Genomic DNA, 56455 nt, shown 5'->3' with positions numbered 1-56455 from the left:
GATGCGGATCATGGGTGGGCTGCTGGTCACCGGCGCCCTGTGCCTGCTGACCTTCATCAACGCCTCCGCCATCGTCTTGCAACCCAAGGTTGAGTGGGATGTGGGCTACGTGGCCGGTGCCATCGCGCTCATGTTGGCGACCTGTGTCATCGGCTCCATCTTCATCCGATGGGCGTTGCGAGGGCGCTTGAGCCACTTGCGCACGTTGGCGGTGGCCGTCGTGGTGGCCACCTTGTTCCGTGCCGGGCAGATGCTGATCCTGATGGGCATGAACGTGTCGTCCGCAGTGGTGTGCCTGAGTGCGGATCAGGTTTCGGCGGATTCCTTGCAGTTCCTGCTGACCGTGCCGGTGCTCATCATGCTGGGGCTGGTGCACCTGGGGACCGTGCTGGATGATCGCGCGATGCGCAAGCAGGAAGCCCTGACGGTCTCCCTGGCGCAAGCCCAGGCCGCGCTGGAAGAAGCCGCTCAGCAGGATGCCGCAACGGGCCTGCTCAACCGCCTGGGTTTTGAAAAGGCCTTGCGCCTCCAGCTCGAGGGTGAGGGCAGCGGGGATCAGGCGCTGAGCGTGTTTCGTCTGAACCTGGATGGCTTCAAGAGCCATGTCGAGACCTACGGGCCGGACATGGGTGACACCATCGTGAGCTTCCTGGCGGGGCGCTTGCGCGGGTTGGTCAGAGATGGCGACGTGCTCGCCCGCTCCGACACCGACGAATACCTGCTGCTGTGCCATGGCCTGAGCGATGAACACCAGGTTGCCCAACTGGCCCAGCGCCTGGGCGATGCCGTCCATGAGCCCTGCCTGATCAAGGACCAGGACATCATCCTGAGTTGCTCCATCGGCATCGCCAGCTTCCCGGCCAGTGCCAATGCGGATCAACTGCTGCACCACTCGCGCGATGCCATGCTGACGGCGCGCAAGGCGGGCGGCGGCGTGTACTGCGTCTACGAGCGCGGCATGGACCACATGGGCCTCGATCAGGTGGAGATGCAGCGCGATCTGCGCCATGCCATCGAGCGCAATGAGCTGACCTTGCATTTCCAGCCCAAGCTGCGTGCATCGGACAACGCCCTGGCCGGCGTGGAGGCCTTGCTGCGCTGGACGCACCCGGTCCGGGGTTCGGTCAGCCCGGCGCAGTTCATCCCCGTGGCCGAGCGTTTCGGTCTGATCGGCGAACTCGGCCTGTGGGTGCTCAATGAAGCCTGTCGCCATATCCGCATGTGGCATGACGCTGGCCTCAACGTCCCGGTGGCCATCAATTTGTCGGCCCATCAATTGCGCCAGCCCGATCTCGAGTTGCGCGTGCGTGACGCCTTGAAGCGCCATCGCGTGCCTGCGCGGATGCTGATCATGGAGATCACCGAAAGCGCCGCGATGGACGACATCGACGCCTCCTTGCGGGTGTTCGACATGCTCGACGACATCGGCGTGCGCCTGTCGATCGACGACTTTGGTACGGGCTATTCCAGCCTGAGCTACCTGCGTCGCTTGCCCGCTCGCCAGCTCAAGATCGACCGCAGTTTCGTGAAGGATCTCGCATCCAGCCTGGATGCTCAGGCGATTGTGGAGGCGGTTGTGCGGCTTTCACACGCGCTGGGCCTCAAGGTGGTGGCCGAAGGCGTCGAAACGCAAGAGCAGGCACAGATCCTGGCGCATCTTCAGTGTGACGAGCTTCAAGGCTTTCTCTTTGCCAAGCCCATGCCTGAAAGTGCCTTGCTGGCCTGGTTGGTTCAGCGTGGAACGAGCGTGCCGTCTGCGAATCAGTCGGTGCATGTCCATGCGGGCCTGGATGAAGAGGACCGGCGTTGCTGGTCGGAACTGGAGGCTGCTGGTTCATGAGCCCTGATCACCCGTCATCGTTGCAATGGTGGTGGATGCTCGCTGCCCTTGTCGGTGTGGCGGTGTTGATGTCGATACTTCGTGCCTGGCTGGCTGCGCGTCAGCGGGCCGAGCATGCCGAGCAGGGTCTCCACCGGGCGCCGCCTCCTGTGGCGCCGCCGGAGAAGCCCGCCACCCAGGTGCAGGATCCACTGACCGGCCTGGCCACGCGCTTGTGGCTGGAGGACCAACTGGCCGCTGCCGTGATGCGCGCGGAAGCACGTCAGCGGCGCCTGGCCTTGCTGTATGTGGATCTGGATGGGTTCAAACCGGTCAACGATTCCTTTGGCTATGCCAATGGTGACGCCTTGTTGCGAGAGGTCGGCCACCGACTGGCCAGCATGGGCCGGGGCACGGACACCATCGCCCGCATGGGCTCTGACGAGTTCATCATGCTGCTCGACGGCGATCCGGACAGTGCGTCGGCCGCACTGGTGGCTGACCGCGTGCGCCACAAGCTGCAGATTCCCTATGTGGTGGCAGGGCGCGAGGTGCGCCTGTCGTGTTCGATCGGCATCGTGATGTATCCCGAGCATGGCCCGCGTGCCAAGCTGATTGCCCGCGCCGATGCGGCCATGCTGGCTGCCAAACATGCTGGTGGCAACATGCATTGTTTCTTCGATGCCAGCATGGACCACGACTCGGAGAACACGATCGACCTGCAGCGCGATCTGCGCCGGGCCATCGAGACGCGCACCGGGCTGGAGCTGTATTACCAACCCAAGATCGATGGCCGCACGGGCGACATCACAGGGGCCGAGGCCCTGCTGCGCTGGCACCATCCCGAACGCGGCATGGTCAGCCCCGCTGTGTTCATCCCGATCGCCGAGCGCTTCGGCCTGATCGGCGGCCTGGGCCAATGGGTGACCGACGACGCCTGCAGGCAAGTGAGGCTCTGGCTGGACCAGGGCTTGCGCATGCATGTGGCCATCAACCTGTCGGTGCACCAGTTGCGTCAGTCTGACCTGGTGGACAAGATCCAGGAATCCCTGGCGCGTCACAAGGTACCGGCCGAGCTCATCACCTTCGAGGTGACCGAGTCGGCCGCCATGGAAGACGCGAAGGCCTCCATGCGGATTTTCGAGCGCCTCTCCAGCGTGGGTGTGCACTTGTCCATCGACGACTTCGGCACCGGCTATTCCAGCCTGAGCTATCTGCGCAAGCTGCCGGCCACCCAGCTCAAGATCGACCGCAGCTTTGTCCAGGATGTGGACAAGGAAGAGGACGCCAAGGCCATCGTGCGGGCCGTGATCAAGCTCGCCCACGCCTTGGGGCTCACCGTGGTGGCCGAAGGTGTGGAGACGGAGGCGCAGCAAGGCATCCTGATGCGCCTGGGCTGCGACGAGATGCAGGGCTATTTGTTTGCCAAGCCCATGCCGGCGAAAAACCTGTTCCTGTGGGTGTCCGGCGACGAGCTGCCAGCCAGACGGCCGGGCTTTCACCCTTCCGTGTTCAACCAGGACGACGCAGACGCCAGCGGTCGCGGCGCTTAAGCTCTTAAAATGGCTGGATGAACACGCCCGCCACCCTCGCGCCCGTCGCCCGCCGCCCCTACACCCGCGCAGCCCAGCTGCCGGAGATCATGCGTCAGCGCATCGTCGTGCTCGACGGCGCCATGGGCACCATGATCCAGCGTTACAAGCTGGGTGAAGCCGATTACCGCGGCGCCCGTTTTGCCGATCACGCCAAGGACCTCAAGGGCAACAACGAATTGCTGCAGCTTACCAAGCCTGACGTGATCCGCGAGATCCACGAACAGTATCTGGCCGCGGGTGCCGATCTGATCGAGACCAATACCTTCGGGGCGACCACCGTGGCCCAGGAAGACTACGATCTGCCTGAGCTGGCCTACGAGATGAACGTGGCCGCTGCCCGTCTGGCGCGCGAATGCTGCGACAAGTACAGCACGCCCGACAAACCCCGTTTTGCCGCCGGCGCCATCGGCCCGACTCCCAAGACCGCCAGCATCAGCCCGGACGTGAACGATCCCGGTGCCCGCAACGTGGATTTCGACACCTTGCGCCAGGCCTACTACGACCAGGCCAAGGCCTTGATGGAAGGTGGTTGCGACGTCTTCCTGATCGAAACCATTTTCGACACGCTCAACGCCAAGGCTGCCATCTTTGCGGTGGACCAGTTGTTCGAAGACACCGGCGAGCGCCTGCCCATCATCATCTCCGGCACGGTGACGGACGCCTCCGGCCGCATCCTGTCGGGACAGACCGTGAGCGCCTTCTGGCACTCGGTGCGCCACGCTCATCCGCTGGCCATTGGTCTGAACTGCGCGCTGGGTGCCACGTTGATGCGGCCCTATATCGAGGAGCTGTCCAAGATCGCGGGAGACACCTTCATCAGCTGCTACCCCAACGCCGGCCTGCCCAACCCGATGAGCGACACGGGCTTCGACGAAACCCCCGAGATCACCGGCGGCCTGGTGGAAGAGTTTGCCAAGGCGGGCTTCCTCAATATTGCCGGTGGCTGCTGCGGCACGACGCCAGGCCACATTGCGGCGATTGCCAAGCGCGTGAGTGCCTACAAGCCTCGTTGCCTGCATGAAGGCAGCACGGGCTTTCTGAGCGGGCTGAAGGCCGCTTGAGCGTGGTTGGGGGGCGCGTCAGCGTCCCGATACGATGGCTGAAGGAATGGCGTCAAGTGGCAACTCCCGCTCCACGCCACCCAGTTTTCGGGCTTCCTTGGGCATGCCATAGACCACGCAGCTGTCTTCGTCCTGACCTAGCGTGTGGGCGCCGGCTTCGCGCATTTCCTTCAGGCCGCGTGCGCCATCGTCACCCATGCCGGTCATGATCACGCCCAAGGCGTTGCGCCCAGCCGAACGGGCCACGGACCTGAACAACACGTCGACAGACGGGCGGTGTCGACTGACCGGTGGGCCGTCCACGATGGCCACGCGGTACTGCGCGCCGTTTCGCTCCAGTACGAGATGGCGACCACCCGGAGCGATCAGGGCCAGACCTGTGTGGACGCGATCGCCGTGTGCGGCCTCGCGTACCTCGATGTCGCACACTTTGTTGAGCCGTTGTGCAAATGCAGCCGTGAAGGCCTCCGGCATGTGTTGAACGATGACCAGACCTGGGCAGTCAACCGGCAGTGCGCTCAGCACCTGTTCCAGCGCTTGTGTGCCACCCGTCGAGGTGCCCAGGGCCACCACACGGTCGGTGGTTTCGCTCATGGCGCGCGTCGGGCTCCCCAGGTGGGAGGGCAGGATGGCATCGGCAGACAGCTTGGCCGGCGCTGGCGCCAGGCGAGGGCTTCCCGCCATGCGTTTCACGCGTGCTTGCGCCGCCGCCTTGACCACCGCAACCAGATCGTCCGACTCTTCCAGCAGGTATTGCTTCAGGTTGGCCTTGGGTTTGGCCACGATGCTGACGGCACCGGCCGCCATGGCCTGCATGGTGGTCTCAGCGCCTTGCGTGGTGAGGGTAGAGCAAATGACCACGGGGGTAGGGCGCTCGGCCATGATCTTGCGCAGAAACGTCAACCCATCCATGCGAGGCATTTCGACGTCCAGCACGATCACGTCCGGCCACTCCTTGGCCATGCGGTCCATGGCGAAGACGGGGTCGGCGGCAGCACCGATGACGTTGATGGCGCGGTCGGCAGACAGGCGCTGCGTCAGCACCTGCCTGACGACGGCGGAGTCGTCCACGATCAGCACGCGTATGGGCTTGCGCATGGGTCAGCTTTCGATGTCGAGCAGCGCGTGCTGCTGAGCTGTGCTGGTCTGATCATGTTTGCGTTGACCGAATGCCGGCCTGGATGAGGCGGCCTTGCGCGTGGGGCTTGCCGTGGAGGGCGCCAGGGTGGCTCGGCTGGCAGGGCGAACCGATGTGGATGCCATCGAGGCCGAGGCATGGTGCACATCCGTGATGAAGAAGTTCATCAACTCCTGCAGCTGTTCTGCCTGCCCGCTCATCTCCTCGGCGGTGGCGGCCAATTCCTCTGACGAACTCGAGTTCTCTTGCGTGAGTTGCGACAGCTGGGTCACGGCGGTGTTGATCTGCCCGATACCGGTGGCCTGTTCGTTTGATGCCGAGGCGATCTCCTGCACCAGATCCGAGGTCCTGGCGATCGACGGCACGATGGTGTCGAGCAGTTGACCGGCACGCTCTGCCAGCGACACGCTGGACTTGGCCACTTCACCGATTTCCTGAGCGGCTTCCTGGCTGCGTTCGGCCAGCTTGCGCACCTCATCGGCCACCACGGCAAAGCCCTTGCCGTGTTCGCCGGCTCGCGCGGCCTCGATGGCGGCGTTCAAGGCCAGCAGATTGGTCTGATAGGCAATGTCATCGACGATGCTGATCTTGTCGGCGATCGTCTTCATGGCGACGACCGTGTCTTTCACCGCCTGACCACCTTCCAGCGCGTCCTTGGCTGCCTTTGTCGACAGGCTCTCGGTCACCTTGGCGTTGTCCGCATTCTGCTGAACGGAGCTGGCAGCCTGCTCGATGGTGGCGGATGTCTCCTCCACGCTGGAAGCTTGCTCTGCCGCGCCCTGGCTGATGCTCTGTGCCGTGGCTGAAACTTGCTCTGCCGCCGCAGACAGCGCGTGGGACGAGCTGCGCACGTCCCCAATGATGTGGGACAGGCGATCGGTCATGCGCTTGATGGCCGCCAGCATGCTGGTGCTGTCACCCGGCCGGACTTCCACCTGTACCGTCAGGTCGCCTTGCGCCACACGGCTGACGATCTCTGCAGCGTAGGCTGGTTCGCCGCCCAGTTGGTGAATCAGGCTGCGGGCGATGGCCCAGCCAATCAGGCTGATGGTCAGCAAGGTGACGGTGGACACGATCAGGGAGATCGTGTTGGCGGTTTGCTGGATGGCTGCAGCCTCTTCAGCACCTCGCTGGCCGATGGTCATGTTGTACTGGCGATGTTCGTTGAACACCGTGATCATTCTGGCAATCAAGGCTTGATTGGCGTTCATGTGCTCGACGGCAGCTTCCTGCTTGCCCTCGTCGTCGTACCTGGTGGCGATCGCTCGCATGGCCATGAAGTCGGCCACCGCAGCGCGGTCGGCTGCCAGCAGGGCCTTGTCCTTCTCGTCGGCGACGAGTGGTTCGTACCGCTTCAGCGCGTCGTCGAGCTTGGTCATGCTGTCGGCCACGACCTTGTCATTGTCGGCGTTGTGCACCTTGTCGTTGTCGGCGATGCGCCGCCAGGTTCTCACGCGGATATTGGCCGCTGCATCCGATGCCTCTGCTATGAGCAACAGGCTGGGCACCACGTTGACATTGGCAAAGTTGGCGCCGTCATACACCTTGCCCATCTGCACCCTGGCTACGCCAGCCAGCACGGCAATGCCGATCACGGCTGACAACACCAGGAGGCTGAATTTCTGAGCTACGGTCAGTGATTTCATCTTGACTTCCTTGGCTTTGGAGTGAAGGCGCTGTCGGCGCCGGGATCGATCGTTGAAAAGAGGCGGTTCAGTTCGGTCGTTTGAAATAGATGGAGGGCTTGATCAGCTGAAGCTGGTCAGTGACGCCATGCAGGCTCTCGGAGTGGCTGATGATGAAATGGCCGCCAGGGCGCAGAAGGGGCAGCATGCGCGCCACGACTTCGCGCTTGGTTTCCATCGAAAAATAGATCATCACGTTGCGCAGAAAGATCACGTCGAAGCAACCGATGTCTGGCAAGGCTGCGCACAGGTTGATCGATTCAAAGCGGACTCGCTCGCGAAGCGGGCGGTCGATCATGAAGCGCCCCTCCTGGCTGCCGATGCCTTTGAGGCAGTATTTCGTGCGCAAGGCCTTGGGGATGTCTCTGGCGTCCTCCATGGGGTAGAGCGCCTGTTGAGCCGTCTGGAGCACGCGTGAGCTGATGTCGGAGGCCAGGATGTCAAAGCGCATGTGCCCCAGGGATTCAGCCAGGGTCATGGCGATCGTGTACGGCTCCTCACCCGTCGAACTGGCGCCGCACCACACGCGCACCGGCCCCTGGTTGCGCAGGGTGGGGGCGATCGTGCTGGCCAGAAATTCGAAGTGCTTGGGCTCGCGAAAGAAATAGGTCTCGTTGGTGGTCAGCAGATCCAGCGCCATCTGGCGTTCGGCCTGGTCGATCTGGATCAGCTTGAAGTAGTCACCATAGCTGTCGAGCGCGTGCTGCCCGAGTCGTTTGGCCAGGCGTCCGCTGACCAGCGGCTTCTTGGCCTCCGTGAGGTTGATGCCCGCCAGGTCGAACATCAACTGACGAAAGTTCTTGAACTCCTTGTCGGTCAATGTGGGCATCATCTCGGCTTACCCCGCAGTGCGTGCCGACTCGTCGTGGGATGAGATCCCGTCGAGCATCGAGATTTCGTCAACCGACAGCACCTTGCCCAGGTCCAGCAGGATCACGAAGGTGTTGTTGATCTTGGCCATGCCGTCGATGAAGTCAGCGCGGATGCGTGTGCCGAAACTCGGCGGTGGCTCGATGCTGGCGTTGTCGATCTGGCGCACGGCACTGACGGCGTCCACCACGATGCCCAGCACGTGCGTGTCGTCGTCCGACTGGACTTCCAGGATCACGATGCAGGTGCGACGCGATATGTCGGTGCGGGCGCGGCCGAAACGTGCATTGAGGTCGATCACGGGCACCACAGCACCGCGCAAGTTGATCACGCCGCGTATGAAGGAGGGCATCATCGGCACGGCGGTGAGGTTGCCGTATTCGATGATCTCGCGCACGCGCAGCGTGCCAACGGCAAACAGCTCCTTGCCCAGGCTGAAGATCAGGTACTGGCTGATCATGCCTGGCTTGCCGTCCGCCTGTGTTTTCGAAGGGGTGGTCGTTGTTGCAGCACTCATGGCTCAATCCTCGAACTTGACGAACTCTTGTACGTTCACGGGGGTGTTGTCATGTCTGCGCTTGCCGACTTGTGCCTGACGAGCGGGCGATACCGACACCTTCGCGGAGCGTGCGATGCGGTTGATGGCTTGTGTGGCGCTGGCTGCAGGGCCGGGCTGCGTGTCCGTCTTGAAGAAATTCATCAGCTCCTGCAGTTGTTCCGCCTGGCTGCTCATTTCCTCGGCCGTAGCGGCCAGCTCTTCCGATGAGCTGGAGTTCTCCTGCGTGAGCTGCGACAGCTGCGTCACCGCCGTGTTGATCTGCCCGATGCCGGAAGACTGTTCATCAGAGGCGGAGGCAATCTCCTGTACGAGGTCCGATGTCTTGGCGATCGTGGGCACGATGGCATCGAGCAGTTCCCCGGCACGTTCGGCCAGCGCCACGCTGGATTTGGCGACCTCGCCGATCTCCTGTGCCGCCTCCTGGCTGCGCTCGGCCAGCTTGCGCACCTCGTCTGCCACCACGGCAAAGCCTTTGCCATGTTCACCAGCGCGTGCGGCTTCGATGGCAGCGTTCAGTGCCAGCAGGTTGGTCTGGTAGGCGATGTCGTCGACGATGCTGATCTTGTCCGCAATCGTCTTCATGGCCACCACGGTTTCCTTGACCGCCTGCCCGCCTTCCGTGGCCTCCCTGGAGGCCTTGCCGGACATGCCCTCGGTGACCTTGGCGTTGTCGGCGTTCTGCTGCACCGAGCTTGTCATCTGTTCGATCGAGGCGGATGTTTCCTCCACGCTGGAGGCTTGCTCGCTGGCACCCTGACTGATGCTTTGTGCGGTGGCCGAGACCTGCTCCGCAGCGACAGAAAGAGCGTCAGATGCCGTGCGCACCTCGCCAATGATCTGGGAGAGCCTGATGGCCATGGATTTGACGGCCGCCAGCATGCTGCTGTTGTCGCCCGGCGCCAACTGCACTTCCACGGTCAGGTCGCCGTTGGACACTTTGCTGACGATTTCGCTGACATAGGCGGGCTCGCCCCCCAGTTGTCTCAGGATGCTGCGCGTGATCCAGGCACCAATCAGGCCGAGAGCGAGCAGGGCCACAGCAGCGCAGCTCAACATGAACAACTTGGCTGAAGCCACCTGGGCATCGCCTTCCCTGACGGCGTCATCGCCGACCTTGACATTCAGATCCACGATCTTGTCCAGGGTGACCTCGGCCTTGTCGAACAGCGGTTCCGCATGGGCGCTGCGTTGGTAGAACTCGGCAAACAAGGCCTTCTGGCGAGCAGGATCCTGGTTGGTGCTCAGGGCGGCGATGGTCTCGGTGATCTTTGCATCGGCGCTCTTCCAGTCGGCCCATTCCTTGACGAACTGTTTCCACAGCACCTCTTCCTCAGGCGTCTGCGGCAAGGGTTCGTACAACTTCCAGCCCTCTTCGGCACGCTTCCACACGGTGTCCTTGTTTTTCGCGCTTTCGGCAAACCTGGTTTGAGCCTGTGTGTCGTTCTCATAGAAAGCCACCAGGCGGTTGGCGGCCGTGATCGCCGTCTGCGCCTCGTTGATCATCTCCAGGCCCAGTACGGAAGGCAGACGCACTTTGCCGACCTCCGACAGCGATCCGGCGGTCTTGACCAGTCCGCTCCAGCCTACGGCGCCAACGAGGGCAAGGGCGAGCAAGGCAACCGTGAGCAAGCCGACGAGCTTGGCCTTCAGTGACAGGTTATTCATGATGGGGGAGACCTTTCCAGGTGCTTGACGTGATGAGAGGCGCCGTGAGCTCAATGGGCTTCTTGCAGCGCGGTTTGTCGAGCGCGGAAATGCCCGGGCTGGAAGCCCGCCTCGCTCTGATGGGCCACTTGCGTGACCAGGTTGGGAACGTCCAGTAGAAGGGCCACGGCACCGTTGCCAAGAATCGTGAAGCCCCCCACGCCGCGTACGTGCTGGAAGACTTTGCCCAGTGGCTTGATGACGGTTTGAAGTTCGCCCATCAACTGGTCGACGACCAGACCGACGCGCTTGCCACCTCCCTTGACCACCACAACGTTCTGGCGTCGGCCGGGCTCGCCTTCGATGTCATACAGTTCGCGCAAGCGCACAAGGGGCAACACCTCGCCACGCAGGTCGAGCCAGTCCTTGTCGTCTGCCTGCTGGCGGGACATCTCGATGCACTCCACCACCATGCTCAGTGGCACCACGTAAGAGGACTTGCCCACGCCCAGCAGGAAGCCGTCGATGATGGCGAGCGTCAGCGGGAGTCGTATGCACACGGTGGTCCCCACGCCTTCGGTGCTGCGAAGGTCGATCGAGCCACGCAGTGCCAGAATGCTGCGCTTGACCACGTCCATGCCCACGCCGCGTCCGGACAGGTTGCTCACCTGTTCGGCTGTCGAGAACCCGGGCTGGAAGACCAGGTCGTAGATGTCCTTGTCGCTCAGAACCGCATCGGGGGCGACCAGGCCGCGCTCGATGCCTTTGCGCAAAATGCGCTCCTTGCTCAGTCCTCCGCCGTCATCGCTGACCTCGATGACCACCTGGCCCGCTTCATGTTGCGCATGCAGGGTCACCGTGCCTTGCACCGGTTTGCCTGCCTGGGCTCGGCGCTCGGCGGACTCGATGCCGTGATCCATGGCATTGCGCACGAGATGGGTCAAGGGATCCGCCAGCTTCTCCACGACCGTCTTGTCCAGCTCCGTTTCGGCCCCCGAGATGGTCAGCATGATGTCCTTGCCCAGCTCCTGGCTGACGTCGCGCACCACCCGTTGAAAGCGGTTGAACGTGCCAGCGATCTGGACCATGCGCAGGTTCAGTGCGGAGTCACGCACCTCTTCCATCAGTCGGCTCACGGCGGAGGTAGCCTGTGTGAGGTCCTTGATCTTGTGCTTGCGTGCAATCAGGTGGGCCCCGGCGCCCGCGATGATCAACTCACCCACCAGGTCGATCAGGTGGTCCAGCTTGGTTGCATCCACGCGCAGCATGTTGGTGTCGCCCTGACGTGTGGATTCGCGCGTTCTGCTCTGCTTGACGAGGGCGGCGTCCACGACAGCGGGATGCACCTGGGCGCGATCGATCAACATCTGTCCCAGAGGTTCGACGGGGCGACCTTCATGCCCAGACACGGTCTGCTCGTCGAGCGCCGCATCCAGCTCGGCGCGGGTCAGGGTGCCGCATCGGATCAGGATCTCGCCCAGTCTCAATTCGGATTCAGGCAGTGCCGCGATCAGGTCGGTGTATTCGCTGATCTTGCTGCGGGGTGGCAGGATGCGGATCTGACTGTCGTCCCGCACGAAGTCGAAGGCGCCTTCAATGGTGGCCTTGTCTGCGTGGCTGCGGAAGCTGATTTCGAAGCCCAGGTGGCACTCGTCCGGATCCAGCTCGGACAGCGTCGGCACGTTCTCTGTCAGCGTGACGAGGTGCATGATCTCGCCCAGGGTGGTCAGGAAGCGCACGAAGCTCAAGGGATCGAAGCCTTCGCGCATCGTGTCCCGCCCAAACCGCAGCGAGATGTGCCAGTTGTCTGTATCCACCATGGCACCCGACGGCGCACCGGCTGAGTTCTGCGTGGCCGCAGGTGCTGCAGGCAGCGACACCTTGTTGGCATGATGACCGGCAGCCTGCAACACGGCTTCGAGCCTGCCTGTCAGCGCGGCGCCTCGCTGCGTACATGTTTCGTCCGGTTCTTGTTCTTTGGCGATGAGTTCGACCAGCGCGTGAATGTGGTCGCCAACCGCCAGAAAGAGGTTGGCCAGTGCGCCATCGAAGCGAATCAAGCCTCGGCGCACATCGTCGAGCACGTTCTCGGCCACGTGCGTGAAGGCCACGATATCGTTGAGACCGAAGATGCCTGCGGAGCCTTTGATCGTGTGGGCGGCTCGGAAGATGGCGTTGATGGTCTCGGCGTCATCCGGTTGCTGCTCGATGTAGAGGAGTGCCTCTTCCATGCGGTCGAGCAATTCCTTGCTCTCGGTGATGAAGGCCTGGAGTGCTTCGTCGATTTTCATGCGCTGTGCTCCGCGTGCTCGGCAGGGGAGGTGTCAAACTCGTGAGTGAGGTCCATCAGGGCCAGCGCGTCGGCCACCTGTGGCGGAACCGACGTCAATCGCAAGGCGGCACCACGCTGGCGTGCTTCACGCTGTGCAGCCAGCAGCAACTGGATGCCTGCGCCATCGACTTCCGAGACGTCGCTCAGGTCGATCTGCAGCAGCGACACCTCGTTCAAGGCTGCAAGCAGGCGCGCTTTCAAGTCGTGCACGGCGTAAACCGTGAGTTCGCCTTCGACGCTCACCGCGGTGCTCATGGCATCACCAGCTTGGACACCACGCTCAGCAATTGAGGTGGCAGAAAAGGCTTCACGATCCAGGCCTTGGCGCCAGCGGCCTTGCCCTTTTCCTTCTTGTCGTCACCGGCTTCGGTGGTCAGCATGATGACCGGCGTGTACTTGTAGGCCGGCATCTGCTTCATGGCGGCGACGAAGCCGAAGCCGTCCAGGTTGGGCATGTTCACGTCGCTGATGACGAGGTGGTACTTGCGGCCGTCCAGCCTGGTCAGGGCCTGTTTGCCGTCTTCGGCTTCGATCACGTCAAAGCCTGCGCCGCTGAGGGCGATGCGAACCGCGGTTCGCAGTGAAGACGAGTCATCGACAACCAGAATGGTCTTGCTCATGATGGTGCAACTCCCGTGTCAGAAAAAAGTGGTGTCGCCGTCGCCGGACGCGCTGTCCATGTGAACGAGGTCTGGCAGTTCGATAGGGCGGCCATCGTGCGCAGCCTGTTCTTCTGGCGTGGTGTAGGTGCTGCGCAGTTGCGCCAGCCATTGATCAGCCATGGCCTGGCCTGCTGCGTGGGGCGTGTCACGTGGGTGCAGTTGGCTCAGCAGCAGTTCCTGGTTGTCGCTCGTGTGCTGCAGGATCTGGCTGATGCGGTCCTGGGCTTGCACGGCGACGAGCACCTGGTCGATCTCGCTGCGGATGGCCTGGCTTTCAGCAAGCAGGCTCTGCGTGTTGCTCATCACATCGGTGGCCGTGCTGTGAATGCGTTGCACGACGCCTTCGATGGTTTGCGATGCCTGGTCCATCAGTGCCTTGTCATGTATGGTGAACGACTCGTAGCTCTGACGTGCGCGGTTGATGGCTTCGCTGACCTGGGCGATGACCGAGGTAATGCGGTCTCCGGTCTGGCCGGATTCCAGCGAGAGCAGGCGGACTTCCTTGGCAACCACTGCAAAGCCTCTGCCGCTTTCGCCAGCGCGTGCCGCTTCAATGGCCGCGTTGATGGACAGCAGGTTGGTCTGGCGTGCGATGGCGCCCACTTCGGCCGCCATGCCCTGCAACTGCCCCACGAACTGTGTGACGGTCACGACCTCGTTGAGCAGCTGGCTGCGCACCTCCAGTGCGTCGCGCAGTTCATGCAGCAAGCCTGTGAGTTGAGATTGCGCGTCCGTGAGCGCGTGATGCAGGCCACTGTCCTGACCACCTTGCGTGGCGCGGTCCATGGTGTCGCACAAGCGTTGGGACATGCCCGCAAAGCGCTGCGTCAGCACGTCCATGGCGTGTGAGAGCTGCTGCCTGGCCGCCTGCAGATGCCTGGACCAGATGGGCAGCACGGCGCCGCACAGGGCGGGCAGGTGATCTTGAGGTGCTGGAGGGCGGCTGGTGTGCTCAGCCTGCAAATGGCGTTGTCGGCGAGCGAGCCACGACGTCAGCGGACCGCAAATCAGCGTGGTCAGTGTGGCGAATGCCAGACAGATTGGCCACACCCATGTTGGTTCGGCCAAACTGAGATGAATGCACAAGATACCCAGCGTGGCAACAGACAGCCCCTGCCACAAGGGTGATGACGGCCTGGCGCCCTCATCGGTGGGGGAGAACACCCCAACTGCCAGTTCCATGGTTTTGCTCCTGCGAATAGGCGTAGGCAGCTATTCGTCCAAAAGCACATGCACCTTGATGAAGCGCAACGTGCTTTTCAGCAAAATTTCATGGAGTCGTCAGCCTGCGTGTCTCAAGTTGACGATCGCAGGTGTGACAACACCATCATGGCAGGTTGGAAATGAGGGGGCTTGAATTCCGGGGCGATAACTCCATTTATCTGCTGGCAAGAGCATATCGGAACACACAAATGCGATGTTGAGTCATTTGTGGTCGACATTGGATTTTGCTTAGATATATGTGAGGAAAGGCGCATTTTGCCAAGCATGCGGCCTGTGCTCTAATCCGTTGATCATCGTTTTTCTCATGCGGTCATGCTTCCCAAATCACTAGCGCTCATTGATGACGACAAGGAGTACGCGGAGTTCCTGGCGCAGTATCTGCAGGAGCAGGGTGTGCGTGTCGACGTGTTCTCTGACAGCAATGATCTGCTGGTGCACGCAGACCCTTACGGCTATCAGTTCTACCTGGTTGACCTGATGTTGCCTGGTGTGGATGGTGTCGACCTGATCAAGCTGCTCAGGCGCAGAACCACCGCGGGCCTGGTGGTGGTGTCAGGGCGCCTGGCGCCTGATGTCTTCAAGGATGTCATCAGTGCTGGCGCCGACATGTACCTGACCAAGCCTGTTCAGTTCGAGCAGGTTGCGCTGGCCATCAAGGCGGTGCACCGCCGCATCAACAACAGCAACGGGCAGGTGCAGTCGGAATGGCGACTGGAGCGTCGCACGGGTCAACTCGTGGCGCCCGATGGCGCCCGGGTGGACCTCAGCGACATCGACCAGACGCTCATGGAGTGTTTTGTGGAGGCCCACGGTGAAGTGGTCAGCCGTGAGACCTTGAGGCAGCGCATCGGCAAGGCCGATGGCAAGTCTGAAGATCAGGATGCCTCTGACGGGCTCAATGCGACCATCTACCGTTTGCGCAGGCGCATCGAGCGGGCCACGCCCTTGCTGGTGCCGCTGCAGTCCAAGTCGCGCGTGGGCTACGTGTTCCGCGCGCCCTTGACGGCAGTCTGATTGTTCATGAACCTGGTGCCTGAATGATGCTCAGGCGCATGGTGGTGCCAGGCGTCTCGCGGTCGACCAGCCCGACCTGCCCTCCGTGCAACTCCATCACGCGACGAACAATGTAGAGCCCCAGGCCATGGCCTGTCTGTGGTTGTTGATGGGTGTGTGCGCCGCGTTCGAACAGATGAGGCCGTATATCTGAGGCGACACCCGGGCCGTGGTCCACCACATCGATGATCAAGGCCAGGGGCGCGTCGGAGTCGCTGATCTGGATCGTGACCTTTTCGTCAGGCGGGCTGAACTTCAAGGCGTTGGCCAGCAAGTTGCGCAGGGCCAGACGCATGAGGCTCATGTCCATCGACGCCGTGCGGGTTGAGGTGAGCCGCTCGATCTGAATGCGTTCGCGTTCGTCAGCCGGCATGTCGGCCACCACCACGCCAATCAAGGTGTCGATGTCGGTGTCCTGCCGGGTGATGGGGGCAGACTGGGCCAGCAAGGCCGCGACGGCCAGCGTGTTGTCGATGTTGGCCATCACCTGATTCATGACCTTCTGGGCGCGGTCTACCCTTTGCGCTGCGGCCATGTCCTGCAAGCCAGTCAGGCTTGCTTTGGCGCTTTGCATGGCTGCCGAGGCGTTGTTGAGGGGCTGTCGCACTTCATGTGCGAGCACGTCCAGCATTTCGCTGCGCTCCTTGAGCAGGCGGTCGAGTTCTACCACCTGTTGCTCGATGCGGCGTCGCAAGGATTGTTCCTGCCGCAACTCCGCCTCTCGTGAACGCAGCTCGGTGATGTCCTGAACCGCGCCGAACATGCGCACGGCTTGACCGTCCTTGAACTCCACTTCACAAAAGCAACGCAACCAGATCCGGCGGCCTTTGGCCGTGATCACGGGAACCTCGGCTTCCCAAGGCTTGCCGCTCTGCGTGCCGGACGCGACCTTGGCGAGGAGCCATTCCCGGGCTTCGGGGTCCACGAACTGACGCGCTTCTTCGCGCGTGGGCTGGTAGCCCGGAGGCAGGTCATAGATGCGGCAGACCTGGTCTGACCATTTCACGGCGTTGGTGCGCAGGTCGACCTCCCAGCCGCCTACGCTGGCCATGCGGCCAGTCTGGTCCAGAAAGGCCTCGCTGGCGCGCAAGGCGGCTTCGGTTTCCTTGAGCCTGGTGATTTCCGTGACCTGCACGAGAAAGCCCTGCACCTGCCCATCGACGATGTCGGGCAGGTAGTTGGCCAGGCTGTGCCGCTGCACGCCATCCGGCCCGGGCACGATGCGCTCGAACAGCTGTTCCTGGCCTGCCAGCGCGCCGCGGATGTAGCTTTCATTGAGCGCAAAGAGCCTGGGGCCGAGCAGCTCCTCCATGCGGATGCCGATGATCTGTTCCGGCGTCAGCCCGAACCACACCTTGTAGGCCTTGTTGGCAAAGCGGCAGCGCAAGTCCTTGTCCCAGTAAGCGAGCATGGAGGGCACGTGGTCCACCAGGCGGCGCATGTAGTAGCTGAGGTCGTTGTGCTGTTGGTCGCTCATGCTGCTTGTGCCAATCGGATCGCTGGGCGCGTCGGGTTGTCAGTCGGCGTATGGGTCTTCAAACCCCAAGGCGGCCATGATCTCGCGTTCTCGCGCTTCCATGGCTTCGGCTTCCTTCTTTTTCATGTGGTCCCAGCCTTGCGCGTGCAAGGCACCGTGCACCAGCATGTGGGCGTAGTGTGCTTCCAGCGTCTTGCCCTGCTCCTGCGCTTCGCGTTCGATGACGGGGGCGCAGATGATGAGGTCGGCCATGACCACCGGTTCGATCGCATAGTCGAAGGTCAGCACATTGGTGGCGTAGTCCTTCTTGCGGAAGTCCTTGTTCAGCGCGCGGCCTTCCTCTTCACCCACGATGCGCACCGCGAACTCGGCATCGGTGTCGAGCGCGGCTTTCAGCCAGCGGGCCACCTTGTGGCGAGGCAGGGTGTCACGGTGGCTTTTGTCTGCGAACTGCAGGCTCAGGCTGAGGGTCGGTTTCATGCGTTGGGCGGAGAGCTGTCGTTGGTCTTGTTGCTGCGCGAGCCCTGGCGGGGCTCCGGTTCGCTGGCCTGCGCGGCGTCGTAGGCTTCGACGATGCGGGCGACCAGCGGGTGGCGCACCACGTCGGCAGAGGTGAAGCGGGTGAAGGCCACGCCTTTGACACGCTTGAGGATGCGTTCGGCGTCGATCAGGCCACTTTTGGCACCCTTGGGCAGGTCGATCTGGCTGACATCCCCCGTGACCACCGCGCGGGCGCCAAAGCCGATGCGGGTGAGGAACATCTTCATCTGCTCGGGCGTGGTGTTCTGCGCCTCGTCCAGGATCACGAAGGCGTGGTTGAGCGTGCGTCCACGCATGAAAGCCAGCGGTGCGATCTCGATCAGGCCCTTCTCGAAAGCCTTGGTGACGCGGTCAAAACCCATCAGGTCGTACAGGGCGTCATACAGGGGGCGCAAGTAGGGGTCGACCTTTTGCGTCAGGTCGCCGGGCAGGAAGCCCAGGCGCTCGCCGGCTTCCACGGCCGGGCGGGTCAGCACGATGCGTTGCACGGCGCTGCGCTCCAGCGCATCGACCGCACAGGCCACGGCCAGGAAGGTCTTGCCGGTACCGGCGGGGCCGATGCCGAAGCTCAGGTCGTGCGACAGGATGTTGCGCAGGTACTGGACCTGGTTGGGCGTGCGGCCGTGCAGGTCGGCGCGGCGGGTGTGCAGGGTGGGGCCGTCGGCTTCCTCGTCGGGCAGCGCCTGCACCTCGTCGGCCGATTTGGGCTGACGTGCCCGCTGCTGGCTCGCCAGGCTGGAGGTGATGGCCAGTTGCACCATTTCGGCGCTGATGGGCTTGGCGCTGCGCGCATACAGCGCCTCCAGCAACTCGACCACCTGCTGGGGCACGCCCCGGGCCCCTTCGACGCGAAATTGCTCGCCGCGCCGCGTCATCGTCACGCCAAAAGCGGCCTCGATGGTGCGCAGGTGTTCGTCCAGCGGGCCGCACAGGTGGGCCAGTCGGGTGTTGTCAGGGGGGGAAAAGCTGTGCCGCAGTTGCATGAAAGCCCCGGTAGGGAGAGAAAGCATGCAAATTGTCGCCTGCCCGAGGCTTCACCATGTGACATATATTGCGAAAATCGGAGAGTCTTCGCACACATGGTGTGTGCGACGGGCTTTGGAGTCTTCCTTGAGCAAATTGCATCGTTGGTGGCAGTCCTGGGCCCAAAGGTCATCGTCTGCCGATTCGGATACCGATGGCGAGGGTGTCCCATCGGGTACCGTCGGGCGCTCGCCTGCCCAGGTTCGCCGCCTGTGGCTGTTGTTGGGCCTGGGTCTTGTGCTGGCCGTGGTGGTGGCCTACGTGATGGTCGCGATCAACCGAGAGACGGTCCGTTTGAGCCGTCCCTCGACCATCGTCGCGGCCATGGCGGCCGAGAGTTCGGTTCAGTCCTTGAATCAGGCCTGGGCCGTGCGCAGCAACGCCAGCCAGTTCCCTGTCGGGCAACCCGGGCACCTGCAGAGCCTGCCGGACGAATGGGCGCGCAGCCAGCCTGGGTATCAGGGGGCTGTCTGGTACCGCTTCAACTTCGACACCAGCAAGCTGCCGGCGCCTGATCAGGTCATGGCCGTGCACGTGGAGCGCGCCTGCTCGAACGTGGAAGTGCACCTCAACGGGCAGTTGCTGTACCGAGGCGGGCGCATGAGTGAGCCATATGCGCGCAACTGCTATCGCTCGCACGTGATCCCGCTGCCAACCTTCCTGCTGCGGGCCAACGACAACCAGCTGGATCTGAAGGTGGGGGGCTACCCCATCAACCGCGTGACGGCACGACAGCGCGCCGGTGGCCTGGCCGCCGTAAGCATCGGGCCGCTCCAGGAGGTTCGCGAGCTGTACGAGCAGCAGGAGTTCTGGACGACCACCGTGTCGCAGGTTCTCGGCGGCATCCTGGCCGTGCTGGGTGTGTTCGCCCTGGGTCTGGCCTGGGTGCGCCGACTGGACTACCTGCTGTATTTCGGTCTGTTGACGATCGGCTGGTCTCTGATGACCGGGCGGATGTGGTTGAGCGACGTGGCCGTGCCCAATGCGGGTGTCGAGGTCCTGATCGCCATGATGTTCGCGCCCATGACGGCCTTTGCCGTCAAGTTCCTGCTGGGCTATGCCGGGCAGAGCATGGGCGCCGTCAACCGTGGGGCGCGCAAGCGCCAGCTCAATGCGGTGTTGTGGGCGCAGTGCGTGCTGTTCCCGATCAGCCTGCTGGCCATGGGCACCGACCGGCTCTTCATTGGCGCGCGCATCTGGTACGTGCTGTTTGCCATCGAGCTGTTCGTCACGATCGGCTTTTTCCTGTGGGTGGCGGGCAAGAACCGACGCACCGAGTTCTGGCTGATGAGCGCCGCCCTGGGTGTGGTGGCTGCGGTGCTGGGCATCGAGCTGACATTCCAGAGTGGCCTGGTCAAGTTGTGGGGAGTTCACGTCACCCATTTCGTGATGCCGCTGCTGTATGCCGCCGTGGCGGTGCGCCTGATCCAGGTCTACGCCCGCGCCTTGCAGACCGCTGAAGGTGCTCGCAAGCAGCTGGAGCGCCGCGTGCAGGAAATCAGCGGTGAGATCGAGCGCAACTTCAACCAGATTGCCGAGCTGCGCGTCGAGCAGATCGCCGAAAAGGAACGCAAGCGCATCGCCGCCGACCTGCACGATGACCTGGGCGCCAAGCTGCTGACCATCGTGCACACCAGTGACAACGACCGCATCTCGACCCTGGCGCGTGAGGCACTGGAAGAAATGCGCCTGTCCGTGCGCGGCCTGACGGGCAAGCCCATGGTGCTGTCCGACGCCCTGGCCGACTGGCGGGCCGAGGTGGTGTCCCGTCTGGGGCAGGCTGGCATCGAATGCGAGTGGCGCAACCCCAATGACATCATCGAAGAGCCACTTTCGTCACGGACTTATGTGCAGACCACGCGTATCCTGAGAGAAGCAGTCAGCAATGTGATCAAGCACAGTGGCGCCTCGCACGTGGTGATCTCCGCCGAGGTGCATCTGGAGCACCACGATTTCGTGCTGGTCATCCAAGATAACGGAAAAGGCATCCCGATGGAGCTTGACGGTCGACTGGACCGCGGCCACGGGATGACCAGCATGAAGCACCGCGCCAAGCAGTTGAGCGGCCAGTGTCTGGTCGAATCGGGGCCGGGTTTCGGCACCGTGATCCGCCTGACCCTGCCATTGGAAATCGCCACCATGCAACAAGTCTTGCCAACATCGCTCTCGGGAAGCCCCGGCGCTGCTAGCATGCGAAATATTGCGCGTGGACACTGATCCCAGCGTTCCTATTTGAAGTGAGGCCCGTCCACCATGAAGCAAATCCTTTTACTTGAAGACCTGCCCGAAATCCGCGTGTGGCTCAAGACCCTCGCGCTTCAGGTGTTTCCAGGCGCCCAGATCAGCGAAGCCTCGCGCATCCACGATGCGCTGGAGCTGGTCAATGCGGTGCGCTTTGACGTCGCCATGGTCGACCTGGGTCTGCCCGATGGCTCCGGCGTCGAGGTGGTGCAGGCCCTGCGCGAAAAGCAGCCCGATGTGCAGTCCGTGGTCGTGACCATTCACGATGACGACGATCACCTCTTCCCCGCCCTGCAGGCCGGCGCCTTCGGCTACCTGCTCAAGGAGCAGTCGCGCGAGCAACTGGCCGAGCAACTGCACCGCATCAGCCAGGGTGAGCCGCCTCTGTCGCCCTCGATTGCCCGCCGCGTGATCCAGTACTTCACCGCGCAAGCACGCCAGCAGCCCATCCAGCCTGACACCGTGACGCCGCACGTGCAGCTCACCGATCGCGAAAACGAAGTGCTGTTGCGCGTGGCCAAGGGCTTCACGCTGCCCGAAATCGGCCAGCAGCTGAACCTGTCGCGCCATACGATCGCCGACTACGTCAAGCAGATCTACCGCAAGCTCAATGGGTCCTCGCGTGCCGAGGCCGCGCTGGAAGCCCAGCGTCTGGGCCTCTTCCGCCGTTGAGTCTCGCCGCCAAGTCTTGTAGATGATTGCTCGCCTGACCGGGCTGCTGGCCGAAAAGCAGCCGCCCTTTGTACTGGTCGACGTCAATGGCGTCGGCTATGAAGTGCAGGTGCCCATGAGCACCTTCTACAACCTGCCTGAACTGGGTGCCAAGGTCACCTTGCTGACCCAGTTCATCGTGCGCGAAGACGCGCAACTGCTGTTTGGCTTCCTGACGGCTGCCGAGCGCGAATCCTTCCGTGAGCTGATCAAGATCAGCGGCGTGGGCCCGCGCATCGCCCTGGCCTTGCTCTCCGGCCTGAGCTCCAGCGAGCTGGCGCAGGCTGTGGCTGCGCAGGACACCTCCCGGCTGGTCAAGGTGCCCGGCATCGGCAAGAAAACCGCCGAGCGCCTGCTGCTCGAACTCAAGGGCAAGCTGGCCCCGGCACTGGCCACGCCTGGTTTCGTGGCGGTGAGCGACAACCAGACCGACATCCTGCAGGCCCTGATCGCCCTCGGCTATTCCGACAAGGAAGCGCAAGCGGCCCTGAAGGCGCTGCCGCCGGACGTGTCGGTCAGCGACGGCATCAAACAAGCCCTGAAATCCCTGGCCCGTTGAGGCCCGGTGATGCCCTGTTTCAGGGCATCATAGGCAGCTTGGGCAGCCTTGCAATTTTCCTGATCTGGACGGCATGTTTTCCTGGCTTGTGGACGGCGCACGCGGACGCGCACTGAGGCAATCGGCTCTGCTGACGGCAGGGCTGTTGGGTGTAGGGTCTTTGATGGCGATGACCTCGGTCAAGCCGCCTCCCAAGCCCCCGGCCAAGCTGACACCTGTGCACAACACCGCGCAAGCGTTCTGCCAGGACATGGCCCGTCGGCTGCCCAATCTGCCGCTTGAGGTGTGTGCCAAGGCCCAGTTGACGCCCATTGCGGCGCGCTCGGCGCAGGGGCGTCCCTTGTTTCAGCGTGATGTCATTTCCAGCAACGCACATTTGCGTGTGCTGGTCATCGGTGGCATCCACGGGGACGAGCTTTCGTCCACCTCGCTGGTCATGCACTGGATCGGTGCCGCATCGCAGACGCCTTCCAACATCCACTGGCGCTTCATCCCGCTGATGAACCCCGACGGCATGCTGCTGGACAAGCCGACACGGACCAACTCGCGCGGTGTGGACCTCAACCGCAACTTCCCGACGCCCAACTGGGACAAGGAAGCCTCGGTTTACTGGAACCAGCGCACCCAGAAGGATCCGCGCCGCTACCCGGGGCCCAAGCCGCTGTCCGAGCCGGAGTCCAAGTGGTTGCACGACGAGATGGAAAGCTGGAAGCCCAACCTGATCGTGTCGGTGCATGCGCCTTACGGCGTGCTGGACTTTGACGGCCCGACCTCGCCACCGCAACGGCTGGGCAGGCTCTACCTGGACCAGGTCGGCATCTTCCCCGGCAGCCTGGGCAACTATGGCGGCGTGCACAAGAAGGTGCCGGTGGTGACCATCGAGCTGCCCAGTGCATTGCGCACCCCGCAGGAGGCCGAAATCCGCCAGATGTGGCTGGATCTGCTGCGCTGGACAGCCGAGCGCCTGGGCGCTGGCTGATCAGCGCGTGGGCGGTGCCGCCTGGGCGCTGGGCAGGGCCGCCAGGATCTGCAGCAGGCGGTTGATCTGCAGCGGCTTGACCAGGTAGTGGCTGAAGCCGGTTTGCAGCGCCTTGGCGATGTGATCGGGCAGGGCGTCTGCGCTCAATGCAATCAGCGGCAACTTCTTGAAGTCAGGCTGGGTGCGCAGGCGGCGGCACAGATCCAGGCCCGAGCCATCGGGCAGGTTGATGTCCACCAGGGCCACATCGGGGTGGGTGGCTTCGATGCTGGCCAGGCCTTCCGCAGCCGTTTCGGCCGAGTACAGGCGCACTTGCGGATAGGCGGCGAACATCGCCTCCACCAGGCTGCGGTTCAGGGCGTTGTCCTCGATGTGCACCACGCGCAGTGGTGGCAGCGACACGGCGGGTTCGTTGCTGCCGCGGTTCACGTTGGAGCGCAGGTTGCCGGGGCCTTCGGCCAGTGGCAGGCGCAGGGCGAACACGCTGCCCTTGCCCAGGGTGCTGGTGACATCGATGCGGCCGTGCATCAGCTCGGCCAGGCGTTGCGACACCGCCAGCCCCAGGCCGTTGCCGGAAGGTTTGCCGGGCGCCGTGTCAAAGCGCGTGAAGGGCTGGAACAGGCGGGGCAGGTCGTTCTGCTCGATGCCGAAGCCCTGGTCGCGAACCTCGATGATGCCCACGCGGTCGTCCTGCGAGATCTTGCCTTGCAGCCAGATGGTCGAGCCTTGAGGGCTGAACTTGATGGCATTGCTCATCAGGTTCAGGAGGATGGCGCGTGTGTGTTGCGGGTCGGCCCACACGGCGGGGCACTGGCTGTCGACCACCACGGTGATGTCCTGTGCGAGCGCATCGTCTTCCAGGGCCGCACGCACCTCGCGCAGCAGCACCGACAGCTCGACGCGTTGCGGGCGAATGCCCAGAGGCTTGTCGTCCAGCTTGGCGTATTCCAGTGCCTGGTCCAGCAGCGACAGCAGTTGTTGACCGGCGGTGTGGATGTGGCCGATCTGGCGGCGTTGCGCTTCAGGCAGTTGCGTGTCGTTGGCCATGTCGAGCAACTGCGTGAAGCCCAGGATGGCGTTGAGCGGCGAGCGCATGCTGTGGCTCATGCGGGACAGGAACTCCACCTTGGTGGCCAGGGCCACTTCGGCTTCCAGGCGCTTGGCGTGTTCGTTGTCGGCGCGGCGGCGGTCGCTGATGTCGGTCAGGACTTCGATGTAGCGGTTGATCTGGCCATCGGGCCCGTGCACCGGTTGCACCGAGCGCGAGACCCAGAAGGGTTCGCCATCCTTGCGGTGGTGGCAGACTTCCAGCCGCTCGATGCTGCCGCCTTGCGCCAGCACCTGGTTGATGCGGGTGATGGTGGCCGGGTCGGTGTGCGGGCCGCTGAGCAGCTCCTCCGGCAACTGGCCGTGGCACTCGGTCAGCGAAAAACCGGTCAGGCGCGTGAAAGCCGGGTTGACCCAGCTGATGCAGCGCTGGGCATCACAGATCAGGATGGCATCGGTGACCCGGTCAGCCACCAGCGCCAGCTCCTGGTTGGTGGCCTGCGAACGTTGCAAGGCGGCTTGCAACTGGCGCATGACCTGGCCTTGTTGTTCGAATGCGTCGTGGCGGAGCTGGAGTTCGTCAAGAAGGCGTTGTGCGTCGTCTGCCATGGTGTCGGAAACGCCCACGGGTAGTGAGCGGCGTACGTTGGCGGGGCGCCATGTGGCCGTGTCGGCCAGTCCGGCGGGGGGGAAGAGGGGGGCGTCTTCAGAAGAGGCTGAGCGGATGTCAGGCATGGCGGTGCTCCTCACGTCGTGACCCATCGTCTTGTTCGCTTTCGGGCTTGAAACAAGCCTGCGCCGACGACCAGATACAAGCTCGGTTTCAGCGCCAGGGAACATGCAGTGTAGGCACTTCTGACCGCTTTGACCATGTATAGGGCCTAGTGTTTACGATGTCGTTGTGAACTGCACGACGCATTAACCGGGCAGTCAATACATGGGCTATGCGATACAGTCGGCAGGTCGTGGCGGATGTCGCTGCGTCAGTCATTTGTGATGAGGTCATGGGCAGCCTGCGCATTTACTTTTTGTCAACGCTGATGCTGTTGCTGGCAGCTTGTAGCAGCCTGTTGCCGCGTGGCAGCACGGAGAGCCAGTCTGGCTTTGCCACCTTCGAGGAGGCGCGTGATGCCATCGAGCGTGTCAAGCCTTACGAGACCACGGTGGCGCAACTCAAGGAGCTGGGTTTCGATGTGCAGGCATCGGCCAATGTGCGCTTGATTCCCTACCCTGAGGTGGTGGCGCGGCTGGCGCCGAACCCCAGTGTGCCGTTGGCCATGCTGGACCCTGGTATCCGCGATTGCATCGAAGCGAGGCAACTGTGTCGTGCCTATGAGTTCAGTTTTGGTCGTCAGAACAGCCACCGGGAGGGCGGTTTCTGGGGCGACTTCCTCAACTTTCGGCGGCGCACCGAGATCACGGGCTGGAAGTTCCAGGGGCTGATCGTGGCGCGTGATGGTGTCGTGCTGTTTCGCAACTACGGTGGCGAGCCACAGATCAAGCAGACGGAGCGGCAATCCAACCCGCTGGGGCCCTTGCAACCCGCTGGCGAGGCGGCAGGCGCCTTGATCAAACGTTGAGCGGGTTTGCCCCTTCAGGCCACCGGACAAGGCGCTTGCGTTAACCTGCCTGCCGTTTCCAATTCCTGCCACCTTCCGCATTCGTATCGACATGACCACTGTTTACGACTTTGAAGCGCAGACCATCACCGGTGAAGCCGTCAAGCTGGATCAGTACCGTGGCAAGGTGCTGCTGATCGTCAACACGGCCAGCAAATGCGGTTTCACGCCCCAGTTCGATGGCCTGGAAAAGCTCTGGAAAGACTACGGCGCCAAGGGCCTGGCCGTGGTGGGTTTTCCGTGCAACCAGTTCGGGTCGCAGGATCCCGGCGCCAACAGCGAGATCGCCTCGTTCTGTCAGCTCAACTACGGTGTGAGCTTTCCGATGATGGCCAAGATCGACGTCAACGGCCCCAACGCCCATCCGCTTTACCAGTGGCTGGTCAAGGAGGCGCCCGGCATTCTGGGCACCAAGTCCATCAAGTGGAACTTCACCAAGTTCCTCATCGGCCGCGATGGCCGGGTGCTGGGGCGCTATGCCCCTACCGATACGCCCAAGGGCCTGCAGGCCGACATCGAGAAAGCGCTGGCCGCGGCCTGAGCACGTTGCCGTCTGTGCGACGATGGGGGTTGTGCAACCGGCCCCCCCTGAGGGCAGAAAGATGGCATCTGCATGAACCTCTCGATCCCCCTCCGTGTGGCGGCGCTCGGCGCGCTGGCGTTGACCATGGGGGCTGCGCAGGCTCTGGCAGACGAGGTGCCCGCAGCGGATGCGCAGCCATTGGCCATGCCGATGTCGCTGCAGATGCGTTTTGATCCGGCGCACCTGGAAGGTGGCGAGCGTCTGGGGCTGTTGAGCACGGCCTTGTTGCTGGAAGCCGAGCCCGGCTGGTGGATGGGGCCGGCTGTGGTCGGCGCGGCCACGGGCCAGCGGGGTGGTTTTTTCGTGCTGGGCGGCCAGATCGAGCGGCGCTGGCGACTTCAGGGGCCCTGGCGTGCGCAACTGGGCCTGATGGCCGGTGGTGGCGGTGGTGGCGGTGCGCCCGTGGGGGGCGGCCTGATGGTGGTGCCCGCCGCCAGCCTGCTTTATGACTGGGGGCCGGTGCAGACTGGTCTGGCCTGGTCGCGCGTGAACATGCCCAGCGGGCGCATGGGCAGCCAGCAGATCGGCCTGGTGCTCAACTGGGATGGGCGGCTGCATTATTTCGACGCGGCTGACGTGGGGCGCAGCAGCAGCGCGCCGGGCCGAACCGGGTTGGGTGTTGACCGGCTGATGCTGACGGGGGCGCAGCTGCATGTGAAGGCTCGCCCGGGTCAGCCCGCGAGCAACCTGAAGCTGGTCGGCGTGCGTGCGGAACAGCGTGCAGGCGGGAACTGCTACTGGGGTCTGGAGGCCGCAGCGGCCACGCATGGTGGCGCCGATGGCTACATGGAGCTGCTTGGCACGGGGGGCTGGGAGACGTCGGCTGCGGCGATCGGCCTGGACGATGTGTACGGCGGCGTACGGCTCTCACTGGGACTGGGTGGTGGTGGCGCACTCGACACCGGTGGCGGCACCTTGGGCAAGGCGGCCGGCGTGTTGCGATGGGAAATCGGGCCTGATGCCTTTGTGAGCATGGAGGCCGGGGCGGTGCGTTCAGGCAGTGGCGCCTACCAGGCTCATTACGCGCAATGGCAACTCGGCTGGCAACTGGATCACCCTGGTCGCACTTCGTCGACCCGCATCGTCGGGCTGGAGTGGTCGGCCAGCCTGCAGCATGTGCTGCGTGCGCAGCGCAAGGATGGCCGCCAGCTGGATCTGGACACGGTGGGCATCAAGCTCAAGCGGCAGCTGGGCGCGCAGTTCTACCTGACGGGCCAAGCGCACAGTGCTTTTTCGGGCCAGGCGGGTGCCTACTCGCTGGGGCTGGTGGGGGCCGGGTGGCAGACTGATCTGGGCAGCCCGCAATGGCACCTGGGGGCCGAACTGCTGGCGGGTGCTGCCGGTGGTGGTGGCGTGGACACCGAGGGTGGCGCCGTTGCCCAAGGCATGGTCTTGCTCGGGCACACGATCGGGCCGCGCAGTCGATTGCAAATCGGAGCGGGTCGTATTCGCAGTCTGCACGGGGGCCTGAGCAGCCCTGTCATTGACGTGAGCTGGACCCAATCCTTTGGTTCGGGGCAACGCTGAGCTGTCTGAAAAGGCCAATCGGCCTCGGGGTGCGCCCTTAAATCACGAACGACCGTTCCATTCCATCCTGGCCCACTAAAGCGGACAAACAATCAGGCCGAAAGCGCTTGGGTTGCTGATCGGGCACGTGTGTCGTCTGGAGGGTCTATGCGTCGTTTTGCGCTTTTGGTGTTTTTTGCACTTTCGGTTCTGGGTCTGTCCGCTTGTGGCGGTGGAGGTTCCTCGTCGTCCGGCTCGTCGGACGGTGGTGGCACCACGGTGACCTCATCCAATATCACCCTGCCCTCGTCGGTGCAGGTGGTGTCGGCGCACTGAACGGGGAGGCGATCATGAAGCTATGGCGCAAGGGTATCCCGTTCGCAATGAGCGTGCTGGCCGCGGGGGCCGCACAGATGGCATGGGCCACGCCGCCCAGCAGTGGCGCGTACGTCACCGACAAGCAGAACACCTGGGTGCAGGACCGCGTGGGTGACCGCATCGGTACGGTGAACATGATCATGTGCATCATCGGCAGCATGCGCGGTGATGCGATGGTCAACCAGGGCCCCTATGTGGCCTTGATCGACCAGGGCAAGTGTGAAGGTCGTGGTGACAGCAGCAAGTCGACCAGCACGAGTGCCGGCGCCTCCAACGCCACCAACTACATGTCCAGCGTGGTGGAGTCCACCCAGGCATCGGTCAATGACCCCCTGATCATCAAGGCCTGGCTGCACGACGAGCAGGACAACGGTGGCTCGCCGCAGAAAATGACCATCTACGCCTACATCGTGGCCACCGCAGGCAAGTCCGACCAGAATCCCAACGGCCTGTTCTCGATGTATTTCTGCGGTGAACCCGACGGCAATCCGGGTACGTGCGTCTTTCGCGGCTCCTTGAAATCCGATGCCAGTGGCCTGAGTTTCTACCAGGAAGAAAACGGCGGTGGTGGCCCTTCGACCACGCAGTTGAAGTTGCACACCGACCCAGCCAATGACGCAGGCGACGGCACGATCAGCGGCACCGAAAACAGCACACCCTACAGCTATCTCTTTGCTTTTGACTCGGCCAACTTCCGGCGCAGGGAAGGCAGCAATCCTGACGTCTGTTTCGATCGCGACAAGGACAACGGGCATTCCTCCACCTGGCGCTACGGCACCTACAACAGCGATGGCAGCCGGCTGGACATCTCCAACCCGGGCTTTCCGGTGAAGTATGTCAATGGCAGCGACACCTATTACGGCTTCTGGAGCTTCTGGGGCCTGTGGCTGCCTGACTCGGCCATGTCGGAGATCGCGCTGGGCCATGGCACCCTCACTCGACGGGTTGGCGATGCCGACGTGGCCCTCACCCCGGTCCAGAAGGGCGGCAAGCTGTGGAAGCTCACCCGCCACACAGGCACGCTCGATGACTTCAAGAACGTGTCGATGATGTACTGGTCGCACGCGTCCATCGGTACCACGGATGGCAGCACACCAGCGCCAGCCAACACGTCCTACGAGTTGCAGTGGGATGGCAGCAGCCTCAATGCCATCGGCTACCAGCAGTGTGATCAGAACGGTTGTTCGCCGCATGCCCTGAACGCGCCAGTGGCCCTGGACGCCACGGTGCTGTCCGGTACCGATCATGTGCGCTCGCTGCCGATCTTCTTCCCGTCAGGCGGTGGCGCCGGTGGCATTGACGTGCCGACCGGGCACGGCTTCCTGGGCACGGACACCGTGTCCTATCGCACCCGTGAGGTGGTGGACCCCTCCGCGTCGGACATCGGGCTCAACTGCGTGAGCATGTGCCCCAAGACCGGCACCAACCTGGTCAGCAACGTGGGCAGCCCGCCTGTGGCCACGCTGGCATCGTCACCTTTCAAGGACAGTGGTGTGTGGGGCCCGAGCGCCACCAACTACACCTATACCTTCCATGCGGGCATGCTCAATGACGGTTCAGCCGATGCGGATGCTTCCGGTGCGAGCAAGGCGGGCATGGGTTCGCAACAATGGGGGCTCAACAGTGGCACCATGGTGGCCGATGCCGACCTCAACAGCATCAAGTGCGATGCGAACGGCACCCCGAATGCGGGCGGGTCTTACTACTGCTCGGCCTTGATCGATCAGGCGACGACGATCTACCAGTGGGAAACGGGGCCGAACCAGTGGAACAAGTTCTTCGGTGCCAACGGCGTCACCATTGATCCACCCAAGGTGCTGACGCTCAATGCGGTTTACACGCCCAGCAACAGCGGGGGCTTGAACAACATCGCGGGTGCGCAGGCCGCCAACTACAACGGCAACAAGGTGCAGCTGCAGTTCAGCGGTTTTGGTGAACTGCAAGGCATTCCCGGCAGTTGCGTGAGCCCGGACACCAACCTGCCCACGCAATGCGGTCCTTCGGCGCGTTGGGTGCCTGCTTTCGACATGCTGGATGGCACGTCGATCCTGGACAGCACGCCCACCACGTACTACGTGAAGTACCTGGAGCGTGAGCTTCGTCTGGGCAAGGTGGCTTGCAACACCGTGTCGTCGGGGCTGACCTTGACCGCAGCAGGTCTCCTGACGCTGCCGACGTCTGCCCTGGTGGATGTGAATGCGCGCACCGCCCTGGGTGCCGAGGCCACCCCCGCCAGCACCAAACCGTCGGTCATCGACGGCATCGTGCAATGACGGCGCACCGCGCCAGGTGAGTCTGAAGCGGCCCTGCGGGGCCGCTTTGCATTCAGGGTGTGGCCGCGGTGGTGCCAGGTGTCGCTCCCTCGGCAACATCCGGGCAGGCTTGCCACCGGAGCTCGAACTGTTGGACCACCAGGCAGCTGTCAGCCTGCACAGGGGTGCCGCGAGCTTGCAGGCTGAGGACGGTACCGAATTGAGGTGACAGGCGCTGCAGGTCCACCTGTTCCGTGCAGTCGAGCTGAGCGGCCTGTTGGGTCAGCGAGATGCGGATCGCGCAGCGACCGACCAGGGGTGCCTGATGCAGAGACTGCCGCAGGGCTTCCACACGCTGGTAGAGCGCTTGCCGCGTGCCTTGTATGGCCTGCTCGCGTTGCATGGCGGCGTCGCGCTCATCGAAGGCAGGTGCAGAGGGCCGCGTTTGCCAGCGGCCTCGTCCCAGTGGACGGCTGATGATGGGGGCAAACAGGTTGGCGAAGCGGGCGCCCGGTGCATCTGGCTGGGATGCCGCTGGCGCCTGGGGCGCGATGGCGGGCCGGGGCTCGGCAGGGGCAGGGGCGGGTGACGTGTCTTCCAGGAGGCCTGACGAAGCGGGCAGGGACGGCGGATCTGGCGGCAGTGCGGCTTGTGCGACGGTCCGTGTCGGGTGTGCCACCTCCGTGCGTGTGGCGAGCACCCGTGGTGTGGGCAAAGGCGTGTGCCTCCGGGGCGGCACAACGGGCGGCGCCTGGGGCCGTGGCACTCGCGGGACGGGGGCGATGGTCACCGTGAGGCTGCCCCTTTTCTGGCCGATGCTGGGCGCGTTGTCCTCATGCTGGTGGGCATGCAGCCACCAGGCCAGCGCCAGGCCGTGCGCCAGCGCGGACAGCATCAAGGCACCACCCATTCCGGGTAGGGGCAGGCCTGCGGTCCACTTGGGCGTTTGCATCCGGCGACGATAGCGCCGCCAGCCGAGGTCAAACGTCGGAAAAACCGTCAGGTGGATGGGCTTTCAGAAAGTCGATCACGGCCGCACTGGCTTGTTCGCGGGCGTGCCAGAAATAGCCATGTCTTGCACCGTCGATCAGGTGCAGTCGGGCGCCCGGAATGCGGCTGGCCATCAATTCGGAGTTGGCACTCACATTGATCTGGTCTGCCGTACCGTGAATGAGCAGGGTGGGGGCGGCAATGCGAAGCAGATCGGCCCAGGCCTCGTGCCCTTCGCTGGCCAGGTAATGCTGGCGTTGCGCGAAGGCCGGGATGGGCTGGCGCGCTCGGTCGGACATGTACTTGAGCCATTGCGGATGTGTGGCCAGCCACCAGGGCGGCACCATGGCCGTCAGCAGTCTGGCTTGCTGGCCGCTGGCCATGAGGGCATCGATCTCGGCAGGACGGCGCACGCCGTGAGCATTGCCAGGCGTGGTGGCCCCCAGTACCAGCGACAACACCCGATCCGGATGGTCGATGCCCAGCCATTGCGCGATGCGGCCGCCCATCGAAAACCCATAGGCATGGGCGCGCTGAATGCCCATCGCATCCAGCACGCTGACGGCGTCTTGCGCGAAGCTCTGGGTTGACCAGGTGCCGTGCTCGGGTTTGTCGCTTTGCCCCGTGCCGCGATGGTCATACACGATGACCTGAAAGTGCCTTGCAAAGTCGTCACGCACGCCATCCCACATGTGGTGGTCGAAGCCCTGGCCACTGATGAGCAGCAGGGGCGTGCCGGTGCCGACGCTGTCGTAGTAGAGGCGTGTGCCGTCAGGGGCCGTGGCGAAGGGCATGGTGAGGCGCGCGTTCGTGCGGGGTGTCGGTGAATGGGCGTCCGACGAGTTTGACCGATGTCAAGACCACGTTGGCCGTGCGCTTGAAAAAATACGGCCGCGACCCATGTAGTGCACATCGGCACTTGGATGCCTGGATGCCAACCCCAGTTGAAGGAGATCGTCATGAGTAACGTCACCCGCTACAGCCCGATGGACGAACTGTTCCGCGGTTTCTTCGTGAAGCCCATGGACCTGCCCAACAGCGTGCCCCCTCAGCAGATCAGGATGGACGTGAAAGAGCAGGAAGGCGCTTATCTGGTTCACGCCGAAATACCCGGCGTGAAGAAGGAAGACATCCACGTCGAGATCGAAGGCAATCAGGTGTCGATCAGCAGTGAAGTCAAGCAGGAGAAAGAGGTGAAGGACGGTGAGCGTGTGTTGCGTTCGGAGCGCTACTACGGTCAGGTTTCCCGCTCCTTCCAGCTGGCTCACGAGATTGACGAGGGCAAGGCCCAGGCCACGTTCAACAATGGCGTGCTGGAGCTGACGCTGCCCAAGAAGGCTGCAAGCAGCGGCAAGCGCCTGACGATCAACTGATGCCACGTTCCAGCGCCGTTCCCTGCCATGAGAACGGCGCTTGACCCGTTGTGCGCCAGTTGTTGCGCTGTGGGTCAGTTAGCGAGGCCCTTGAATGCGTAGATGCCGACCTTGTTGGCTGCATCATCGATCGTGTTGATGATGTTCAGGTAGTACTCGTTGACGGTGAAGGTTCGGCCCTTGTAGGTGACCAGACCTGTGATTTCGTCCTTGCCTGCCATGGCGCCCGCCAGCAAGCGGCCCGCTGCACTGCGTTGGGAGAACTGTGTGATGGCGAACGTGGCTTCGTCATCCTGGTTGATGGCTTTGCCGGCATTGTGTGCTGCGATGCTGTAGCCAGCATTGATCAGGCCAGGGATTTCTTGCGGCACCTGGCACGAGCAGTTGTTCACCACCTTGAGCTTGGGGACGGCGCCGGATGTGTTGGCCGCGGCGTTGGTCGACGTGGGGGATGAGGCGCAGCCGGACAGAACGGCCAGCGACAAGGCCAGGCCGGCGGCGCCGAGAGTGGACTTCAGTGACATGGAATCTCCTTGATATTGACGGTGCAAGCCTACCAGTTTCACCCGTGCGTCATCGTCTGATCACATGAATGAGGGGATGATGGCAGTCATGAGCACGCCCCAAACGTCATCCAGCCAACCAGGGCAGACACTGGTCGATCTGGCGACCAAGCCCGTCGATCAGATCCTGTCGGCGCTGGAGGCGCATGAGGACGGCCTGCAGGCGCAGGAGGCCAGGCAAAGGCTGGCGCGGTTCGGCCCCAATCAGGTGTCGCCGCCCGGCACGCGCAAGCTGCTGGTGCAGTTGATTCAGCGGGTGGCCAATCCCCTGAATTTCCTGCTGCTGGCCTTGTCGCTGGTGTCCCTGCTGACGGGGAATGCGCAGTCAGCCGTGTTGATCTTCCTGATGGTGGTGCTCAGCATCACCTTGGGCTTTGTGCAGGAGCGTCGCTCCGATCGTGCTGCCGTGGCCTTGCGCGCCATGGTCCACACCACCGCAGCTGTGTTGCGCAAAGGCGGCGCGCGTGCAGCATCGGGCCCATCGGGGGCACCGACCGAAGCGCAGGAGGTGCCGATCGAACAACTGGTGCCGGGCGACATCGTGCACCTGTCCGTGGGCGACCTGATTCCGGCGGATGTGCTCTTGCTGAGTGCCCGGGACTTCTTTGTCAACGAAGCGGCGCTCACTGGCGAGTCCTTGCCTGTTGAAAAGTACGCGCTGATCGAATCGCCTGGCGTGGACACCATGGCCTTGCGCAACGCCTGCTTCATGGGCACTCACGTGGCCAGCGGGTCGGCCACCGCCGTGGTGGTGCATACCGGCCCCAGGGCCGTGTTTGGCGGCATCGCCCAGGCCATGACAGGGCAGCGCGGGCCCAGCAGCTTCGATCAGGGGCTCAACCGTTTCACCTGGTTGATGCTGCGCTTCATGATGGTCATGGTGCCCCTGGTGTTCCTGATCAATGGCCTGACCAAGGGCGACTGGGTGGAGGCCTTGTTGTTCGCCACGGCGGTGGCGGTGGGCCTGACGCCCGAGATGCTGCCCATGCTGGTCACCGTCAACCTGGCCAAGGGGGCGCTGACCATGTCGCGCAAGAAGGTCATCGTCAAGCGCCTGCAGGCCATCCAGAACTTCGGTGCCATGGATGTGCTGTGCACGGACAAGACCGGCACGCTCACGCAGGACCGCATCATCCTGGAAAAGTACGTGGATCTGGATGGGCAGCCCAGCGACTGGGTGCTGGACTTTGCCTACCTCAACAGCTATTACCAGTCGGGCCTCAGGAGCCAGCTGGATCAGGCGGTGCTCAAGTACACCGAGGTGCACGACAAGCTGCATGCGCGCGGCCAGTATCAGAAAGTGGACGAGATCCCGTTTGACTTCCAGCGGCGGCGCATGTCCGTGGTGGTGGAAGGGCAGGGCCAGCGTCTGTTGATCTGCAAGGGTGCCGTCGAGGAGGTCTTTGCGGCATGCGCACAGGCGGAATCAGGCGGGCGGCGTTTTGCGCTCGATGACAGCCACCTGGAGACGGTGCAGGCCACCAGTCGGGCGCTCAATGAAGACGGCTTTCGGGTGATCGCCATCGCCTACAAGCCCTTGCTGGAGGGGCAGCCTCCTGTGACCGTGGCCGATGAGCGCGACATGGTGCTGCTGGGCTTCATCGCCTTCCTGGATCCACCCAAGGAGGGCGTGCGCGAGGCCCTGTCTGCGCTGGCCCGCCATGGGGTGGCCGTGAAGATCCTGACGGGTGACAACGAGGTGGTGACGCGCAAGATCTGCCGTGACGTGGATCTGCACATCGACCGCATCCTGCTGGGCCGGGAGATCGAGGCCATGAGCGATGTGGCGCTGGGCGAAGCTGTCGAGCAGACACAGGTGTTTGCCAAGCTGTCGCCCGGGCAGAAGTCTCGCGTGATCCAGGCGCTGCGCGCGAAAGGGCACGTGGTGGGTTACCTGGGTGATGGCATCAACGATGGCCCCGCGCTGCAGGCGGCCGATGTGGGCGTCTCGGTGGACACCGCCGTGGACATCGCCAAGGAGTCTGCCGACATCATCCTGCTGCAAAAGAGCCTGCTGGTGCTGGACGACGGCGTGATCGAAGGGCGCAAGGTCTTCGGTAACCTGCTCAAGTACATCCGCATGGGGGCCAGCTCGAACTTCGGCAACATGTTCAGCGTGCTGGGGGCCAGCGCCTGGCTGCCCTTCCTGCCCATGGCACCGATCCAGGTGCTGACCAACAACCTCCTGTACGACATCTCGCAGACGGCCATTCCTTCCGATGCGGTGGACGAGGAAGAGTTGTCGCAGCCGCGTCACTGGGACATCAGCCACATCGCGCATTACATCCTGATGGTCGGGCCGATCAGCTCGCTGTTCGACTACGCCACGTTTGCGCTGATGTATTTCTATTTCAAGGCGCAGACGCCCGCGCAGGATGTGCTGTTCCACACCGGCTGGTTCGTGGAGTCCCTGCTGTCGCAGACGCTCATCATCCACGTGATCCGCACCGGGCGACTGCCGTTCTTCCAGAGCCGCGCCAGCCGTGCCTTGACGGGTACCACTCTGGCCGTGTCTGCGGTGGGTGTGTACCTGCCGTATTCACCCGTTGCCGCTTCGCTCGGGCTGGTGGCGCTGCCCTGGCATTACTGGGTGGCCCTCACGGGCATCTTGCTGGCCTACCTGAGCGTGACCACCATGGTGACACGCTGGATGCGCCGGCGCTTCAATCTGGCTTGACCGATACCGTTTCGATCAGTTGCTCGGGGCCGCGACGCATGCCGCCACCCTCGAAGTGCGTGACGTTCTGGCGCTCGTAGAACTTCAGCGTGGCGCTGGCCGCATGGGCCTTGCGCAAGGCCTGGCGGGTGGCGTTCACGATGCGCGCGCGTTCGGCCGCATCCGTGACCTCGTAGATCACGAAGGTGGGTTGCCCGCCGCTACCCGGGTGGGCGTAGAGCACCTTGCCCTGGCTGGTCTTGTCGACTTCGGTGCGTGGGTGGAACTGCCCGTAGGTGGCCATCACGTCGTCCGCCAGCGCGTTGGCGATGTCGATGTCACCGGTATTCGGGATGTGAAAAGCCGTCCACAGCAGGAAAGACAGGACACAAGCGCCAATCAGTGCCACCACTCGAATCACGTACTTGACCATGAACTGCACTCTCTGGCAAAGGGGCAAGGATAGCGTCGGTGCGTGATCGGGCTTTGTAAAGTCCTGTCAATCTGGCGGCGGTGCTTGTCTGAATTTGTTCTGAATCCGGATTCAAGTCGGCTGATTTATGGCCGAAATCCACTGAGTAGAGCGGCCAGGGCATCGCTGCGCGCCTTGAGTTGCCGACTGAGAAATCGATTGCAGCCAATTGTGGATGGGTTGATCTCATGAACATGTCCGACATCAAACTGGGTAAGAAGCTCGGCGCCGCATTCGCGGTGGTGGTGGTGTTGACGATGCTGGTTGGCGGGTTCGCTGTCAGGCAGCTCTCCGTCATCAATGGCAACACGGCGGATATCGCCACGAACTGGCTGCCCAGCGTCCGGCTGCTCAGTGACATGCGTGATGCGCTGGCTGAACATCGTCGCGCGGAGGCGCTTCACCTGCTGGCTGACAGCGATCAAGACCATGCGACGGAAGACGAGCGCATGGCCAAGGCCAAGAAGCAGGTGGCGGATTTGCTGGCTCAATACGAACCCATGATCGCCTCGGCAGATGAACGCAAGCTGTCGGATCAATTCAAGTCACAACTGACTGCTTACTACGAAGCCAGTCACAAGATGACCGCAAGCTCGCGTCAGGGCGAGAGCGGACTGTTGGACGCTCGAAAAGCCTACAAAACTGAAACGCGCGACGCATTCCGTGCGCTGAGGGCGACGCTCAACGAGGACATCGCCTTGAACAACAAGGGGTCTGAAGAGGCCTACCACGCCTCGCAGGCAACCTATTCGCAGGCCCGCGGCTGGGTGCTGGCCCTGGTGATCGGCGTCGTGGCGCTGGCCTCCTTCCTGGCCGTATGGATCACCCGCATGATCACCGTGCCCATGGTGGCGGCATCGGAGGCAACCCGCCGCATCGCTGACGGCGATCTGACGGCCCGCATCAAGGTTGAGGGCAAGGACGAGATCGGCACGCTGATGCAATCCCTGGCCGACATGCAGGAAAACCTCGTGCAGATGGTGGGCGGTGTGCGCATGGGCGCCGAGAGCGTGGCCACGGCCAGTTCGCAGATTGCCCAGGGCAATCAGGACCTGAGCCAGCGCACGGAAGAGCAGGCTTCGGCCCTGCAGCAGACGGCCGCCTCCATGGAGCAACTGGGCTCGACCGTGACGCAGAACGCCGACAGTGCCCGTCAGGCCAATCAACTGGCCAATGGCGCCTCGACGGTGGCCATCCAGGGCGGCGAAGTCGTCAGCCAGGTGGTGGAGACCATGCGCGAGATCAACGAGAGCTCGCGCAAGATCTCCGACATCATCACCGTGATCGACGGCATCGCCTTCCAGACCAATATCCTGGCCTTGAACGCCGCCGTGGAAGCCGCGCGTGCCGGCGAGCAAGGCCGTGGCTTTGCCGTGGTGGCCGGTGAAGTGCGCAACCTGGCGCAGCGCTCGGCCGAAGCTGCCAAGGAGATCAAGTCCCTGATCGGCGCCAGCGTGGAGCGCGTCGAGCGAGGCACGAACCTGGTGGACCAGGCCGGGTCGACCATGCAGGAAGTCGTCACCGCCATCCGCCGTGTCAATGACATCGTGGGCGAGATCACCAGTGCCAGCGCGGAGCAAAGCTCCGGTGTGTCACAGGTGAGCGAGGCCGTCAGCCAGATGGACCAGGCCACTCAGCAGAACGCCGCACTGGTGGAGGAAAGCGCGGCTGCCGCGGAGAGCCTGAGGCAGCAGGCGCAGCAACTGGTTCAGGCGGTGTCGGTGTTCAGGATGGGCTGAGGCCGGTCAAGGCTGCGAGCAGCCCAGCGCTTGTGCATGGTGGGCCAGATGGTCTGCCACGAAGCTCTGGATGAAGTAGTAGCCGTGGTCATAGCCCTCGTGGCGACGCAACTGAAGAGGCTGCCCGATTGTCGAGCAAGCCTCTTCGAACTTTTCAGGGTGCAGTTGCGTGGGCAGGAACTTGTCGGCCAGGCCCTGGTCGATCAGGATGCCATCCGGATACGGCGGCATGGGGTACTCGGCCATCAGGGCGCTGGCGTCGTGTGCAGGCCATGCCGTGCGATCCGGCCCCAGGTAGCCGCTGAAGGCCTTTTCACCCCAGGGGCACTGGGTGGGCGCACAGATGGGCGCCAGCGCTGACAGGCTCTTGAACAAGCCCGGGTTGCGCAAGGCCAGTGTCAAGGCGCCATGCCCGCCCATCGAGTGCCCGAAGATGCCCATGCGATCGGTGTCCACAGGCAGGTGGTGGCTCAGCAGCGTGGGCAACTCCTGCGTGATGTAGGTTTCCATCTGCCAGGCGGCCGACCAGGGGCGCTCGGTGGCATCCAGGTAGAAGCTGGCGGCCTCGCCGAAATCCCAGGCCTCATTGGCTTCGTCCAGATCGGTGTCGCGCGGGCTGGTGTCCGGCGTGAGGATGGCCAGGCCCAGACGCGCCGCATGCTGCTGGGCACCGGCCTTGATCGCGAAGGTTTCTTCAGAGCAGGTCAGGCCAGCCAGATAGAACACCACCGGCACCTTCTGCCCTTGCAGGGCCTGAGGCGGCAGGTACAGGCCGAACTGCATGGGCAGGCCGATGGCGCCCGAGGCGTGGCGGTAAAAGCGCTGCACGCCGCCAAAGCAGGCGTGCTCCGTCAGCAATTGAAGTGTGCCCATCGGCTGGTTCCCTGGCATGTCAAAACCTCAGTAGATCACCACCGAGCGGATCGATTCCCCGCGTTTCATCAAATCAAAACCTTCATTGATTTGATCCAGGCGAAGCTTGTGCGTGATCAGGCTGTCGATGTTGAGCTTGCCGTCCATGTACCAGTCCACGATTTTGGGCACGTCGGTGCGGCCGCGCGCGCCGCCGAAGGCAGAGCCTTCCCACTTGCGGCCGGTCACCAGCTGGAAGGGGCGGGTGCTGATTTCGGCGCCGGCTTCAGCCACGCCGATGATGATGGAGCGGCCCCATCCCTTGTGCGTGCATTCCAGTGCCTGGCGCATGGTCCTGGTGCTGCCGATGCACTCGAAGCTGTAGTCGGCGCCGCCATCCGTCAGTTGCACGATGGCATCCACGATGTTGCCGCCCGCGGCTTCGATGTCCTTGGGGTTGAGGAAGTGGGTCATGCCGAACTGGCGCGCCATGGCTTCGCGGTTCGGGTTGATGTCCACGCCGATGATCTTGTCGGCACCCACCATCTTGGCGCCCTGGATCACGTTCAGGCCGATGCCGCCCAGACCGAACACGACCACATTGGCGCCGGCTTCCACCTGGGCCGTGAACAGCACGGCACCCACGCCGGTGGTCACGCCGCAGCCGATGTAGCAGACGGTCTCGAAGGGCGCGTCTTCCCGGATCTTGGCCAGCGCGATCTCGGGCACGACGATGTAGTTGCTGAAGGTGGATGTGCCCATGTAGTGCAGAATGGGCTGGCCGTTGAGCGAGAAGCGCGAGGTGCCGTCAGGCATCAGGCCCTTGCCCTGCGTGGCGCGGATTTTCTGGCACAGATTGGTCTTGCGGCTCAGGCAGAACTTGCACTCGCGGCATTCCGGTGTGTAGAGCGGGATGACGTGATCGTTCTTGCGCAGGCTCTTGACGCCCGGGCCCACGTCCACCACCACGCCAGCGCCTTCGTGGCCCAGGATGGCGGGAAACAGCCCTTCCGGGTCGGCGCCAGAGAGGGTGTAGTAATCGGTGTGGCAGATGCCGGTGGCCTTGATCTCGACCAGGACCTCGCCTTCGCGCGGGCCTTGCAGATCGAGTTCTTCAATGGTCAGGGGGGCGCCAGCTTTCCAGGCGACGGCTGCTTTGGTCTTCATCGGTGGGCTCCTAGGCGCGCAAGGGGTTGCAATCAAGCTGCCACTATTCCACAGCTTGAAAGCGGTAGCGCGAAGCCCATGAAAAAGGCCACCCGAAGGTGGCCTCGTGCCTGCCTGCGCCGCGTTACAGCAACAGGACCGGCGCCAGGAAGCCCTGCTGCTGCAGCTCGTCCTGAACATCGTTGCTGCCGCTTGGTACGGCCAGGCCAGATGTGAAGCCCTGGCCTTCAGCACCCGAGAGGGTGCCATCGCCATTGGTGTCGAAGCTCATGCTGTTGCTGGCGCTGCAACTGTTGGTGGGGGCATAGGCGATGCTCGATGTGCCGAGCGTCCAACCGGTGGCGCTGCTGCCCAGCGTCAGTGCCTGGTACTGGAAGGCGTTTTGCAGCGTCCGGGTGCTGCCGGGGCCGTTCCAGTTGCAGACCATGCCCATCATGGTGCCGTCCGTGATGCTGATGTCGTTCGTGTAGCCATGGAACAGGGCCAGGCTGCGAGCCTGAGTGCCGCTGTCCAGGCTGCTGTGGCCGGCGAACAGGCGAGCGCGGCTGGCGCCACCCAAAGGCTGGTCTTGCCAGGCCAGGATGAAATCGCTGGTCTGGGCCGAGGCCAGCACATCGTTGCCCATGCGGACGAAGCCCTGGCGCCAGCCCAGGGTGCTGCCTCGCACGCTGCCGGCCAGGTACACGGCGGGATCCAGCTCGCCGGACATGACGGTGGCCGCGAGGGCCTCGAACTGGTTGCTGCCGGTGGCGTTGCCGCAATACTGGCCCGCACGCAGGCGCAGGCTCAGCCACTGGTCCTGCCGGTTGTAGCCCACGGACACCAGGCGTGCCACCTTGTAGCGGGAGGTTCCACTGTCGATCTGATCGGCGCAACCGATGCTGGCATCCGTGCTCAGGTAGCCCAGTGCGATACGCAGGGTGCCGGCGTAGTGAAGATCGGTGTCGGCTGGCGTGTGCAGCATGCTGATCTCCAGCGATTGGGCACTGGTGCCACTGCCGCGTGTCAGTTGCAGGCGGTAGGTGTACTCGCTGCTGTCTGCATTGAGGGACACCGTTGCCGACTGCACCGTGGTGCCGGACAGCAGCGGCGTCAACAGCGTGCTGACGCGGCTGGTGACGTCGGTGGCGCCGCCTGCGGCAGGCAGCGCGACGCTGGTGTTGGCTGCGACCAGCTGACGCATGGCGGCCATGAGCAGGACAGCCTGGTGCGTCTGGGCGCTGAAGCCCTGGGTCTGGGCGCTCACCTCCGCGGCGGCGCAGGCCTGTGGCGTGCTGCTGTTGTCGGTGGCGCGCCAGATGGCCACTTCGCCAGATGGCAGCGTGCCGTTGGTCCCGCTGGCATTGTCGTGGTTGGTATAGGCCACGGTCTGGCCATAACACGAGGCATGGCTGCGCGCACTGGTGTCAAACAGGGCCGAGACGTTCACCAGCCCGCTGCCGGACAGGCTCAGGCGGCCCGTGGCGATGGCGTCGGCCTGGCTCGACAGCACCGCCTGTTGAGGCGTCATGGTGGTGCTGAGGCCCAGGTTGTCGATGCCCAGGCCGCCCGCGACCACGTTGCTGGCCGAAGCCAGGGCGGCGGGGGAGGCCAGCGACATGCCGATGGGGAAGGGCCATGTAGAGGTGGGTGCCGAGCCGGAATTGGCACTGCCCGCCGCTTCGCTGCTCCCACCACCGCCTCCGCCGCCACCGCAGGCGTGCAACAGGCCAGCCAGGGCCAGTGCGATCGTGGTGGCCGCCCATCGGGCAGCGCCCGCGTGAAGGGCGCGTGTGGGCAATTCGGAGGAGGTTTGAGGCAAGGAATTCGGTGTGTGCATGAGAGTGCTCCAGGCGCAAGCCAGCGGCCATGCACACAATGCCGCGAAGCACCCTGGCGCAATCGCGCATGAACAAGGGCGTTTGGGCGTCTTTTCGTCATTCAGGATTCCGGACGGTGGCCGCCCCTTGCGATAATGCGGATCCCCGACAAAGAGCCCCACGAGGACCCCCATGTTTCAGCACGTTGATGCCTACCCCGGCGACCCCATCCTCACGCTCAACGAGGATTTCCAGAAAGACCCGCGTCAGGGCAAGATCAACCTGAGCATCGGCATCTATTTCGACGAAGAGGGCCGCCTGCCCGTGATGGCCGCCGTGCGTGAAGCCGAAAGCGCCATGCTGGCCCACATCGGCCCCAAGCCCTACCTGCCCATGGCCGGCGCCCCCAACTACCGTGAGGCCGTGCAGCACCTGCTCTTCGGCGCCGAGCACGAAGCCGTCAGGAGCGGCCGCATCGCCACGCTGCAGACCCTGGGGGGCTCAGGTGGCCTCAAGGTGGGTGGCGATTTCCTCAAGCGCTACTTCCCTGATTCGCAGGTGTGGGTGAGCGACCCCACCTGGGACAACCACCGCGCGATGTTCGAGGGCGCGGGCTTCCAGGTCAACACCTACCCGTATTACGACCCCGCCACTGGCGGCCTCAAGTTCGATGCCATGCTGGACACGATCAAGTCGCTGCCCAGGCACAGCATCGTGCTGCTGCATGCCTGCTGCCACAACCCCACCGGGGTGGACCTCAGCGTGGCGCAATGGGGCGAGTTGATCCCCGTGATGCGCGAGCGCCAGTTGCTGCCCTACCTGGACATCGCCTACCAGGGCTTTGGCGACGGCATTGACGAAGACGCCCATGCCATCCGCGCCCTGGCCGATGCAGGCGTACCCTTCTTCGTGGCCAATTCGTTTTCCAAGAGCTTCTCGCTGTACGGCGAGCGCGTGGGTGGCCTGAGCGTGGTTTGTCCTGACAAGGATCAGGCCGGGCGCGTGTTCGGGCAACTGATGTCGGCGGTGCGCCGCAACTACTCCAGCCCGCCCACACATGGTGGCCAGATCGTGGCGCGTGTGTTGCAGACGCCGGCCCTGCACAAGCTGTGGGCCGACGAGCTGGGCGGCATGCGTGAGCGCATTCAGCTGATGCGCCGTCGTTTGCATGACGGTCTGGCGCAGCGTGTGCCGGGGCGCGACTTCAGCTATTTCATCACCCAGCGCGGCATGTTCAGCTACACCGGCCTGAGCCCCGAGCAGGCCGATGCACTGCGCGAGCAGCACGGCGTGTACCTGCTGCGCTCCGGCCGCATGTGCGTGGCCGGCCTCAACAGCCACAACGTGGACCGCGTGGCTGAAGCGCTGGCTGCCGTCATTTGAACCAGGTGCGGTGCTGAAGGCGTTTGCGTAACTCGCCGTTACACCGGCCGAGAGCCTTCAAGGCGAGAATGAGCCCATAACAATGAAATGTCAGGGCTCCCATGAAACGCTTCGCAGCGCTGGACGCATTGCGCGGTCTGGCTGCGGCTTCCGTGCTGTTCGCACACGTGCGCAACGTGTTCGTTCAGCACCATACGCCGCTGGATCTCACCCCCTTGTTCCTCTTCTGGGCTGGCGGTGAGGCCGTCATTCTATTTTTTGTGCTCAGCGGCATGGTGCTTGTGCAACGCGCACGCCACGGGGCACCACAGCCTTGGCCGGCCTTCCTGGCTGGGCGGTTCATGCGGGTCGGTGCACCTCACATTCTGGTGGCAGTTTGTTGTGTGATCGCGAGCAGCCTGACCGCCACGCTGGGCTTGGCTCAGAACCACCCGATGCACTGGCCACAGGAAATAAACGGGTGGGTGGTCCTTGGGCAACTGCTGATGGTGCCGGACTTCGACAACATGGTCTTCAACGACGTGGTCTGGACCTTGATCCACGAGATGCGTTTTGCATTGCTCTTCCCTTGCTTCTGCCTGGTTTTCGCTCGATGGGGCGTTCGATCTGCCTTGCTGGGTTTGTGGGTTTTGTCGCTGCTGGCTGCCGGCTTCGTGACCCTGTTCGGCGATCCCTCGGCGGGCTTCAAGACCAGTTATGTCCACACGGCACACTACCTGCTCATTTTCGGCCTGGGCGCTGCGCTGGTGACGCAGTTCGACACCTGGCGCTCGCGGGTCTTGAGTCTGTCTGCTTCGCAGCGCGTGTGGCTCGTGGTCATGGCGTTACTGGTGTACGCCTATGCACGCATGGTCTATCTGATTCCGCAGAAGTTGGGCTGGCGCGAGTTGGCCACGTTCAATGCCTTTGTGGCCGACTGGTTCGTGGCCTTGGCAGCCTGTGCACTCATGCTCGCGGCCACGAGTTTCGAGCGCATGCGCAACCTGCTGGAGCGCCGACCTTTCCAGTACCTGGGTGAAGTGTCCTTTAGTCTCTATCTGGTGCACATTCCCGTGATGAAGGTCGTGTTCAGCCTCATGCCGCAAGCTGCCACGCTGACGGCTGTTGTCGTGGCCTTGCCGCTTATAGCCGCGGTCACCCACCTGTTTCATCGCGGCGTCGAGCGGCCGGCTCAGCAATTGGGGCGCACGTGGGCTCGCCATGTCGAAGCCATGCTGGCCAGGCGTCGAACAGCCGAGCCTTCGCGTTGGCTGCTGGACGATGAAAACGACCTGGTGCTGGCCGCTGGCTCAGAAGGCGCCAGCCACCCTGAAGCGGCTCACCACCACGGCCAGTGAATCAGCCTGATCCTTCAGGCTGGCCGCTGCGGCCGCGGATTGCTCGACCAGCACGTAGTTCTGTTGCGTCATCTGATCGAGCTCCGACACGGCGGTGTGGATGGTGCCCACGCCTTGCGTCTGCTCGGTCGTGGCGTGCGCGATCTCGTGGATCAAGGAGGCCACTCTTTCAACCGAGGAGACGATGGACTGCATGGTCTGCCCGGCATCGTGGACCAGGCTCGCGCCAGATTCGACGTGCTCGGTGGAGGCCTGGATCAGCGTCTTGATCTCGCGTGCAGCCTGCGCACTGCGTTGAGCCAGCGTGCGGACTTCGCCTGCCACCACCGCAAAGCCGCGGCCTTGCTCACCTGCGCGTGCGGCTTCCACGGCCGCATTCAGCGCCAGGATGTTGGTCTGGAAGGCGATGCCATCGATCACGCCGATGATGTCGGAGATCTTGCGGGCGCTGGCGTGGATGGCCTCCATCGTGAGCACGACCTGAGACACCACTTCGCCACCGCGTTGTGCCTGGCTGGAGGCCTCGGCTGCCATCTCCTGCGCCGAGGTGGATGACTGTGCGTTGTGAATCACCGTGCCGGACAACTGGTCCATCGATGAGGCCGTGTGCTGCAAGCGGGCCGCCGCGTTCTCGGTGCGCTGGCTGAGGTCCAGGTTGCCTGCTGCGATCTGTTGGCTGGCCATGGCCACGCTGTCGACGCTGTGGCGTACCTCGCCCACGGTGCCCGCCAGACCTTCGCACATGTGCTGCATGGCCTGGAGCAAGCGCGCGATTTCGTCACGGCCGTGCGTGAGGGCGTGCGGCGCCTGACCCGTGGCCAGATCCCCGTCGGCAATGGCTTCTGCGCGTTGTACCGCCACCTTGACGCCGGTGCTCAGATCACGTGCCGTGACTTCGATGAAAACGGCCAGCGCGAGCGCCGTGAGGCCCACCACGCTGAGCGCCTTGATGAGTTGCTGGTGGAAGGCCGCCTGCACATCGTCGATGTAAAGGCCGGAGCCCAGCACCCAGCCCCAGGGTTCGAAGCCTTTGACGTAGGAGATCTTGTCCTGCGGCTGCTCCTTGCCAGGCTTGGGCCATTGGTAGGCCACGAAGCCCTGCCCCTTTTCCTTGACCGTGTTCACGAAGTCCTTGAACAGGAAGACGCCGTTGGGGTCCTTCATCTCGGCCACATCCTGTCCATCCAGCTGAGGCTTGATGGGGTGATGCACCATGCGGTGGTTCAGGTCATTGACCCAGAAATACTCGTTGCCGCTGTAGCGCAGCTTGTCCAGCGCCGACAGCGCCATCTTCTGTGCCTGCGCTTCGTTGAGTTCGCCCGCCTGTTGCCGTGCGTAGGCCCATTGCACGGAGGCATGCGCCACCTCGACCACCTGCCTGACGGCATTCTGGCGCGCACCGAGTTGCTGTTGATAGCTGGACCACATCAGCGCGCAGGCCACGCCGATGACACCGACCACGGCGAGCAAGGCAAGCGCTCGCAGCCGTGACGCGACACTGAATTGTCTGAACCAATTGAACATGTTGAAACCCGTTGGAGATGTTGACGGCTGGTCACGCCCCTCGGGATCGCATTTCCGCCTGCGAAGCAATGCGACTCCGGGCGGCGCCTGGATGGCAAACGCTCATCCAGCAAACCGATGTTGCGCGATGGTTTGTGATGGTGGTGCGAAGAAATAACCGGGCAAACAGACGCTTAACGCGCTGCGCCATAGGGGGCATCCCGTGCACGCATTCAGTGCCTTCCGTAGAAGAATCGGACACGTGCCTGAGCCATCCGGCTCATCGCTGAGGAGCGCCTATGGAAAAGATCTGGCTGAAGCACTATCCGCCAGGTGTCCCGCATTCGGTTGACGCGGCGGCTTACAGCTCTCTGGTCGAGTTGCTGGATGAAGGCCTGACGCGACACGCCCCTTTGCCGGCCTATCGCTTCATGGGTCAGGCCTGGTTGTTTTCGGACATTGATGCGGCCTCGCGACACATGGCGGCATATCTGCATGGCCTGGGCCTCAAGCCGGGTGACCGCGTGGCCGTGATGCTGCCCAACGTGCCGCAGTACCCGGTGGTCGTGGCCGCCATCCTGCGTGCCGGCATGGTGGTGGTCAACGTGAACCCGCTGTACACGCCGCGCGAGCTGGAACACCAGTTGAAGGATTCGGGCAGCTCGGCCATCGTCATCCTGGAGAACTTCGCGCACACCTTGCAGCAGGTCATCAGCGCCACGCCCGTGCGGCATGTGGTGCTCACCGGCCTGGGTGACATGCTGGGCTCGGTCAAGGGGGCTTTGATCAACCTGGCCGTGCGCCATGTGCGCAAGCTGGTGCCCCCTTTCGATCTGCCTGGTGCCGTTCGCTTCAACAAGGCTTTGCGTATCGGGCGTGGGCTGGTGTTCAAGCCGGCTCGCCCCGGGCCCGATGATGTGGCCGTGCTGCAGTACACCGGCGGCACCACGGGCGTGAGCAAGGGCGCCACGCTGACGCATCGCAATGTGGTGGCCAGCATGCTGTTGTCCGAGGCCTGGAACAAGGCCGTGATCGACCCCATCACGCGTCAGGAACAGTTCACCATGGTGGCGGCCTTGCCGCTCTATCACATCTTCGGTTTTGCGGTGAACATGATGCTGGGCATGCGCCTGGGCGCCTGCAACATCCTCATCCCCAATCCACGTGATCTGCCGGCCATGTTCAAGGAGCTGTCACGCTACCGCTTTCACAGTTTCCCGGCGGTCAACACCTTGTTTGCCGCGATGGCGCGCCACCCTGATTTCCGCAGCGTGGACTGGAGCGCACTCAGACAGTCCGTGGGCGGTGGCATGGCCGTGCAGCAGGCCACGGCCAAGTTGTGGAAGGACAAGACCGGCCTGATCATCTGTGAAGGCTATGGCTTGTCCGAGACCACGGCTGGCGTCACCTGCAATCCCGGCCAGCAGCAGGGCTTCACGGGCAGCATCGGCCTGCCCCTGCCTTCCACCGAGGTGGTGATCCTGGATGAAAACGGGCGCGAGCTGCCGCCTGGTGTGCCCGGTGAGCTGGCGGTGCGCGGGCCGCAGGTCATGGCAGGCTACTGGCAGCGACCGGATGAAACGGCCAAGGTGATGACCCTCGACGGCTTCATGCGCACGGGTGACATCTGCGTGATGGACGAACGTGGCTACATCAAGCTCATCGACCGCAAGAAGGACATGATCCTGGTGTCGGGCTTCAATGTGTACCCCAACGAGATCGAAGACGCGGTGGCCTTGCTGCCCGGGGTCAAGGAGTGTGCCGCCATCGGCATCCCCGACGAACGTTCGGGCGAGGCGGTCAAGCTGTTTGTGGTGCGGGAGCGCGCGGACTTGACCGAGCAGGCCGTGCGCGACCATTGCGCGCAGGTGCTGACAGGCTACAAGCGCCCCAAGGTTGTGGAGTTCAGGCAGGAGCTGCCCAAAACGCCCATCGGCAAGGTGCTGCGCAGGGCCTTGCGCGATGCAGAGCCTGCCGTGGTGGCCGAGGCCAGCGCACGGCAAGCCGATCAGGCGCTCACTGAGGCCCCATGAGCTTGACGGGCGTGATCTCGATGGTCTGCTCGCCATCGTTGATCCACGCGGTGCCATCCTGCACGGTGAACTGCAGCTGCATGGTGCGCTTGGCCAGTGTGGCCAGGGCCTGGCTCTGCTCGGTGGGGATCTGCCACACGGTCAGGTTCTGAGGGCGTGTGAGCTTGTTGGCGATGTTGTCCCACCAGACGTTGGTGCTGCTCTGGAAGGCGTAGACGCTGACCTTGCGGGCGCGGCCACAGGCCTTCATGATGCGCTTGTCATCAGGCTGGCCCACTTCCACCCAGTGCAGGATCTCGTCAGAGAAGTTCTTGTGCCACAGCGCGGGCTCATCGGGCTCCCACATGTCCTTGGCCAGCTCCAGCGTGCCTTCCGAGGTGTCGGCCGGCCAGTTCAAGGCCAGCGCCAGCACGCGGATCATCATGCGCTCATCGGCCTCGGACGGGTGCCGGGCGATGGTCATGGATGGATCGGCATAGACGTTGCGGTCCATGTCGGCCAGCTGCAGCTGGGCTTTGAAGATGGTGGCTTTGAGCGCCATGATGTCGGTCTAACGGAAAACAGCAAAGACTGCGATCATCCTCCAAAAACGCGGCCCAACCAATCGCCCATCGTCTTCAGCACCTCGCCTTGCTCGACTTCGTTGAAGATTTCGTGCGACAAGCCGGGGAACGGGCGGTTGCTGACCAGCGAGGTGGGCGCCGTGGCGGCAAACGCGGCCGAGCCCTCAGGCTTGACGCAGCGATCCTGGCCACCCCACATGATGAGCGTGGGCACCGTCCACTGCGGCGCGCGGGCGCGCACGTTTTCACCGGCGGCGATGATGAACAGGGTCAGACGGCCGGTGATGCGGTCGTGCACCAGCGGGTCGGCCACATAGGCTTTGACGGTGGCGGGGTTGTTGCACACCCATTCCGGCTTGAGGCCATTGCCCACGGGCACGTCGGGCGTGAGCTTGCCGACCGTGGCCAGCAGGCCCTTCTGGATGGCGCTGATGGGCACGTCCAGCGCGGGGGAGGACAGCACCAGCGCATCCACCGGCCGCGACCAGGGGGCGGCCTCCTTCGGCGTGGCCAGGGCCGAGACAAAGCGGCCTGCAATCGCACCACCCAGGCTGTGGCCCACCACCAGCAGGCGCTGACCGGGGTAGGCCGCGCGGGCGGCGTCCACCACGCTGGCGAGGTCGTGCAGGAAGTCGTCGTTGTCGTTCAGGCCACCACGCTTGCCGGGCGAACGCCCATGGCCACGGTGGTCGTAGCCGATGGCGGCCCAGCCTTGCTGGTTCAGGTAGGCGGCCACGTGTGCGTAACGCAGACAGTGCTCGCCCAGGCCGTGCACGATCACGGCCACGCCGCGCGGTGCCTGGCCGGCCGCCACAGGCCAGTGCTGGGTGACCAGCTCCAGGCCATCGCGGGTGCGGACGGTCGCGGGGAAGTTCGGTGTGGTGCTCATGGTGCGTGTCCCTGTTGGTGATGTTGGGGGCGTTGTAAGGGGGGAAGGGCGCGATCAGGCCTGGCCTGGTGCCGGCAGCCAGCTCAGGCCGGCCGAGGTGCCGGCACGTGGCTTGTATTCGCAGCCGATCCAGCCCTGCCAGTTCAGGGCGTGCAGCTCCTTGAACACCCAGTTGTAGTTCAGCTCGCCTTGATCGGGTTCTCCGCGATCCGGCACGGCGGCAATCTGCAGATGGCCCACGCGGCCCGTGGGCAGGTACTCGCGCAGGCGCATCGTCACATCGCCTTCGACGATCTGGCAGTGATACAGGTCCATCTGCACCTGCAGATGTGGCGAGCCAATGGTCTGCACCAGTTCATGGGCCTGCGCCTGGTGCGTCAGCAGGTAGCCGGGCATGTCGCGGCCATTGATGGGTTCGATCATCAGCGTGCGCCCATGGGCCCGCGCCTGTTCGGCGGCCCATTGCAGGCGTTGGCCGTAGCGGGCCCAGGCAGCGTCACGGCCGGCTTCGATGCACAGCCCCGCCATCACATGAACACGTGGGCAATCCAGTTCGCCTGCCAGTTGCAGGGCTGCGTGGATGCTGGCCTGGAAATCCGCCTCGCGGCCACCCAGGCTGGCCAGGCCGCGTTCGCCTTGTGCCCAGTTGCCCGGGGCGGCGTTGAACAGCACGAGTTGCAGGCCGTTGGCACGCAGGCGGGCTGCCACCTCGGCCGCGGGGTGTTCATGGGGGAACAGGCATTCCACTCCCTGAAAACCATCACGTGCAGCCGCTTCGAACCGATCCAGGAAGGGCAGATCGGTATAGAGCCACGACAGGTTGGCGGCAAATTTCAGTGAGCTGGTTGGTGTGTCGGCGGGCATGGGCTAGGCGGTGGCAGCAAGACGCTTGCAGCGTATCTGCAAGAAGCCGCAAGCGTAGCCCAAAAGCGCGGGCCGCCATCCCCCTGAAAAACCGAACGCCGACGGGCGCGGGGCCGGTCGGCGTTCTGATTCGTTGCGATCAGGGGATCACATGATCAGAAGGTTTCCCAATCATCGTCGGCCTTAGGGGCCGTGGTGGCCGCTGCGGCCGGGGCCGGATTGGATTCCGGCTGCGGCAGGCTGGGGCGCTGCAGCGGCGCGGGTTTGGCCGCAGCCGACGGTGCCGGTTTGAAGGCAGGCTCGGCCTTGAGCATCGGGGTGACCGGTGTGTAGCTGGCGGCCGCACTGGTCTGCGCCTTGGCGATCACGGTGCTGGCATTGAAGGCGCTGCCGCCCGACTGGCGACCCAGCTTGAAGGCCGCCACGGCGTCGGCCAGCTTGTGCGCCTGGTCCTTGAGGCTCTCGGCTGCGGCTGCGGATTGCTCCACCAGGGCGGCGTTCTGTTGTGTCATCTGGTCAAGCTGGTTGACCGACTGGTTCACGTGGCTGATGCCCTGGCTTTGCTCGCCAGCGGCTGCCGTGATCTCGCCGATGATGTCCGACACGCGCTGCACGCTGTTGAGGATCTCGGTCATGGAGTTGCCGGCGTCCTGCACCAGCTTCGAACCGGATTCGACCTTCTCGCTCGACGAGTTGATCAGCGTCTTGATTTCCTTGGCGGCTTGCGCGCTGCGCTGGGCCAGCGTGCGCACCTCACCGGCCACCACGGCAAAGCCACGGCCTTGCTCACCGGCACGCGCGGCTTCCACGGCGGCGTTCAGCGCCAGGATATTGGTCTGGAAGGCGATGCCATCGATCACGGTGATGATGTCGGTGATCTTGCGGCTGGCGTCGTTGATCTCGGCCATGTTGGCCACCACCTGCGTCACGATGCTTTCGCCACGCTGGGCTGCGGCGGCGGCACCTGTGGCCATCTGGTTGGCCTGGCGTGCGGCATCGGCGCTCTGGCGCACGGTGTTGGTCAGGTCGTCCATCGAGCTGGCGGTCTGCTGCAGGTTCGAGGCCGTGTGCTCGGTGCGGTTGGACAGGTCCTGGTTGCCCGAGGCAATTTCGGATGAGGCCGTGCCGATCGAATCCGTGGCGTGGCGGATCACGCCGATGGTGTCGTGCAGTTTGTGCTTCATGGTGATCACGGACGCTTTCAAGGATCTGCTGTCCTTGGGGTTGTGCTGCAGGTCCATGTCCAGATCACCTTCGGCGATGCGGCCCACCAGATCGCGCAGATCGGCGGGCTCGCCACCCAGGTCATGCCACACCGAGGTCACGATGGCCTGCGAGGCAATGCCCAGCACGCTCAGTACGATCACACCGGTCAGCAAGGTGACCCACAAATTCGTGCTCACGCCTTGCGTGGCAGAAGCCTGCACATCGTCAATGGCGGCGCGGGCGGCCTTCTTGTTTTGTTCCAGCAGCTTTTGCAAGGCCACTTGGGAGCTTTGCATCTTGCCCAGTTGGTCACCAGGATCCTTCTTGCTGACCAGGGCCCGGGTGGCGCCAATCGCTGACGACTGGTAGGCCTCGAACGCGTCGCTCAACTCTCGGGCGATGGTGGTCTTCTCGGGCAGCTTCTGCATGCCGCCCAGCGCATCCTTCGCGCTGGCCACCATGGCGTCGGCTTCCTTCAGGCGCTCGGTGTCGCCTTCGGCGGCAGCGGTCTGCAGGGTGAGCCGCAATTGTTCGACGCTGCGGTCCACCGCCGTCACGTAGCTCATGTGCGGGTTGTCGACCTCGTGCAGGTGTTGCAACACGCTGGAGGTGCGCTCGCCCACAAAGAAGCTGACGGCCACGCCGATGACGAACACAGCCGCTGCGCTGATGGGCAGCATCCGGATTTTGGTGCGAAAGTTCATGTAAGCCTCCTGGGCCGGGCAGCGTCACGCGAGCGATGGCAGCAGACGCCACTTCGGCCCTATCGGCATCTTCCCGCTTTCGCTGAAGCCGGAAACCTTGAAAAGTCCGCTTTACCGGGGCCATTCCCCGCGGTTTTTCGGCTCAGGTGGCGGCTGTTCCTACAATCCCCGGATGCAATCGTCGCCACCGTCGCCTTCCAGCGCTGCTTCTTCCCCTCTGTCTCCCTTGTCCAGCCCGAAGGCCCTGATGGCCTGGGTGGCGCTGCTGTATTTCTCGGAGGGGCTGCCGCTGGGCCTGTTTTATGACCTGTTCCCGGTCAACCTGCGGCAAGCGGGGGTGGGCCCAGCCGAGATCGGCCTGCTGAGCCTGCTGGGCCTGGCCTGGACGGTGAAGTTCCTGTGGGCGCCGTTGATCGACGCCTGGCGTGGCCACCGCTGGTGGATTGCCGGCGCCAATGCGGGCATGGCGCTGGTGCTGGTGGCACTGGCCCTGCATCCGCAGGCGCTGGGGCAGGGCGCTACCTGGCCCTGGGCCTTGCTGGCGGCCTTCACGATGCTGTCGGCCACCAACGACATCGCCACCGATGGCTACACGATCGAGTTGTTGTCCAAAGGGCAGTACGGCGTGGCCAATGGCCTGCGTATCGGTTTCTACCGGGTGGGCATGCTGGCCGCCGGAGGCTTGCTGGTGGTGGCGGGTGCCATGGGCGAACCGGGGCAGCCCAACTGGACGGCCGCCTACGGCCTCGGCGCAGTGCTGATGCTGATCAACGGCTTGTCCATCCTGATGGCGCCCGCGCAACCGCCCCGTGCCGCGCGCGACGAGGGGGCTTCTGCCCGCGAGTGGGCTGCGGTGCGCGAACAGCCACTGTGGCTGCTGGCGCTGGGCCTGGTCATGGCCGGCCTGCTGTGGCCGGTGCTGGGCCCGATTGCCAAGGCGGCCGAGTGGTCGGCCATCCAGGCCGTGAGCGGCACCTGGTGGTTCAAGGGCGCTGTGCCGGTGGGGCTGATGTTCGCCGGTGCCGGCCTGATGGTGACCGCTGCGCGCGGCCCGCAGGCCCACGCCATGGCCGACGGCCCTATCTTCGGTGCCTGGGTGGAGCTGCTGGCCCGCCCGGGCATGCTGGCCGTGCTGCTCTTCATCCTCCTGTTCAAACTGGGCGATGCGGCCATGGGCTTCATGGTCAAACCCTTCTGGGTGGATGCCGGTTTCACACCCGCCCAGATCGGCCTGGTGAGTGTCAACGTGGGCCTGGGGCTGTCGATCGCCGGTGGGCTCGCGGGCGGCTGGTATGTGGACCGTGTCGGCATCTTCAAGGGCCTTTGGGTGCTGGGCCTGGCGCAGGCTGCGTCCAACCTGGGCTACGCCCTGGCGGCCTGGTACGTGCCACACACGGAGCCTGGCTTGCAAGTGAGCGCACACTATCAACTTACGGTGTATGGCGCCAGCGGGCTGGAAAGCTTCACCAGCGGCCTGGGCACGGGGGCTTTCATGGCCTTCCTGATGGGCATCACCAGCAAGGAGCGCGCAACCACCGAGTACGCCATCCTCTCGTCCATCTTCGCGTTTTCGCGCGCGGTGGCGGGCTGGGCCGGGGGCCTGGGTGTGGAGCAAATGGGCTATGCCACCTTCTTCTTTTTGACTTTCTGGTTGTCCTTCCCGGCTTATTTGCTGCTGCCCGCCGTGCGACGTATGCTGAACAAGGCCGATGTGCGTTAAGCAGGATCAGGCCTGATCAGGCAGGATGAAACAACAAGGTGTTGAAAACACGTTGAAATGAGGCTCGGTGTGATGGGTGGTTTGCAGTTGAATCGTTGGGCAGCGCGCGTGGCCAGTGCCGCTGTGCTGTCTCTGGCCGCATGGGCGCCGGTGGCCATGGCCCGTGATGGGGTGGAGGTGGGGCCGCGCTCCCGCTTTGCGTACATGGTCAGCGCAGACGATCTGGAAACGGCTGCGCAACGCAATTACATGCAGCTGGCCGAGAAGGCTCGCCAGCAAAACGCGCTGCTGCCGGACAACCACCCCCTGGCGATTCGACTCAAGACGATCGCCGCGCGCCTCATCCCCCATACCTACGAATGGAACCCGCGCGCCCAACAATGGCGCTGGCAGGTCATGGCCTTGAACGCCAAGGAGCTCAACGCCTTCTGCATGCCTGGCGGCAAGATTGCGTTCTTCTCGGGCATCGTCACCGAACTGCAGTTGACGGACGACGAAGTGGCCATGGTGATGGGCCACGAAATGGCCCACGCCTTGCGCGAACACGCCCGCGCACAGACGGGCAAGACGCGCGCGACCTCACTGGGTGCGGGCATCATCTCCAGCATCCTGGGCCTGGGCAACACGGGCGACGCCCTGCTCAATGTGGGCAGCCAGTTGCTAACCCTGAAGTTCAGCCGCGAAGACGAAACCGAGGCCGATCTGGTCGGCATGGACCTGGCCGCCCACGCGGGCTATGACCCCCGCGCCGGCATCAGCCTGTGGCGCAAGATGAGCGCGGCCAACAAGGGTGCGCCGCCGCAGTGGATGTCAACCCACCCCGCCAGCACCACCCGTATTGCCGACATGCAGGCCCAGCTGGGCAAGGTGCTGCCGGTTTACGAGCGCGCTGCCAAGCCTGTGCAGCGCTTTGACGCCCCTCGCAAGACCGGCGCGGCCTACCTGGATGACGCGCCTGCCTTGGCCTACTGGGGCGCGGCTCACAAATAAGGATTGCCGATACGCTCTTCGCCGAAGGTGCTCTCGGGGCCGTGGCCGGGCGTGAAGGTGACGTCATCACCCAGCGGCAGCAGCTTGGTCTTGATCGCCTTGATCAGATCGGCGTGGTTGCCGCCCGGGAAGTCAGTGCGGCCGATGCTGCCCGCAAACAGCACATCGCCCACAAAGGCATGGCGCGTGGTGGGCTCGAAAAACACCACGTGGCCGGGCGTGTGGCCAGGGCAGTGCAGCACATCAAGCTTGCAGTGGCCGATCTGAACCGTGTCACCGTCGTTGAGCCATTGCGTGGGTGTGAAGTCTTCGGCCAGCGGGAAACCGAACATCTGGCTTTGCTGAGGCAGGGCATCGATCCAGAACTTGTCACCCTGATGCGGCCCGATGATGGGCAGGCTCAGCGTGTTGGCCAGATGGCCTGTGGCACCGGCGTGGTCGATGTGCGCGTGCGTGAGCCACAAGGCCTTGAGCGTGAGGCCGCGTGCTTCCACGGCTTCGAGCAGCGTGCCGGCATCACCACCCGGATCGATCAGGGCGGCTTCCTTGGTGTCTGAACACCAGACCAGAGAGCAGTTCTGCTCGAACTGGGTAACGGGGAGGGTGAGGCGGTGGAACATGGTCTCGAAACACTTTGAGCTGACACGACTGCGGGAAGCGTAGCACCTCCCGAACCCGCATGGCGAGTGTGATGCGCATGCACCGCCACCAGGCGACCAAGCGACATGGCGTGTTGAATCAGTAGGGCGAGCCGTCCTTGTGCGTGAACTGCCATACACCGTTGACCAAGGTGGCCATCAGATCGTCATCGGGGTAGCTGCCTTGGTCGCCAGGCGTCCTGTCGCCTACTTCCAGATACACCACCTCTTCTGATGTCTCGTTGAGCAGTTGGTGGGCATTGCCACTGCCGGCCTTGAATCCGGCACACATGCCCGGTGCCAATGGCATGCGCCCTTCATCGGTATGGAGGGTGGGGTGCCCTTGAAGGATGTAGATGAACTCGTCTTGCCTGGAGTGCGAATGCCTGAGTGCCGATACCGAGTTGGGTGGCAGGCGAGTGAGGTTGACGCCGAAGTTGCTCAGGCCGAAAGCATC

Annotated in this window: 47 protein-coding genes and 2 pseudogenes (1 of these 49 cut by a window edge); 21 read left to right on the top strand and 28 right to left on the bottom strand. The window is 63.7% G+C overall.

The annotated features are described in order from the left end of the window. The 3 genes in view from VFW93_RS06485 to VFW93_RS06475 are tightly spaced (at most 17 nt apart) and all read left to right on the top strand, a layout consistent with a single transcriptional unit that may run on beyond the window. Window positions 1-1840, top strand: the 3' portion of a protein-coding gene (locus VFW93_RS06485) for a putative bifunctional diguanylate cyclase/phosphodiesterase (protein ID WP_329693173.1). The gene continues 332 nt to the left of window position 1, outside the view; only the last 1840 of its 2172 coding nucleotides appear in the window; its start codon lies beyond the left edge, outside the window; its stop codon occupies window positions 1838-1840. Then, entirely contained in the window at window positions 1837-3372 is a 1536-nt protein-coding gene (locus tag VFW93_RS06480) for a bifunctional diguanylate cyclase/phosphodiesterase (RefSeq protein WP_329693172.1), read from the top strand. Before VFW93_RS06485 ends, VFW93_RS06480 begins: the two co-directional genes overlap by 4 nt. 17 nt (window positions 3373-3389) lie before the next feature. Then, window positions 3390-4475 carry a homocysteine S-methyltransferase family protein gene (locus VFW93_RS06475; RefSeq protein WP_329693171.1) on the top strand — a complete coding sequence of 362 codons (1086 nt, stop codon included), beginning with the start codon at window positions 3390-3392 and terminating at the stop codon, window positions 4473-4475. Between the two features lie 18 nt (window positions 4476-4493). On the opposite strand, the gene VFW93_RS06470 is transcribed toward VFW93_RS06475, so the two are convergent. The 10 genes and pseudogenes from VFW93_RS06470 to VFW93_RS06430 all read right to left on the bottom strand — a co-directional run bounded on the left by VFW93_RS06470 (window position 4494) and on the right by VFW93_RS06430 (window position 14547). After that, window positions 4494-5573, bottom strand: a complete 1080-nt coding sequence (locus VFW93_RS06470) for a chemotaxis response regulator protein-glutamate methylesterase (RefSeq protein ID WP_329693170.1) — start codon at window positions 5571-5573, stop codon at window positions 4494-4496. Between the two features lie 3 nt (window positions 5574-5576). Further along, window positions 5577-6368: pseudogene (locus VFW93_RS18915) on the bottom strand (methyl-accepting chemotaxis protein); the annotation flags it as partial. A 375-nt stretch (window positions 6369-6743) separates the two neighbouring features. Further along, window positions 6744-7259: pseudogene (locus VFW93_RS18910) on the bottom strand (MCP four helix bundle domain-containing protein); the annotation flags it as partial. A gap of 67 nt (window positions 7260-7326) precedes the next feature. Beyond that, the gene (locus VFW93_RS06460; protein ID WP_329693168.1) at window positions 7327-8130 is read right to left on the bottom strand and encodes a CheR family methyltransferase; all 804 of its coding nucleotides are present in this window, start codon (window positions 8128-8130) and stop codon (window positions 7327-7329) included. Window positions 8131-8136: 6 nt separating this feature from the next. Then, window positions 8137-8685, bottom strand: coding sequence for a chemotaxis protein CheW (locus tag VFW93_RS06455; protein ID WP_329693167.1), 549 nt, complete (start codon window positions 8683-8685; stop codon window positions 8137-8139). A 3-nt stretch (window positions 8686-8688) separates the two neighbouring features. Beyond that, entirely contained in the window at window positions 8689-10392 is a 1704-nt protein-coding gene (locus tag VFW93_RS06450) for a methyl-accepting chemotaxis protein (protein ID WP_329693166.1), read from the bottom strand. Window positions 10393-10442: 50 nt separating this feature from the next. Continuing rightward, window positions 10443-12662 (bottom strand): chemotaxis protein CheA, encoded by a 2220-nt coding sequence (locus VFW93_RS06445; RefSeq protein ID WP_329693165.1) that lies wholly within the window; start codon window positions 12660-12662, stop codon window positions 10443-10445. Further along, the gene (locus VFW93_RS06440) at window positions 12659-12958 is read right to left on the bottom strand and encodes an STAS domain-containing protein (RefSeq protein WP_329693164.1); all 300 of its coding nucleotides are present in this window, start codon (window positions 12956-12958) and stop codon (window positions 12659-12661) included. Before VFW93_RS06440 ends, VFW93_RS06445 begins: the two co-directional genes overlap by 4 nt. Continuing rightward, entirely contained in the window at window positions 12955-13323 is a 369-nt protein-coding gene (locus tag VFW93_RS06435) for a response regulator (RefSeq protein ID WP_329693163.1), read from the bottom strand. Before VFW93_RS06435 ends, VFW93_RS06440 begins: the two co-directional genes overlap by 4 nt. An 18-nt stretch (window positions 13324-13341) precedes the next feature. Next, window positions 13342-14547: a methyl-accepting chemotaxis protein gene (locus tag VFW93_RS06430; RefSeq protein WP_329693162.1), complete on the bottom strand. Its 1206-nt coding sequence runs from the start codon at window positions 14545-14547 to the stop codon at window positions 13342-13344. A 354-nt stretch (window positions 14548-14901) separates the two neighbouring features. Between VFW93_RS06430 and VFW93_RS06425 the strand changes: the two genes are divergently transcribed. Next, complete coding sequence (locus VFW93_RS06425) at window positions 14902-15603, top strand: response regulator transcription factor (protein WP_329693161.1); 702 nt, start codon at window positions 14902-14904, stop codon at window positions 15601-15603. Between the two features lie 4 nt (window positions 15604-15607). Here the strand turns inward: VFW93_RS06425 and VFW93_RS06420 are convergent, their stop codons facing one another. The 3 genes from VFW93_RS06420 to VFW93_RS06410 are packed head-to-tail and all read right to left on the bottom strand — an operon-like array spanning window position 15608 to window position 18642. Beyond that, a complete protein-coding gene (locus VFW93_RS06420) occupies window positions 15608-17119 on the bottom strand; it encodes a sensor histidine kinase (protein WP_329693160.1) in 1512 nt (503 codons plus the stop codon). 39 nt (window positions 17120-17158) lie between these two features. Next, window positions 17159-17599, bottom strand: a complete 441-nt coding sequence (ybeY, locus tag VFW93_RS06415; RefSeq protein ID WP_329693159.1) for an rRNA maturation RNase YbeY — start codon at window positions 17597-17599, stop codon at window positions 17159-17161. After that, on the bottom strand, window positions 17596-18642 hold the full coding sequence (locus tag VFW93_RS06410) for a PhoH family protein (protein WP_329693190.1): 1047 nt from the start codon (window positions 18640-18642) through the stop codon (window positions 17596-17598). The genes ybeY and VFW93_RS06410 overlap by 4 nt, the downstream gene beginning before the upstream one ends. Before the next feature lie 127 nt (window positions 18643-18769). Between VFW93_RS06410 and VFW93_RS06405 the strand changes: the two genes are divergently transcribed. The 4 genes from VFW93_RS06405 to VFW93_RS06390 all read left to right on the top strand — a co-directional run bounded on the left by VFW93_RS06405 (window position 18770) and on the right by VFW93_RS06390 (window position 23172). Further along, a complete protein-coding gene (locus VFW93_RS06405; protein ID WP_329693158.1) occupies window positions 18770-20899 on the top strand; it encodes a sensor histidine kinase in 2130 nt (709 codons plus the stop codon). Window positions 20900-20935: 36 nt separating this feature from the next. Further along, a complete protein-coding gene (locus VFW93_RS06400) occupies window positions 20936-21595 on the top strand; it encodes a response regulator transcription factor (RefSeq protein WP_329693157.1) in 660 nt (219 codons plus the stop codon). A 22-nt stretch (window positions 21596-21617) separates the two neighbouring features. Beyond that, a complete protein-coding gene (ruvA, locus tag VFW93_RS06395) occupies window positions 21618-22193 on the top strand; it encodes a Holliday junction branch migration protein RuvA (protein ID WP_329693156.1) in 576 nt (191 codons plus the stop codon). A 73-nt stretch (window positions 22194-22266) separates the two neighbouring features. Continuing rightward, entirely contained in the window at window positions 22267-23172 is a 906-nt protein-coding gene (locus tag VFW93_RS06390; RefSeq protein WP_329693155.1) for a M14 family murein peptide amidase A, read from the top strand. Here VFW93_RS06390 and VFW93_RS06385 read toward each other — a convergent pair whose 3' ends face one another. Then, window positions 23173-24954: a hybrid sensor histidine kinase/response regulator gene (locus VFW93_RS06385; RefSeq protein ID WP_329693154.1), complete on the bottom strand. Its 1782-nt coding sequence runs from the start codon at window positions 24952-24954 to the stop codon at window positions 23173-23175. 269 nt (window positions 24955-25223) lie between these two features. Between VFW93_RS06385 and VFW93_RS06380 the strand changes: the two genes are divergently transcribed. The 5 genes from VFW93_RS06380 to VFW93_RS06360 all read left to right on the top strand — a co-directional run bounded on the left by VFW93_RS06380 (window position 25224) and on the right by VFW93_RS06360 (window position 30578). Next, complete coding sequence (locus tag VFW93_RS06380; RefSeq protein ID WP_329693153.1) at window positions 25224-25799, top strand: hypothetical protein; 576 nt, start codon at window positions 25224-25226, stop codon at window positions 25797-25799. A gap of 91 nt (window positions 25800-25890) precedes the next feature. Beyond that, window positions 25891-26379 (top strand): glutathione peroxidase, encoded by a 489-nt coding sequence (locus tag VFW93_RS06375; protein ID WP_329693152.1) that lies wholly within the window; start codon window positions 25891-25893, stop codon window positions 26377-26379. A 72-nt stretch (window positions 26380-26451) separates the two neighbouring features. Next, window positions 26452-27948 carry a hypothetical protein gene (locus VFW93_RS06370; protein ID WP_329693151.1) on the top strand — a complete coding sequence of 499 codons (1497 nt, stop codon included), beginning with the start codon at window positions 26452-26454 and terminating at the stop codon, window positions 27946-27948. Between the two features lie 168 nt (window positions 27949-28116). Then, window positions 28117-28263, top strand: coding sequence for a hypothetical protein (locus VFW93_RS06365; protein WP_329693150.1), 147 nt, complete (start codon window positions 28117-28119; stop codon window positions 28261-28263). 14 nt (window positions 28264-28277) lie between these two features. Continuing rightward, on the top strand, window positions 28278-30578 hold the full coding sequence (locus tag VFW93_RS06360; protein ID WP_329693149.1) for a hypothetical protein: 2301 nt from the start codon (window positions 28278-28280) through the stop codon (window positions 30576-30578). A gap of 52 nt (window positions 30579-30630) precedes the next feature. Here the strand turns inward: VFW93_RS06360 and VFW93_RS06355 are convergent, their stop codons facing one another. Together VFW93_RS06355 and VFW93_RS06350 are read right to left on the bottom strand one after the other, a co-directional pair. Then, a complete protein-coding gene (locus tag VFW93_RS06355) occupies window positions 30631-31509 on the bottom strand; it encodes a hypothetical protein (RefSeq protein ID WP_329693148.1) in 879 nt (292 codons plus the stop codon). A gap of 28 nt (window positions 31510-31537) precedes the next feature. After that, on the bottom strand, window positions 31538-32341 hold the full coding sequence (locus VFW93_RS06350) for an alpha/beta fold hydrolase (RefSeq protein WP_329693147.1): 804 nt from the start codon (window positions 32339-32341) through the stop codon (window positions 31538-31540). A 165-nt stretch (window positions 32342-32506) separates the two neighbouring features. Between VFW93_RS06350 and VFW93_RS06345 the strand changes: the two genes are divergently transcribed. After that, entirely contained in the window at window positions 32507-32920 is a 414-nt protein-coding gene (locus VFW93_RS06345) for an Hsp20/alpha crystallin family protein (protein ID WP_329693146.1), read from the top strand. 74 nt (window positions 32921-32994) lie between these two features. Here VFW93_RS06345 and VFW93_RS06340 read toward each other — a convergent pair whose 3' ends face one another. After that, entirely contained in the window at window positions 32995-33444 is a 450-nt protein-coding gene (locus VFW93_RS06340; RefSeq protein WP_329693145.1) for a hypothetical protein, read from the bottom strand. Between the two features lie 88 nt (window positions 33445-33532). Between VFW93_RS06340 and mgtA the strand changes: the two genes are divergently transcribed. Continuing rightward, window positions 33533-36160 carry a magnesium-translocating P-type ATPase gene (gene mgtA / locus VFW93_RS06335; RefSeq protein ID WP_329693144.1) on the top strand — a complete coding sequence of 876 codons (2628 nt, stop codon included), beginning with the start codon at window positions 33533-33535 and terminating at the stop codon, window positions 36158-36160. Here mgtA and VFW93_RS06330 read toward each other — a convergent pair. Next, entirely contained in the window at window positions 36147-36572 is a 426-nt protein-coding gene (locus VFW93_RS06330) for a hypothetical protein (protein ID WP_329693143.1), read from the bottom strand. The two genes, mgtA and VFW93_RS06330, sit on opposite strands and share 14 nt — an antisense overlap. A 233-nt stretch (window positions 36573-36805) precedes the next feature. Between VFW93_RS06330 and VFW93_RS06325 the strand changes: the two genes are divergently transcribed. After that, window positions 36806-38350 (top strand): methyl-accepting chemotaxis protein, encoded by a 1545-nt coding sequence (locus VFW93_RS06325; RefSeq protein WP_329693142.1) that lies wholly within the window; start codon window positions 36806-36808, stop codon window positions 38348-38350. A 6-nt stretch (window positions 38351-38356) separates the two neighbouring features. Here the strand turns inward: VFW93_RS06325 and fghA are convergent, their stop codons facing one another. The 3 genes from fghA to VFW93_RS06310 all read right to left on the bottom strand — a co-directional run bounded on the left by fghA (window position 38357) and on the right by VFW93_RS06310 (window position 42188). Next, window positions 38357-39223: an S-formylglutathione hydrolase gene (fghA, locus tag VFW93_RS06320; RefSeq protein ID WP_329693141.1), complete on the bottom strand. Its 867-nt coding sequence runs from the start codon at window positions 39221-39223 to the stop codon at window positions 38357-38359. Window positions 39224-39250: 27 nt separating this feature from the next. Continuing rightward, window positions 39251-40369: an S-(hydroxymethyl)glutathione dehydrogenase/class III alcohol dehydrogenase gene (locus VFW93_RS06315; RefSeq protein WP_329693140.1), complete on the bottom strand. Its 1119-nt coding sequence runs from the start codon at window positions 40367-40369 to the stop codon at window positions 39251-39253. Between the two features lie 124 nt (window positions 40370-40493). Next, window positions 40494-42188: a hypothetical protein gene (locus tag VFW93_RS06310; protein WP_329693139.1), complete on the bottom strand. Its 1695-nt coding sequence runs from the start codon at window positions 42186-42188 to the stop codon at window positions 40494-40496. Window positions 42189-42360: 172 nt separating this feature from the next. On the opposite strand from VFW93_RS06310, the gene VFW93_RS06305 reads away from it, so the two are divergent. Beyond that, window positions 42361-43551, top strand: coding sequence for an amino acid aminotransferase (locus VFW93_RS06305; protein WP_329693138.1), 1191 nt, complete (start codon window positions 42361-42363; stop codon window positions 43549-43551). Between the two features lie 101 nt (window positions 43552-43652). Then, on the top strand, window positions 43653-44888 hold the full coding sequence (locus tag VFW93_RS06300; RefSeq protein ID WP_329693137.1) for an acyltransferase: 1236 nt from the start codon (window positions 43653-43655) through the stop codon (window positions 44886-44888). Here VFW93_RS06300 and VFW93_RS06295 read toward each other — a convergent pair. Next, window positions 44841-46349: a methyl-accepting chemotaxis protein gene (locus VFW93_RS06295; protein ID WP_329693189.1), complete on the bottom strand. Its 1509-nt coding sequence runs from the start codon at window positions 46347-46349 to the stop codon at window positions 44841-44843. The two genes, VFW93_RS06300 and VFW93_RS06295, sit on opposite strands and share 48 nt — an antisense overlap. A 341-nt stretch (window positions 46350-46690) precedes the next feature. Between VFW93_RS06295 and VFW93_RS06290 the strand changes: the two genes are divergently transcribed. Continuing rightward, window positions 46691-48424, top strand: a complete 1734-nt coding sequence (locus VFW93_RS06290) for an AMP-binding protein (RefSeq protein ID WP_329693136.1) — start codon at window positions 46691-46693, stop codon at window positions 48422-48424. Here VFW93_RS06290 and VFW93_RS06285 read toward each other — a convergent pair. From VFW93_RS06285 to VFW93_RS06270, 4 genes are all read right to left on the bottom strand, one after another. Further along, complete coding sequence (locus tag VFW93_RS06285) at window positions 48408-48965, bottom strand: YaeQ family protein (protein WP_329693135.1); 558 nt, start codon at window positions 48963-48965, stop codon at window positions 48408-48410. The genes VFW93_RS06290 and VFW93_RS06285 overlap by 17 nt on opposite strands. Window positions 48966-49000: 35 nt before the next feature. Beyond that, on the bottom strand, window positions 49001-49876 hold the full coding sequence (locus VFW93_RS06280) for a lysophospholipase (RefSeq protein WP_329693134.1): 876 nt from the start codon (window positions 49874-49876) through the stop codon (window positions 49001-49003). Window positions 49877-49930: 54 nt separating this feature from the next. Further along, window positions 49931-50740, bottom strand: coding sequence for a 2-oxo-tetronate isomerase (gene otnI / locus VFW93_RS06275; RefSeq protein WP_329693133.1), 810 nt, complete (start codon window positions 50738-50740; stop codon window positions 49931-49933). Between the two features lie 155 nt (window positions 50741-50895). Next, entirely contained in the window at window positions 50896-52650 is a 1755-nt protein-coding gene (locus VFW93_RS06270) for a methyl-accepting chemotaxis protein (protein ID WP_329693132.1), read from the bottom strand. A 172-nt stretch (window positions 52651-52822) separates the two neighbouring features. Here VFW93_RS06270 and VFW93_RS06265 point away from each other — a divergent pair, with 172 nt between their 5' ends. Together VFW93_RS06265 and VFW93_RS06260 are read left to right on the top strand one after the other, a co-directional pair. Then, window positions 52823-54370 carry an MFS transporter gene (locus tag VFW93_RS06265; RefSeq protein ID WP_329693131.1) on the top strand — a complete coding sequence of 516 codons (1548 nt, stop codon included), beginning with the start codon at window positions 52823-52825 and terminating at the stop codon, window positions 54368-54370. A 72-nt stretch (window positions 54371-54442) separates the two neighbouring features. After that, window positions 54443-55360, top strand: a complete 918-nt coding sequence (locus tag VFW93_RS06260; protein ID WP_329693130.1) for a M48 family metallopeptidase — start codon at window positions 54443-54445, stop codon at window positions 55358-55360. Here the strand turns inward: VFW93_RS06260 and VFW93_RS06255 are convergent. Together VFW93_RS06255 and VFW93_RS06250 are read right to left on the bottom strand one after the other, a co-directional pair. After that, window positions 55351-55980 (bottom strand): MBL fold metallo-hydrolase, encoded by a 630-nt coding sequence (locus tag VFW93_RS06255; RefSeq protein WP_329693129.1) that lies wholly within the window; start codon window positions 55978-55980, stop codon window positions 55351-55353. The two genes, VFW93_RS06260 and VFW93_RS06255, sit on opposite strands and share 10 nt — an antisense overlap. Window positions 55981-56098: 118 nt before the next feature. After that, the coding region (locus tag VFW93_RS06250) for a cupin domain-containing protein (RefSeq protein WP_329693128.1) at window positions 56099-56455 on the bottom strand (357 nt) is incomplete at its 5' end.

The organism is Aquabacterium sp., from assembly GCF_036279675.1.
Classification (GTDB): Bacteria; Pseudomonadota; Gammaproteobacteria; order Burkholderiales; family Burkholderiaceae_C; genus Aquabacterium.
Note: the sequence above shows the minus strand (reverse complement) of the source record. Positions and strands in the feature narration are given on the sequence as shown.

What these genes read in the sequence shown, in the direction of transcription:
- VFW93_RS06280 (WP_329693134.1), bottom strand. Translation starts at nt 49,876, where the DNA reads ATGAGCACCACACCGAACTTCCCCGCGACCGTCCGCACCCGCGATGGC.
- VFW93_RS06355 (WP_329693148.1), bottom strand. Translation starts at nt 31,509, where the DNA reads ATGCAAACGCCCAAGTGGACCGCAGGCCTGCCCCTACCCGGAATGGGT.
- VFW93_RS06305 (WP_329693138.1), top strand. Translation starts at nt 42,361, where the DNA reads ATGTTTCAGCACGTTGATGCCTACCCCGGCGACCCCATCCTCACGCTC.
- VFW93_RS06375 (WP_329693152.1), top strand. Translation starts at nt 25,891, where the DNA reads ATGACCACTGTTTACGACTTTGAAGCGCAGACCATCACCGGTGAAGCC.
- VFW93_RS06350 (WP_329693147.1), bottom strand. Translation starts at nt 32,341, where the DNA reads ATGCCCTTCGCCACGGCCCCTGACGGCACACGCCTCTACTACGACAGC.
- VFW93_RS06270 (WP_329693132.1), bottom strand. Translation starts at nt 52,650, where the DNA reads ATGAACTTTCGCACCAAAATCCGGATGCTGCCCATCAGCGCAGCGGCT.
- VFW93_RS06435 (WP_329693163.1), bottom strand. Translation starts at nt 13,323, where the DNA reads ATGAGCAAGACCATTCTGGTTGTCGATGACTCGTCTTCACTGCGAACC.
- ybeY (WP_329693159.1), bottom strand. Translation starts at nt 17,599, where the DNA reads ATGAAACCGACCCTCAGCCTGAGCCTGCAGTTCGCAGACAAAAGCCAC.
- VFW93_RS06310 (WP_329693139.1), bottom strand. Translation starts at nt 42,188, where the DNA reads ATGCACACACCGAATTCCTTGCCTCAAACCTCCTCCGAATTGCCCACA.
- VFW93_RS06460 (WP_329693168.1), bottom strand. Translation starts at nt 8,130, where the DNA reads ATGATGCCCACATTGACCGACAAGGAGTTCAAGAACTTTCGTCAGTTG.
- VFW93_RS06400 (WP_329693157.1), top strand. Translation starts at nt 20,936, where the DNA reads ATGAAGCAAATCCTTTTACTTGAAGACCTGCCCGAAATCCGCGTGTGG.
- VFW93_RS06390 (WP_329693155.1), top strand. Translation starts at nt 22,267, where the DNA reads ATGTTTTCCTGGCTTGTGGACGGCGCACGCGGACGCGCACTGAGGCAA.
- VFW93_RS06455 (WP_329693167.1), bottom strand. Translation starts at nt 8,685, where the DNA reads ATGAGTGCTGCAACAACGACCACCCCTTCGAAAACACAGGCGGACGGC.
- fghA (WP_329693141.1), bottom strand. Translation starts at nt 39,223, where the DNA reads ATGGGCACACTTCAATTGCTGACGGAGCACGCCTGCTTTGGCGGCGTG.
- VFW93_RS06480 (WP_329693172.1), top strand. Translation starts at nt 1,837, where the DNA reads ATGAGCCCTGATCACCCGTCATCGTTGCAATGGTGGTGGATGCTCGCT.
- VFW93_RS06255 (WP_329693129.1), bottom strand. Translation starts at nt 55,980, where the DNA reads ATGTTCCACCGCCTCACCCTCCCCGTTACCCAGTTCGAGCAGAACTGC.
- VFW93_RS06290 (WP_329693136.1), top strand. Translation starts at nt 46,691, where the DNA reads ATGGAAAAGATCTGGCTGAAGCACTATCCGCCAGGTGTCCCGCATTCG.
- VFW93_RS06300 (WP_329693137.1), top strand. Translation starts at nt 43,653, where the DNA reads ATGAAACGCTTCGCAGCGCTGGACGCATTGCGCGGTCTGGCTGCGGCT.
- VFW93_RS06330 (WP_329693143.1), bottom strand. Translation starts at nt 36,572, where the DNA reads ATGGTCAAGTACGTGATTCGAGTGGTGGCACTGATTGGCGCTTGTGTC.
- VFW93_RS06450 (WP_329693166.1), bottom strand. Translation starts at nt 10,392, where the DNA reads ATGAATAACCTGTCACTGAAGGCCAAGCTCGTCGGCTTGCTCACGGTT.
- VFW93_RS06315 (WP_329693140.1), bottom strand. Translation starts at nt 40,369, where the DNA reads ATGAAGACCAAAGCAGCCGTCGCCTGGAAAGCTGGCGCCCCCCTGACC.
- VFW93_RS06475 (WP_329693171.1), top strand. Translation starts at nt 3,390, where the DNA reads ATGAACACGCCCGCCACCCTCGCGCCCGTCGCCCGCCGCCCCTACACC.
- VFW93_RS06440 (WP_329693164.1), bottom strand. Translation starts at nt 12,958, where the DNA reads ATGAGCACCGCGGTGAGCGTCGAAGGCGAACTCACGGTTTACGCCGTG.
- otnI (WP_329693133.1), bottom strand. Translation starts at nt 50,740, where the DNA reads ATGCCCGCCGACACACCAACCAGCTCACTGAAATTTGCCGCCAACCTG.
- VFW93_RS06380 (WP_329693153.1), top strand. Translation starts at nt 25,224, where the DNA reads ATGGGCAGCCTGCGCATTTACTTTTTGTCAACGCTGATGCTGTTGCTG.
- VFW93_RS06370 (WP_329693151.1), top strand. Translation starts at nt 26,452, where the DNA reads ATGAACCTCTCGATCCCCCTCCGTGTGGCGGCGCTCGGCGCGCTGGCG.
- VFW93_RS06445 (WP_329693165.1), bottom strand. Translation starts at nt 12,662, where the DNA reads ATGAAAATCGACGAAGCACTCCAGGCCTTCATCACCGAGAGCAAGGAA.
- mgtA (WP_329693144.1), top strand. Translation starts at nt 33,533, where the DNA reads ATGAGCACGCCCCAAACGTCATCCAGCCAACCAGGGCAGACACTGGTC.
- VFW93_RS06265 (WP_329693131.1), top strand. Translation starts at nt 52,823, where the DNA reads ATGCAATCGTCGCCACCGTCGCCTTCCAGCGCTGCTTCTTCCCCTCTG.
- VFW93_RS06285 (WP_329693135.1), bottom strand. Translation starts at nt 48,965, where the DNA reads ATGGCGCTCAAAGCCACCATCTTCAAAGCCCAGCTGCAGCTGGCCGAC.
- VFW93_RS06385 (WP_329693154.1), bottom strand. Translation starts at nt 24,954, where the DNA reads ATGCCTGACATCCGCTCAGCCTCTTCTGAAGACGCCCCCCTCTTCCCC.
- VFW93_RS06410 (WP_329693190.1), bottom strand. Translation starts at nt 18,642, where the DNA reads ATGCAACTGCGGCACAGCTTTTCCCCCCCTGACAACACCCGACTGGCC.
- VFW93_RS06345 (WP_329693146.1), top strand. Translation starts at nt 32,507, where the DNA reads ATGAGTAACGTCACCCGCTACAGCCCGATGGACGAACTGTTCCGCGGT.
- VFW93_RS06425 (WP_329693161.1), top strand. Translation starts at nt 14,902, where the DNA reads ATGCTTCCCAAATCACTAGCGCTCATTGATGACGACAAGGAGTACGCG.
- VFW93_RS06420 (WP_329693160.1), bottom strand. Translation starts at nt 17,119, where the DNA reads ATGAGCGACCAACAGCACAACGACCTCAGCTACTACATGCGCCGCCTG.
- VFW93_RS06430 (WP_329693162.1), bottom strand. Translation starts at nt 14,547, where the DNA reads ATGGAACTGGCAGTTGGGGTGTTCTCCCCCACCGATGAGGGCGCCAGG.
- VFW93_RS06360 (WP_329693149.1), top strand. Translation starts at nt 28,278, where the DNA reads ATGAAGCTATGGCGCAAGGGTATCCCGTTCGCAATGAGCGTGCTGGCC.
- VFW93_RS06260 (WP_329693130.1), top strand. Translation starts at nt 54,443, where the DNA reads ATGGGTGGTTTGCAGTTGAATCGTTGGGCAGCGCGCGTGGCCAGTGCC.
- ruvA (WP_329693156.1), top strand. Translation starts at nt 21,618, where the DNA reads ATGATTGCTCGCCTGACCGGGCTGCTGGCCGAAAAGCAGCCGCCCTTT.
- VFW93_RS06340 (WP_329693145.1), bottom strand. Translation starts at nt 33,444, where the DNA reads ATGTCACTGAAGTCCACTCTCGGCGCCGCCGGCCTGGCCTTGTCGCTG.
- VFW93_RS06325 (WP_329693142.1), top strand. Translation starts at nt 36,806, where the DNA reads ATGTCCGACATCAAACTGGGTAAGAAGCTCGGCGCCGCATTCGCGGTG.
- VFW93_RS06470 (WP_329693170.1), bottom strand. Translation starts at nt 5,573, where the DNA reads ATGCGCAAGCCCATACGCGTGCTGATCGTGGACGACTCCGCCGTCGTC.